Consider the following 57,239-nt stretch of genomic DNA (forward strand, 5'->3'; position numbering starts at 1 on the left):
GGAGCACAAGCGCATCAGACGGTGTAATCACAACACGACCACCTCCGTCCAAGCGCCAGCGAACATCCCGTCCAACGCACCGCCTAAGCCGCCCTTACTCATACCATCGCGGCGTATAAACCCACTCCCGCGCGGAGTCACGCAAGAACCCCCTGGTAAGGGAAGACCCAACGATGACCATCGTCCGCATATCGACGTCTTGCGAGGCCACCCGCTCGAGCGTGGTAGAAACGACTGTCTCCCCGGGACGCCCGACGTCCCGCCCGAGCACGACCCTGGTCGTTCCCGCGCGATACTCGCGCACGATATCGAGCGCGCGGTCCAGCTGCCACGGCCGCGCACGCGACACCGGGTTGTAGAACGCCATCACCAGATCGGCCTGCGCCGCGTGCCGCAAGCGCGTCTCGATCACCGTCCACGGCTTCAGATTGTCCGAAAGCGACAGCACGCAGAAGTCGTGACCAAGCGGCGCCCCGGCGCGCGCCGCCGTCGCGAGCGCAGCCGACACCCCCGGCACGATCGCAAGCTCGACCGCGGCCCACGCGGGTTCCCGCTCGCGCGCCTCGTCGAGCGCCTCCAGCACGGCCGCGGCCATCGCGAACACGCCCGGGTCGCCCGAAGAGACCACCACCACGTTGCGCCCCTCGCTCGCAAGCCGGAACGCATGGCGCGCGCGCTGCATCTCCTCGCGATTGTCGCTGCCATGCACGCGCTGCCCGGCGCGCAACGGTTCCGCCATGCGCACATAGGTCTCGTAGCCGAGAATGTCCTCGGCTTGCGCGAGCGCTTCCTTCGCCGCAGGCACCATCAGTTCCGCGCTGCCGGGGCCGAGGCCGATTACCGTGAGCTTGCCGCGCGGCCGGCCGACAGCCGACGCATCGACGGGCCCGTGGGCCACCGCGAGCACCACGCCGTGAGCGCCATGCTCCTCGCCTGCTTCGCTATCCGGCCGTTCGCCGAAGCGCAGCGGCACGTCGAGCGCGCGCGCCGCGTCGGCGAGCGCCTGCGACGCCGCATCGCGCGGCGGCGCAAGCAGCACGGCGAGCGAGAGCGCGGCGAGCCCGTGCTCTCGCAGCGCAAGCCGCACACGTTCGGCGAGATCGCCGTGCGTCCCGGCATCGGCTGCGCCGTCAACCCACGCGACCACGCAGCGCGGATGAATCAGCAAATCGTCGCGCTGTTCATCCGATAGCGCAGCGCGCGGGCTCACGCGAATCGCAAGCCGCGCATGCTCCGCGCGCGGCAGCCCCGCGTGATCGAGCCACGGCGCATCGCCTTCGATGCGCGTCGTCTCGCCCGCGAGCAGGTCCGAGACGAAGCGCTTGCCCTGCTCGACATCCGCGAGCGCGTAGCCCGCGGGCGGATTCAGCAGGCACGTGCCGAAGCGCAGTTCGCCGCTCGTCGTGATCGCCGGATCGACGCGCAGCCGCGCCGCGATCTCGCGCGCCATCACGTTCACGCCGGAAAGGCCGCCTAAGAGCGGCACGACCGCGCTGCCGTCCTCGGCGACGGCGAGCACCGGCGGCTCCGCGCCCTTGTCGGCGAGACACGGCGCGATCGCGCGGATCACGATGCCCGCCGCGCACAGCGCGACGACCGGCGTGCCGCGCGTGTACAGATCGCGCAGGTGCGTGCCGAACTCGCTGAACGCGATGTCGCTCTGCACGCGGCTCGCAAGGCCATGCACCTGCGCGCCCGGATAGATCGACTGGATGCGGCGCGCGGTATCGATTGCGCCGGCGCCGAGCACGACGATGGCAACCGCCTGCCCCGGCTTCATGCCCGCCATTTTTCCCCCGGCACGACGAGCAGCGAGAAATAGGGCGAGGCCATCGGTTCGACTTCGTCGAGCGGCACGATGCGCTGGTTCGCCATCGTCGCGCGCTCGACGTAAAGCGCACGCTTGGCAAGCCCCAGTTCCGCGAGCACGCGCCGGACCTTGTCGAAGTTGCGCCCGAGCTTCATGACGACGGCAGCGTCGGCCGCTTCGAGACGGCGCTTCAGTTCGTCCTCCGGCAGCACGCCCGAGAGCACCGACAGGCTCTGGTTGCGATACACGAGCGGCGCACCCAGCACGGCCACGCCGCCGAGCATCGAGCACACGCCGGGCACGACCTCGGCCTCGAAGCGCGCGGCGAGCCGGTCGTGCAGGTACATGTACGAGCCGTAGAAAAACGGGTCGCCTTCGCAGATCACGGCGACGTCGCGGCCCGCTTCGAGATGGTCCGCAATTGCGATCGACGCGTCGTCGTAGAAGCCGCTGATGATGGTTTCATAGCAGAGCGGCGGCTCGAGCGCTTCGGTCGTCACCGGGTACACGAGCGGCATACGCAGCTGAGCGTCGCCCAGATGCGCCTCGATGATGCCGAACGCATTGCCCTTCTTGCCCTTCGCGACGAAGTACGCGACCACCGGCGCGGCCTTCAGGAGACGCAGCGCCTTCATCGTGATCAGTTCGGGGTCGCCCGGACCGACGCCGAGACCGTAGAGACGTCCGCTCATTTATTCGACCTCCGTGGCGAGCGCGTTGACGGCGGCGGCGGCCATGGCGCTGCCGCCGCGCCGTCCCTGCAAGGCGACGAACGGCACGCCGCGGCTGTCGGCGGCGAGCATCGCCTTCGATTCCGCCGCGCCGATGAACCCGACCGGAAAGCCGAGGACCAGCGCGGGCTTCGGCGCGCCGGCGTCGAGCAGGTCGAGCAGATGAAAGAGGGCGGTCGGCGCATTGCCGATCGCGACCACGCTGCCAGACAAATCGGGCAGCCACAGATCGACGGCCGCCGCCGAGCGCGTGTTGCCGAGCGCGCGGGCGCGCCCGGGCACCGACGGGTCGCCGAGCGTGCAGATCACGCGATTGCGGGCGGGCAATCTTGCGCGCGTGATGCCTTCGGCGACCATGCGTGCGTCGCAGAGAACCGGCGCGCCCGCGGCGAGCGCCGCGCGGCCCGCCGCGCCCGCGCCGGGCGAAAAGCGCAGGTCGTCGATCGCGTCGGTCATGCCGCACGCGTGGATCACGCGCACCGCGAGCTTTTCGAGGTCGGCGGGAATCGCGGCGAGGTTCGCTTCGGCGCGGATCGTCGCGAACGACTGGCGATAGATCTCCTGCCCATCGCGGATGTATTCAAGCATCGGCATTGCTCCGGGCGAGCCATTCGGCTGCCTCTTCGATCGTCAGGTAACGGGCGACGCAGCGGCCGAAGCCTTCGGCCCGTTCGTGTGTCGCGTGTTGATACAGGTCGTAGCGGCCGGGGGCGACGGCAAGCAGTGTCGTGTGCACGGAATGCGCGGCCGCGCATGAGCGCGCGCAGCCGCTCAGGTGCACCGGCGCGCCGGCGGCGAGGCGCGCGGCGAGCCGCAGCGCGTCGGCTTTGGTGTCGGCGAGGCCCTTCGCGCACCCCGGCGATCCCGCGCACGCGATCACGTGCGCAAGCGGATCGCTCGCGTCGGTGGCGAGGCCGAGCTTGCGCAGCGCGTCGAGGACCGCCGGGGCATCGGCGGGTTCGACGGCGGGCAGCAGCACGCCTTGCCACGGCGTCATGCGCAGACACGAACCGCCCTTTGACGCGGCGAGTTCGGCGAGGGCGTGCAGCGCCGCAGCGTCAATGCGTCCGAGCGCGGGCTGCGCGCCAGCGTGCATCAGGCGGTCAGCCGGCCGGGCAAAGTGAGCCCCGAAGCGCAGCGATTCGTCGGCCGGCGCACGGCGCCACGCGTGCACGCGGTCGTCGCGCAGCGGCGAAACGGCGAGCGCATCCAGAAAGCGCGCCGCGGGCACCACGCCGAGCAGATCGCGCATGCGCGCAACGCCCTCCGTGGCGAAATCGAGGAACGCATGCAGCAGCGCATCGACGAACCGCACGACTTCCGAACGCGGCACGGCGCCGGCCGCGGGCGGATCGTTCGCCCCGACAGGCGGGCATCCCGCCAGCCCGAAAGCGAAGCGCTCGCCGCCGTCCATCGCCGCGAGCCAGAGGTCGTGCGGATGATCGAGCATCGCGACGCGCTCGCCGCCGTCGAGGAGCAGCGCGAACTTCGGCGAGAGCGCATGAAGCCGCGGGTCGCGCTGCATATGCTCGACGATGCTCGCCGCCAGTTCCCGCGTGCGGGTATCCGCGACGGGGCTCAGCATCAGGTTGCGGGTGTCGTCGGCGCCGGGCGTCGACGGGCCGAGTCCGGCATCGAGAAGCGCGGCGATCAGCGCGGCATGTGCATCGGCGCGCACGCCGCGCAATTGCAGGTTCGCGCGGTTGGTCACTTCGATCACGCCCGAGCCGTAGCGCGCGGCGGCGTCGGCGACCGCGTGCGCGGCGGCGGCACGCAGCTCGCCGCCCATCAGACGAATACGGCACAGGCCGCCGTCGCGCGCAGGCACGATGCGCAAAAGCCCCGGACAGGCGGAAAGCCGGGAAGCCGTTGGCGCATGATGCGGTGCGGATGAAAGTTTGCTCAAAGCGTGACCCGTGCGGGCTCGCGCGACGGTTGCAGCATCGGTACACCCCGCCCGATCGGCACGCGCGAACGTTGTGTCGGCAGGTCTCTTGGCTCGCAGGTCGCCGCCCGCGCCGGCCTTCCCGGTAAAAACCAGTGGCAGTGGAGCGCGGACTCGCTGCGTACAATTGCGGGGGCAGCCACAGTTTCGCTGTGTTCCCTGTTAGGCCCGAACGGGCACCGACGAACGAGGTATTATGCCCGCTTTTACGGCCCGTCAGACCGCTTCTGCCACGTGCGGCCGAAGCGGCGCGCGGCTTGCGATGCGGTTTTCCAACGTGCACGAAACGAAATCGAGGACCGGCGGATGTCACCGTGGCTGACCGTGGTAGGGATCGGAGAAGACGGCTGGGACGGGATCGGCGCGCTTTCGCGCCGCGCGCTTCTCGACGCCCAGGTGATCTACGGCGGCGAGCGCCATCTCGCGCTCCTGCCCGCGCGCATCCGCGCGCGCCGGGCAGCGTGGCCGCAGCCCTTTTCCATCGAAGCGGTGCTGCGCGAGCGCAACGAGGGGCGCGGTGAGCGCGTCTGCGTGCTCGCGAGCGGCGATCCGATGCTGTTCGGCGTCGGCGCGACGCTCGCGCGCTATCTGCGAGCCGACGAATTGCGCATCCTTCCGGCGCCGTCGTCGCTTTCGCTCGCGGCGGCGCGTCTGCAATGGGCCGCGCAGGACGTGGTGAACGTGTCGCTCGTCGGCCGGCCGCTCGCGGCGCTCAATGCGCATCTGCATCGCGGCGCGCGGATTTTCGTGCTGAGCAGCGACGGCGCGAGCCCCGCCGCCATCGCCGCGCTCCTCACGGCGCGCGGCTTCGGCCCGAGCCGCATGAGCGTGTTCGAGCATCTCGGCGGGCGGGACGAACGCCGCATCGACGGCCGCGCCGACGACTGGACGCACGCCCGCGTGGCGGCGCTGAATCTGGTGGCGATCGAATGTGCCGGAGAGGCGCATCACGCGGGCCTGCCCGTCACGCCCGGCCTGCCCGACGACGCCTATCGCCACGACGGCCAGCTCACCAAGCGCGACGTGCGCGCGATCACGCTCGCCCGGCTCGCGCCCGAGCCGGGCGAACTGCTCTGGGACGTCGGTGCGGGCTGCGGCTCGATCGGCATCGAATGGATGCGCGCGCATCCGGCCTGCCGCGCGATCGCGATCGAAGCGGACGACGCGCGCCAGCGCCTGATCGAGCACAACCGCGACGCGCTCGGGGTGCCCGGCCTGCAGCTCGTCGAAGGCGATGCGCCCGGCGCGCTGGACGGGCTGCCCACGCCCGATGCGATCTTCATCGGCGGCGGCGTCACGGCGCCCGGCATGCTCGACACCTGCTGGGCGAGCCTGCGCGAAGGCGGCCGGCTCATCGCGAACGCGGTGACGGTGCAAAGCGAGGCGGTGCTCGTCGCGTGGCGCGCGCAGCATGGCGGCGAGCTCACGCGCATCGGCGTCGCGCAGGCCGAGCCGCTCGGCAGCTTCGACACCTGGCGGCAGGCGCTCCCCATCACGCTGCTGCACGCGAAAAAGCCGTGAAGCACGCCAAGTTCAGCGCTTCGTTCAGCCCAAGCCATGCGTGACGAGACACCCGAGCCGACCGCGCCGCTCAGAAGCGGCTACACGACGGGCAGTTGCGCGACCGTGACGAGCCTCGCGGCGGCGCGTCTTCTGCTGTGCGGCGAGGCGAGCGAGCGCGCGGAAATCACGCTGCCGAAAGGGCAGAACGTGACGCTGCCGCTCGTCTTCTGCCGGCTCGCGGCGGGCGACAGCAATCTGGCGGAAGCCGGCACCGTGAAAGACGCGGGCGACGATCCCGACGTCACCCACGGCGCCGTCGTGTTCGCGCGCGTGCGGCTGTCGTCGAAGGCGGGGGTGCGCTTTTTCGCGGGGCCGGGCGTGGGCACGGTCACGCGCGCGGGCCTCGCGCTCGCGGTCGGCGAACCGGCGATCAATCCGGTGCCGCGCCGGATGATGACCGAACACCTCGACGCGCTTGCGCGCGAATTCGGCTTCACGGGCGGCTTCGACGTGACGATCGGCGTCGAGAACGGCGAGGCGCTCGCGCAGAAGACGATGAACCCGCGCCTCGGCATCGTCGGCGGCCTGTCGATACTCGGCACGACCGGCATCGTCAGGCCGTTTTCGTGCTCGGCGTACATCGCGTCGATTCATCAGGGGATCGACGTCGCGCGTGCGAACGGCTATCGCCATATCGCGGCGTGCACCGGCAACCAGAGCGAGGACGCGATGCGCGAACGCTACCAGTTGCCGGATATCGCGCTCGTGGAGATGGGGGATTTCGTCGGCGCGGTGCTCAAGCATCTGCGGCGCGCGCCGGTGGAGCGCCTGAGCATCTGCGGCGGCTTCGGAAAGATGAGCAAGCTCGCGTCGGGCCATATGGACCTGCACAGCCGCAATTCGAGCATCGATTTGCCGCAACTCGCCGTCTGGGCCGCCGACGCGGGCGCGCGCGACGCGCTGCAGGCGTCGATCCGTGCGGCGAACACGAGCCAGGAAGCGCTCGTGCTCGCGCGCGCCGAGGGCGTCGCGCTGGGCGACATCGTCTGCGCGCGGGCGCGCGACGTGGCGATCGGCGTGCTGCCCGAAGGCATCGAAGTGGAGACGTTCGCGATCGACCGCCAGGGGCGCATCGTGGGCGCGGCGCCATGAAGCGCGTGCTGCTGCTCGGCGGCACCGGCGACGCGCTCGCCATCGCGCGGCGGCTCGGCCGCGAGCACGTCTACAGTCTCGCGGGGCTCGGGCGCGTGCCGGGCGAGCTCGAATGCGCGGTGCGCGTCGGCGGATACGGCGGCGTGCCGGGGCTTGCGGCGTTCATCGGCGCGCAGGGCATCGCGCTCGTGATCGACGCGACGCATCCCTATGCCGCGCAGATGAGCCGCCACGCAGCCGATGCGTGCGCGCAGACGGGCGTGCCGTGCTGGGCGATCCGCCGCGCCGCGTGGCAGCCGCAGGCGGGCGACGACTGGCGCGATGCGCCGGACTGGCGCGGCATGGTCGATCGGATCGCGCCGTATCGAAGGCCGCTCTGGACGCTCGGGCGTGAACCGCTTGCGCATCTCGACGACATTCCGCTCTCGCAGCACTGGACCATCCGCTGCCTCGATCCGCACCCGGGCAACGAGCGCGCGACCATCATCGACGCCCGCGGCCCGTTCTCGCCGCAAGGCGAGCGTGCGCTCTTCGCCGCCCGCGGCATCGACGTGCTGGTGAGCAAGAACAGCGGCGGGCGCGCAACCGAGGCGAAGCTCGCGGTGGCGCGCGAATTGCGGCTGCCGGTGGTGATGCTGCGCCGGCCCCCGCTTCCCGCCGCCGCGCGCGAATTCGACGACACGGCGAGCGCGCTGCAAGCACTCGAAGACTGGCTGCAACCCGAACAATCCCTGCTGAACGACACAGTATGACCGTCTATTTCATCGGCGCCGGCCCCGGCGACCCCGAACTCATCACCGTGAAAGGGCAGCGCCTGATCCGTGCGTGCCCCGTGATCCTCTTCGCCGGCTCGCTCGTGCCGCAGGCGGTGCTGTCGGGGCATCGGGCGGAGCGTGTCGTGAATACGGCGGAACTGGATCTCGACGCGATCGTCGCGCTGCTTCAGGAAGCGCATGCGAACGGCCAGGACGTCGCGCGCGTGCACTCCGGCGATCCGTCGCTCTACGGCGCGATCGGCGAGCAGATCCGCCGCCTGAACGCGCTTTCGATCCCCCATGAAATCGTGCCGGGCGTGACGGCCACGGCGGCATCGGCGGCGGCGCTCGGCTGCGAACTGACGCTGCCCGGCATCTCGCAGACGGTGATCCTCACGCGCTACGCCACGAAGACCCCGATGCCCGAGGGCGAAGCGCTCGCCGACCTCGCGCGCCACCGCGCGACGATGGCGATTCATCTCGGCGTGCGGCACATCGGGCGGATCGTCGCGGATCTGCTGCCGCACTACGGCGCCGACTGCCCGGTCGCGGTCGTGTTCCGCGCGAGCTGGCCGGACGAGGAGAAGGTGACAGGCACGCTCGCGGACATCGCGGCGAAGGTGCAGTCAAAGGGCATCGAGCGCACGGCGCTGATCGTCGTCGGGCGGGTGCTGGATGCCGAAGGATTCGCCGATTCATCGCTGTACGGCAAGGACTAGCCGGTGATGCGCGATCTCGACTCGCTCTTCGACGCACTGGCGAAGTCGGCGTTTCGGAGGCGCTTCAGGCTCGGCGCGCGCGAGCTTCTCTATCTTCACGAGAAGGGGCTCGACGAGGTGAGCGCACAGGCGCGCGAACTGGTCGAAAAGCGGCTCGCGCCCGCGGCGCCGCACAACGACGGCAGGCAGACGCCGTTTCGGGGTCATCCGGTGTTCATCGCCCAGCACGCGAGTGCGACGTGCTGCCGGAGCTGCCTTGCGAAATGGCACGGCATCGAAGCGGGGAAGGTGCTGACCGAAGCGGAGCGGCAGCACGTCGTCGAGGCGATCCGACGATGGCTGCGCGAGGAAGGCAAGCGCGACGTGAAGCCGCCGGCGGACCGGCGGCAGAGGGACTTGCCGTTCTGAATGTTCTGAATGTGCCGGATGTTCCGGACGTCCGCCAGGATGCGCCGCGCGGCCCGGGCCGCGCGGCGTCTGCTGGCCCGGCCAGGCTCAGTTGCGCTGCTCGACGCGCCGCTTCGTCTTCGCGCGCCGCGACATCATGTTGAGACCCTCGACGAGCGCCGAGAACGCCATCGCCGCGTAGATATAGCCCTTCGGCACATGCGAACCGAAGCCTTCGGCGATCAGCGTCATCCCGATCACGAGCAGGAAGCCGAGCGCGAGCATGACGATCGTCGGATTGCGTTCGATGAAGCGCGAGAGCGGGCCCGCGGCGAACAGCATCACCGTCACCGCCGCGATCACCGCGATGAACATGATCGGAATGTGCTCGGTCATGCCGACGGCGGTCACGATGCTGTCGATGGAGAACACGAGGTCGAGCACGAGAATCTGGCCGATCGCGGAAAGCGGCGTGATGCCGGAGGTCTTGATCTCGCCGTTGCCGTTCTCATCGTCGTGCGCGACGTGGTGATGGATTTCCTTCGTTGCCTTCCAGACGAGAAACACGCCGCCCGCAATCAGGATCAGGTCGCGCCACGAGAAGCCGTGGCCGAACGCCTCGAAGATCGGCGTGGTCAGACGCACGATCAGCGCGACCGTGCCGAGCAGGCCGAGCCGCATGATGAGCGCGAGCGCGATGCCGATTTTCTGCGTGCGCTCGCGATGCGCGGGCGGCAGCTTGTTCGTCAGGATCGAGATGAAGATCAGGTTGTCGATGCCGAGCACGACTTCCATCACGACGAGCGTCGCGAGTGCGGCCCAGGCGGCGGGGTCGCTTACGAGTGCAACGAGATAGTCCATAGGGGCGTGTTGGGTTGTTGTGGTTGTCTGGGATGTTCGTCGAAGCCGGACGTGCTGTCGAGGGCGCCAATGATACTCGACGCGGGTGTCTCGAATGTAAGCGGATTGAAAAGATAAGAGCGGCTGAGCCCGGCGAAAGTTCGCGGCCGGTAATCGGTAAAAAAAGAAGGGGACGGAAAGCAGGCAGGCAAGAATTGCACCTGCGTTTTGCAGGGTTTTCCGCTACGGGTAGACGCGGCCGTCTCATTTTTATATACTGCGGCCTCGCCAACACAATCGATGCAGTTTGAAGATAGTTGCGCGGGGTTCGCATCCAGTAACAGGCAAATGCAGCAGGCAATTGTAATCAGCGCTGCCGCAGGCCAGTACTCGCGACGCATCCAGAACCCGTGCTCATACGACCAGACGCGCCTTGGCGGCGTGTTCGCCGCGTTTCTGGTCCGTTCCATTTCAGTGCGCGCCGGCTGATCCGGTCGCGGTCTGATTCATCGCCGTCCTCGTGACGGTTTCCTGCCCAGTCCGGCCATCAGGCATGCAGCATTCAGCCACCGCCGGCGGGTAACGAAACGGGCTTTTTTGCCTTTCGCGGCGCCCGAACCGGGATTTTTTTCCGGCTCGTCACCGTGATGGCTGCCCAGACCGGCGTCTTGCCGGTTTCGATCGGTTCAGTCGCGCTGCCAGGGGTGCCTGCAGCAGCCGCGGTTCAGTCGAACTTTTCCGCTGCGGCGTCGTGAGACGCCTTCGCGTCGTGCCGCCTTGCTCTTCGCGGCCCGGGCGGCGCCATGCCGCGCACGACACGTGACGCAATCGAACAAGGAGACTCAAGCTTCATGAATCACCGTCCCGTCAGAGTTGCCGCCGGCGTCATCGCCATCGGCATCGTTCTCGTGCTGCTCGGACACGCCATCGGTGCCGATGCGCTGGAGCAGTACCGCGCCGACCTCGTCTACTACACGGCGCGCCACCTCGTGCTCGTGGGCTATTCGATGGCGCTCGCGCTCGTCGTCGGCGTGCCGGCCGGCGTGCTGCTCTCCCGCCCGTCGTTTTCGCGGCATGCCGAGCGCTTCATGCAGATCTTCAACATCGGCAACACGATTCCGTCGCTCGCGGTGCTCGCGATCGCGCTCGGAATCTTCGGCATCGGCGACCGTCCCGCGATCACCGCGCTCTTTCTCGCCTCGCTGCTGCCGATCACGCGCAATACCTACGAGGGCATGAGGAACGTCTCGCCCGCGCTGCGCGAGGCGGCGCGCGGCATCGGCATGACGCCGTGGCAGTCGCTCACGCGCGTGGAGCTGCCGAATTCGCTGCCGATCATCGTCGGCGGCATCCGCACGGCGCTCGCGATCAACGTGGGCAGCGCGCCGCTCGCATACCTGATCGGCGCCGACAGCCTCGGCACGCTGATCTTCCCGGGCATCTACCTGAACAACCAGCAGCAGATGCTGCTTGGCGCCGCGGCGACCGCGGTGCTCGCGCTCGTGCTCGACGGCATCGTCGCGGCGGGCAGCCGCCGCGCGCTTGCGCGGCGCGGGCTCGCGGCATGAGCGCGCAGCCCCGCAACCGACAGACAAGCCATGGAAATACAACGATGAGAGCGTCAATGCTCAAGCGCTGGCTCGCGCTCGCGACGATCGTCGCCGCGGGCCTGCAGGGCGCCAGCGCCCACGCGGCGGGCCTCGTGCTCGGCGGCAAGAACTTCACCGAGCAGTACGTGCTCGTGGAAATCACGTCGCAGTACCTGCGCTCGAAGGGCTACACCGTCGACGAACGCACCGGGCTCGGCAGCGTGCTCATGCGCAGCGCGCAGGAGCACGGCCAGATCGACCTCGCGTGGGAATACACGGGCACGGCCGCGATCGTCTACAACAAGATCACGGAAAAGCTCGATCCGAAGACGATGTACGAGCGCGTGAAGGAACTCGACGCGAAGCGGGGCCTGGTGTGGCTCGACGCATCGCCGCTCAACAACACGTACGCGCTCGGGCTGCCGCAGCAGGTGGCGGAAAAGACCGGCATCCGCACGGTCTCGCAGCTCGCCGAGAAGATGAAGGCCGAGCCGGGCAAGAAGCACGTCTTTGCCATGGACGCCGAGTTCGCGAACCGCCCGGACGGCCTGAAGCCGCTCGAAGCGGCCTACGGCATGGACTTCAGCCGCCCGGAAGTGCGGCAGATGGACCCGGGGCTCGTCTATACGGCGCTGCATAACAACCAGGTGGCGCTCGGCCTGATCTACACGACCGATGGCCGCGTGAAGGGTTTCGATATCGTGCCGCTCGAAGACGACCTGCACTACTTCCCGGCGTACAACGCGACGCCCGTCGTGAGAAAGCCGGTTCTCGACCAGAACCCGAAGCTCGCGGCGCAGCTGAACGCGCTGTCGGCGGCGCTCAACAACGACGTCGTGCTGGAAATGAACAAGCAGATCGATATCGACGGCAAGTCGGTGCAGGCCGTCGCCGCCGACTTCCTGCGCACGCACAAGCTGCCCTAAGGGCCAAAAGGGAACCTGGATGAACGTATTCGACTACCTCTCGGCCAACTGGCCGGAACTGATTCAGCTCACCGTGCAGCACGTCTATCTGGTGGGGATCGCGGTGGGCTGCGCGATTCTCGTCGGCGTGCCGCTCGGCATCGTCATCAGCCGTCACGAATGGCTCGCGGCGCCCATGCTCGGCGTGGCGACCGTGATCCTGACGCTGCCCTCCATCGCGCTCTTCGGGCTGATGATCCCGATCTTCTCGCGTTTCGGGCAGGGCATCGGCGCGGTGCCGGCGATCGTCGCCGTGTTTCTCTATTCGCTCCTGCCGATCATGCGCAACACCTATCTCGCGCTGCGCAACGTGGATGCGGGCATCAAGGAAGCGGGCGTCGGCATCGGCATGACGTACTGGCAGCGCCTGCGCCTCGTCGATCTGCCGCTCGCCGTGCCGGTGATTCTCGGCGGCGTGCGCACGGCGGTCGTGATGAACATCGGCGTGATGACGATCGCGGCCGTGATCGGCGCAGGCGGCCTCGGCAGCCTCATCATTCGCGCAATCGGCCAGAGCAGCATGATGAAGCTGCTCGTTGGCGCAGTACTCGTGAGCCTGTTGGCGATCGTCGCCGACCTGGCCCTGCAGGCGCTCCAGCGCCTTCTGACACCGAAGGGAGTCCAAAAAGCATGATCGAACTCGACAAACTCACCAAGACCTTTACGCAAAAGGACGGCCAGAAGGTCACGGCCGTCGATTCCGTGAGCCTTTCCGTCGCCGAGGGCGAAATCTGCGTGTTCCTGGGTCCCTCGGGCTGCGGCAAGACCACGACGCTCAAGATGATCAACCGCCTGATCGCGCCGACCACGGGCCGCGTGCTGATCAACGGCGAAGACACGATGTCGCTGAACGAAGTGGAACTGCGCCGGCACATCGGTTACGTGATCCAGCAGATCGGCCTGTTCCCGAACATGACGATCGAGGAGAACATCACGATCGTTCCGCGCCTGATGGGCTGGGACAAGAAGCGCTGCCGCGAGCGCGCGACCGAGCTGATGTCGATGGTCGCGCTCGACCCGAAGCTGTACCTGAAGCGCTATCCGAAGGAGCTGTCGGGCGGCCAGCAGCAGCGTATCGGCGTGATCCGCGCGCTCGCCGCCGACGCGCCCGTGCTGCTGATGGACGAGCCGTTCGGCGCCGTCGATCCGATCAACCGCGAGTCGATCCAGAACGAGTTCTTCCAGATGCAGCGGCAACTGAAGAAGACCGTGATCATGGTGAGCCACGACATCGACGAGGCGATCAAGCTCGGCGACCGCGTCGCCGTGTTCCGGCGCGGCAAGCTCGTGCAGTACGACCATCCGGACACGCTGCTCGCGCGCCCGCGCGACGAGTTCGTCGGCGCGTTCGTCGGCGCGGACAGCACGCTCAAGCGCCTGCTGCTGGTGAAGGCCGGCGACGCCGCCACGCAGACCGAGACCGCCCGCCCGGACACGCCGCTCGCGCGCGCCTACCAGATCATGGAAGACAGCGACAACCGCTACCTGACCGTGCTCGACGGCAACCGGCGCGCGCTCGGCTACGTGCAGCGGCGCGTCGCGCGCACGGGGCAGGGCACGTGCGGCGACCAGCTGCGCGAATTCTCGACGACGGTTTCCGTCGACGACAATCTGCGCGTCGTGCTCTCGAAGATGTATCAATTCAATTCGTCGTGGATGCCGGTGATCGACGCCGATGGCCAATATGTGGGCGAAGTGACGCAGGATTCGATCGCGGATTACCTCAGTTCCGGCCGCTCGCGCCAGCAGAGCGGGCAGGCGCCGGCGATCGTTTCTCCCGCCGTGGTGGCGGCGCAGGCCGCGGCGCTGGTGCACTGATTTCCGTGTCTTTCCCTGTAAAAAGGGGCCGAATGAAGGCGATATCAGCTGAAACGAACTGAAACGCTTTGATGCAGTCCGGATACGGTGCGGTGCGGCAAATACGGGTAAACTCTAGGTCCGTTTGAGCCGCCCGTGGCGGCTTGCCCGTTCACTCCCTGCGCCCGCGCAGGAGTCACCCGAAAGCCGCATGCAGGGAAAATCTCAACGTTTTGCCGAACTGGACTTCTTTCGCGGTCTGGTTCTGCTCGTCATCGTCGTCGATCACATCGGCGGCAGCATGCTCTCGCGCTTCACGCTGCATGCGTTCGCCCTCAACGACGCCGCCGAAGTCTTCGTGTTCCTCGGCGGCTTCGCCACGGCGACGGCGTATGTGGCGCTCGCCGAGCGCCGCTCGGAAAGCGCGGCGCGCGCCCGCTTCGTCAGGCGCTCGTTCGAGATCTACCGCGCGTTTCTCGTCACCGCGACGCTGATGCTGCTGGCGAGCTTCGTGTTGCGGCCCTTTTACGGCAGCGCGCCCAATCTCGCGACCACCGACCTCGACAGCCTCATCTCGGCGCCGGTCGCGTCCATCTCCGACATCCTGCTGTTCAGGCGCCAGCCGTACCTCGCGTCGGTGCTGCCGATGTACGCGTTTTTCGCGCTCGCGGTACCGCTCGTTTTGCCCGTCGCGCGCAGCAAGCCGTGGCTGCTGCTCGGCGGCAGCGTCGCGCTGTGGGCGCTCGCGCCGCAGATCGGCGAACTCCTCCCTTCCGTCGACGACAACCTCTGGGACTTCAACCCGGCCGCCTGGCAACTGATGTTCGTGCTCGGCGTGCTCGCGCGCTGCCAGCCGGTGTACCAGCGCGTGGCGGCACACCGCTTTGGGTGGATCGTGAGCGTCGCGGCGCTCGCGATCGTCGCGGGCATGGCGTATTACAAGCTGCTCGTGCTGCCCGCTGTCATCGACAGCGACTTCAAGCGCAATCTGGCCGGCGCGCGCATCGTGAATTTCCTCGCGCTCGCGTGGATCGCCGCGAATTTCGTGCGCTACGGCACGGTGGCGAAACTCGCCGCCCGCCTGCCGTGGGTCGGCGCGGTCGGGCGTGACGGCATGGTCTGCTTCGTCGCGGGCGCGGTGATTTCGCTCGTCGTCGACTCGGTGCTCTTCACGCTTACCGACGGGCTCATCAACGTGCCGCTCGGCCTCGCCGCCGATGCGGTCGCGATTTCCCTGCTGCTCGCCGTTCCGCAACTGCGCCGCCCGCTGATGCACGCGATCACGCCGAAGCCCACGCTCGACGACGCCGTCAAGGCCGGCAGCCGTGCGCGCAGCGTGCGCTGAAGCGGCGGGTTCCGCGTTGCTCCGCCTGAATCTCCGGCTCGCCTGATTGACCTGATCGCCTGATCCGCCGCGCCTGATGGACGCGGCGTTTGCCTGTCGCCGACCCATGCTCAACACTCGTTTCGACACCTTCTTCGCGTCACGCGTCAGGACGCTACTAACGGTCAGTTTTGCGCTGTCCGGGCTGAACGCCGCCGCAGATGCGGCGGCGGTGCAAGCGTCGGGCACGGGGGCGAGCGTGCGGGGCGAGGCTGCCCCGGCGACCGGCACGGCGGCCACGGCCACGGCAACGGCGCGCGCCGCAAGCACGGCGGCCGCCACGCGCGGGACCGCCGCCAGCGACGCCAAAGGAAAACCGGTCCCGCCGGTGATCGTGTCTCCGGCGGGCAGCCGGGTGCTCGCGCGCACGATGCATTCCGAGGCGCTCGATCGCGACTGGCCCTACGCGCTCTATCTGCCGCCGGGCTTTTCGCCGCATGCGCGCCGCTATCCGGTCCTGTATCTGCTGCACGGACACGGCGACACCCCCTCCGACTGGATCACGCGCGGCCACCTGCAGGGCATCGTCGACGGCCTGATCGCGCGGCGCGAAATCCCGCCGCTCCTGATCGTCATGCCGCAGGGCGGGACCGACTGGTACGTCGATCGCAAGGAACCCATCGAGACCGCGTTCTTCGAGGAACTGCTGCCCGAGATCGAAACGCGCTATCCGGTGCGCACGGACCGCGAGGGACGGGCGATCGGCGGGGTGTCGATGGGCGGATTCGGCGCACTGCGTTACGCGATGACCCGCCCGCAGCTCTTTTGCGGCGCGATGCTGCTGGGTCCCGCGATCTACGCCGCCGAGCCGCCGGCCGGGTCGGCGGCGCGCTACGTGAACGTGTTCGGCGACGGCCGCTTCGATGCGCAGGTCTGGCGCTCGCTCAACTATCCGGCGCAGTGGTCCGCGTACATGAGCCGCGGGCAGCGCGTGCCGATGTTCATTGCCGCCGGCGACGACGATCTGCGCATCCACGCGGAAGCCTCGCAGCTTTACACGCAGTTGCGGCAGGCGAATCAGCCGGCTGAACTGCGCATCGTCGATGGCGGGCACACGTGGGCCGTGTGGAGCGCGCTGCTCGTCGACGGCCTGCGCTATTCGCTCGCCTGCACGCGCAAGAGCGCGTAGGCGGGCCGCCCCCAAGCCCCCAAGCCCCCAAGCCCCCAAGCCCCCAAGCCCCCAAGCCCCCAAGCCCCCACGCACCCAAGCACCCAAGCACCCGGGCACATGCCTTGCTGAATCCGTGGCACTTCAATCAAAAGAACGGATTGCCCATGCTCAAGCTCGCCATTCTCTTCGCGATCATTTCGGTGATCGCCGGTTTCTTCGGTTTCGGACGCGTATCGTCCGGTGCCGCGGGGATCGCGAAGATCTGCTTCTTCATCTTCCTCGTGCTGTTCGTGATTTTCCTGATCGTCGCGATTTCGGCGGGGTCGCTCGTCTTCTGACGCATTCGTGCGGCGCGATGTCCGCTACGCCGCGCGCAAGCCGATGGCCTCGCGCAGCGTGTCCGAGGGTCTCGCGCCGAACAGTTTCCTGTAGTCGGACGAAAACTGGCTCAGATGCCAGAAGCCCCAGGCGGCGGCGACGTCCTGGACACAGACGGCATCGCCCGCCGACGCTTCGCGCAGGGCGCGCCGCACGCCGTTCAGCCGGATCGCGCGCAGATACGCGACGGGCGTCATGCCGTAAATCTCCTGGAAGCAGTACTGCAGCATCCGGCGGCTCACACGCAGGTGCGTGCACAGCTCGGGCACGGCGACCGGCCGGTCGCGATGCTCGAGCACATAGGCGCGCGCCGCTTCGACGATCCACTTGCGATGCGGCTTCGACGCGAGCGGCGCGGCCTGCGCGTGATCCGTCATGCACAGGTCGAAGAGCGATGCGAGTATCTGCGACTGAAGGTTCTCACGCGCGGCCGGTGAGAGCGGCGCGATCGACGAGGGCGCATCGGAGAGAATCGCGTCGAGCGCGTTGCACAGGCGCGCCTTGCGTGCCTTCCCGACGCAGAGGGTTTCCTGAGCGAACAGGCTTTGCGCGGTGCCCATGTGCTCGACTTCCGACGCATGGCGCAGCAGCACCGAGCGTTTGACGACGATGCCAAAGATGCGGTATCGCGCCGGCGTGACGAGTTCGAATTCGACGCTGCCGGGCTTGAACGCGAGCGAGTCCGGTGCGATGGTGCGCGCGCCGATCCTGCCGCATGCGTCGTCGCCGGCGGGGATGCCGAACCAGTACGAGTCGGGGCGCACTTCGCAGGTCTGCCGGAGCGCGTGGCTCGTGCTTTCCGCGAACAGATGCAGGTGGTCGAGGCACAGCTCGGTGAGCGCGCCTTCGAAGCGGCCGGGCGTTAGCTGGTCGTATTCCTGCGTCCAGCCGGCGATTGCGCGCGCCTGGTCGTCGGCGTCGTGCGCGAGATGGCGTTCGACGCAAAACGGGCCGCTCCATGCGGTGTCCTGCGCGTTCGGATCGGCAAGTTGAGTCATGGCGCGAACAGGTCGTTAAGAGGACGTGAGCGGGACGTGAACAGGCGGGCAGACGCGCGATGCGCCGACTATAGCGCGCCAAAATATTCCGCCGAAGCGATGCAAGGCGCATGCCGGGCGCGGTGCGGCCGTGCCCGGGAGCCGATCGCCGCACTGTTGCGCGCCCCGGCGTGCCGTTTCGATGCATCCCTTCACACCGGAGTGTCCAGAAACGCTACACCTGCATCAGCGGGGTGCATCGGCTGCACGGTAAGCGGCCCCTGAACGTGCGGACGGTGTTAAATTCGTCCCGGAGACATTCGATCGACGGCAGGGCGCACAGCGACCCTCACGCGGCGAATCACACAAGGAGGAGGCGATGCAGCGGCATGCAGTCTGCCATGCGGTCGAGCGGCAGGACCAACAAGACGTCGAAAGGCACGCCGGGCGCGGGTTGTCCGAGGTCATCAGCAATTCGCACGCGCGCTCGGCCACATTCGGCCTGAGCGTCACGATGCGTCCCGACTACGGCGTGCTGCCCGCCGCCGATCTCGCGCTGAAACTGGAGCAGAACCGCGCGCTCTTCGTGCACGCGCGGCCCGTGATGGAAACGCTCTACGCGCAGATCGTCAACACGCACAGCATGATCGCGCTGACCGACGCGAGCGGCCTGATCCTGCATTCCCTCGGCGACGACGACTTTCTCGCCCGCGCCGAAAAGGTCGCGCTGCGCGCGGGCGCGGTGTGGAGCGAGGCGCGGCAGGGCACCAACGCGATCGGCACGGCGATCGCCGAACGCGAAGCCACCACCATTCACGGCGACCAGCACTATCTGCGTGCAAATCAGTTTCTCACCTGCTCGAGCGTGCCGATCCTCGATCCGCTCGGCAACCTGAGCGGCGTGCTCGACGTGACCGGCGACAGGCGCAGCTACCATCAGCACACGATGGCGCTCGCGAAGATGTCCGCGCAGATGATCGAGAACCGGCTGATCACGAGCACCTGCACCGAGGCGCTGCGCATTCATTTCCACAGCCGGCCCGAATTCATCGGCACGCTGATGGAAGGGATCGCGGCTTTCTCTCTCGACGGACGCCTGCTTTGCGCGAACCGCAGCGCGCAGTTCCAGCTTGGCCTCGCGCTCGGCGATCTGCGCGCGCAGACACTCGAGTCGCTCTTCGGCGCGTCGGTCGACGAAATGATCGCGCGCCTGGCCGCGAAGCCGCTCGCGCTCGGATTGCACAGCGGCGTCGCCGTCTTTGCGAACGTCGAGTGTCCGCTGCGCGCGCCGGCGCCTTCGCCCGGCATGCGCGAGACAGCCGCGTCGAACCTGCGCGATCTGTCGACGGGCGACCCGCAGTTCGCCGCCGCGATCGAGCGCGTGCGCAGGGTGATCGGCAAGAACATCCCGGTTCTGATCGGCGGCGAAACGGGCACGGGCAAGGACGTGCTCGCGAATGCGATCCATCGCGATTCGCCGCGCCATGCTGGGCCGTTCGTCGCGGTAAATTGCGCGTCGCTGCCGGAGACGCTGATCGAAGCGGAACTCTTCGGCTATACGGAAGGCGCGTTCACCGGCGCGGCGAAGCGCGGCGCGCCGGGCAAGATCGCGCAGGCGAACGGCGGCACGCTGTTCCTCGACGAAATCGGCGACATGCCGTTCCCGCTGCAAAGCCGCCTTCTGCGCGTGCTGCAGGAGCGCGTCGTGCAGCCGCTCGGCGGCGCGCGTCCGATTCCGGTCGACTTCGCGCTCGTCTGCGCGAGCAACCGCAACCTGCGGGAACGGGTGGAGCAGGGCGCGTTTCGCGAGGACCTCTATTACCGCATCAACGGCCTTGTCGTGACGCTGCCGCCGCTGCGCGAGCGGACCGACCTCGCGGTGGTCGTCGACAGGATTCTGCGCAGCGAGCGTTTCGCGGGCCGCGTCGTCGGCGTCGCGGACGAAGTGCTTGCGCTCTTTGCGCGGCATCGCTGGCCGGGCAATTTTCGTCAGCTGAGCAACGTGCTGCGCACGGCATCGGCCATGCTCGACGACCACGAATCGCAGATCCGCATCGCGCATCTGCCGCAGGATTTCCTCGACGAACCCGTGCCCCGCGAGGCAGGCGCGATCAGGGGCACGCGCCTCGACGACATCGCCGCGTCCGCGGTCGCCGCGGCGCTCGAAGCGCATGACGGCAACGTCTCCGCGGCGGCGCGCGCGCTCGGCGTGTCGCGCACGACCGTCTACCGGAAGATGCGGTCCTAGCGCGATTCGATCGCGCCCGGCCTGGCCGTCGGAACGGGCAGGGCGTCGCTGTGATCCTTCAGTCCGACGCCCGTGAGCTTCAGGCGCCGCGCCTCGTTCAGCAGATAGTGCAGCTTGAACGCGGCGGCGTCGTACGCGAGCCCCTCGGGACGCACGTTCGAAATGCAATTGCGCTCGGCGTCGCTGCGCCCGACTCGCGGCTCATACGTCAGATAGATGCCGAGGCTGTCGGGCGAGCTGAGCCCCGGCCGCTCGCCGATCAGCACGACGACGATCCGCGCCCGTAAAAGCTCACCGATGCCGTCGCCGAGCGCAACGCGCGCCTGCGTCGCGACGACGACCGGGCCAATATTCCAGCCGTCGAGCTTCTTGCGCAGCGTGTCGAGAAAGGGCACCGCGTGGCGGGTGGCCGCATACGCCGACAGCCCGTCGGCGACGACGAACACCACATCCGGCGCGCCGCTCATCGTCGATGCATGCTGTGCGAGCCGCGCCGCGCTTTCGCCGGAGAGCGCGCGGCCGAGGTCGGGCCGGCGCAGATAGTGATCGCGATCCGGCGCGGCGCTGGCGGCATCGAGCGTATCGAAGCCCGCCGCGCGCAGCGCATCGTTCAGCGCGGCCGTGTCGAGCGGCTGATGGACCGCGTCGCGGGCCTGCGCGTGCGAGAGATTGAAGGCGAGAAGCGGTGCGGTCGGCAGGCTGCTGCCCGCGCGCCCGAGCGCGATGCGCGCGTTCGTGAAGCGGCGCAGCGCGTCCCACGGGTTGCGGTCGACCGGCGAGGCGGGCGTGCCGGCCGGGTCGGCCTGCTCCGGAGAGTCGGGCTTGTCGCTCATCACGCGTCCATCCAGTCGAGAAGCGGCTGCGTGGTCTGGCTCAGCAGCGCGCCGCGCATGTCGGTGATGCGCATTGCCTCCAGCCATTCCTCGAACTCCGGCGCGCGCTTGAGGCCGAGCACCTGGCGCACGTACAGCGCGTCGTGGAACGACGTGCTCTGGTAGTTGAGCATGATGTCGTCGGCGCCGGGAATGCCCATGATGAAGTTGACGTTGGCCGCGCCGAGCAGCGTGAGCAGGGTGTCCATGTCGTCCTGGTCGGCCTGCGCGTGATTCGTGTAGCAGATGTCGCAGCCCATCGGCACGCCGAGCAGCTTGCCGCAGAAGTGGTCTTCGAGACCCGCGCGGATGATCTGCTTGCCGTCGTACAGATACTCCGGGCCGATGAAGCCGACCACCGTGTTCGTGAGGAGCGGCTCGAACTTGCGCGCGACCGCGTATGCGCGCACTTCGCAGGTCTGCTGGTCGACGCCGTGATGCGCGTTCGCCGACAGCGCGCTGCCCTGTCCGGTTTCGAAGTACATCAGGTTGTCGCCGACCGTCCCGCGCCTGAGCGACAGCCCCGCCTCGTGCGCCTCGCGAAGCAGCGCAAGCGACACGCCGAAGCTCTCGTTTGCCTTCTGCGTTCCGGCAATCGACTGGAACACGAGATCGACAGGCGCGCCTTTTTCGATCGCGGCGATGGTGCTGGTCACGTGCGTGAGCACGCACGACTGCGTGGGCACGTTGTAGCGCTGGCGGAACTCGTCGATCATCACGAGGAGCGCGGTGATCGCGTTCAGTGAATCCGACGCGGGGTTGATGCCGATCACCGCGTCGCCGCAGCCGTACATCAGGCCGTCGAGCATCGAGGCGGCGATGCCCTTGGCGTCGTCGGTGGGGTGGTTCGGCTGCAGCCGCACGGACAGGCGCCCGGGCAAGCCGATCGTGTTGCGAAAGCGTGTGACGACGGGGCGCTTCTTTGCGGCGAGGATCAGGTCCTGATTGCGCATCAGCTTCGAGACGGCGGCGACCATTTCCGGCGTGAGGCCCGCCGTCACGCGGATGAGCGCATCGGGGTCCGTGGTGTCGGCGAGCAGCCAGTTGCGCAGTTCGCCCACGGTCAGATGCGAGATTTCCGCGAAGGCCTCGGGCGAGTGATCGTCGATGATGAGCCGCGTCACCTCGTCTTCCTCATAGGGAATCAGGGCTTCGTTCAGGAACGTGCGTAACGGTACCTGTGCTAGCGCCATCTTCGCCGCGACGCGCTCTTCTTCCGTTGCGGCGCACACGCCCGCCAGCTGGTCGCCGGAGCGCAGCGGGCTCGCCTTCGCCAGCAGCGCTTTCAAGTCGCCGAAGCGGTAGGTGCGGGCGCCGATCGTCTCGGTGTAACTCATCGTGGCTCCTGTTTTTTTGCTCCCCTGCATGGGGGCATTTTGCGCTGTTTTTCTTTCATGTACGAGGGGGCGCTGGCGCTTGGACTGGTGATGTCGCTGGCGCTTGGACGGGGGTTGGTCGTGTTGTGTTTACACCGTCTGATGCGCTTGTGCTCCTATGAAACTTGTTTTGCTATTGGTTTATTAGCTTCGCCCCTGTGCGGGGCGGCAGTCACTTTCTTTGCTGCTGCAAAGAAAGTAACCAAAGAAAGCAGCTATGGGGTCAGCGGTGTTAGGACGTGACCACGTTCGAGTCATTCGGAGTGGCCCGACCGTGGGAGTGTCCATCTCGGTTCGTTGAGCGGATAGGTACGCGGACCCACTGCGCTCTCGCGCCTTCAAACGGAGTGGTAAGGCAGTCATCCATCCGCCCTCGCTTCGCTCCGACGCAAGGCCGCAATACGGTCCAGTGCTTCACTCATGCTCACACGCACCCACACGCTTGTACTGCACACGCTTAATGCCGCTGCCGCAGCGCCTTTATGCGACTACGCTCGCTTGCACCTTTGCAAACCATGCGTCGGGCACGCAGTGCCGAGACGGATGAATGACTGCTTTACCACTCCGTTCAAAGGCGCGATGAAGCAGTGGGTCCGCGTACCTATCCGCTCAACATACCGGGGTGGACGCTCCCACGGTCGGGCCACTCTGAATGACTCGAACGTGGTCACGTCCTAACACCGCTGCGTCCATAGCTGCTTTCTTTGGTTACTTTCTTTGCAGCAGCAAAGAAAGTGACTGCCGCCCCGCACAGGGGCGAAGCTTATAAACCAATATCAAAACAAGTTTCATAGAAGCGCAAGCGCATCAGACGGTGTAGTCACAACACGACCAACCCCCGTCCAAGCGCCAGCGACACCACCAGCCCAAGCGCCAGCGGCTCAATCTTCGAGCAATGCATCGGCCGGTGCGATTTCACGCTGATGCCGCGTCGAAAGGAAGTACAGATAGCCGAGCACGAGAAACCCCGCAAACACCACCGCAACGAGGAAGTTGAACCAGACCATGGTCGCGAGGCACACGACGGCCGCGCCGAGCGCGAACGCGGGAAAGATCGGGAAAAGAGGCGCCCTGTACGGCCGCTCCATGTTCGGCTCGCTCTTGCGCAGCTTGAAGAGGGCCATCATGCTGATGATGTACATCACGATCGCGCCGAACACCGACATCGTCACGATGTTCGCCGTCAGCGTCTGCCCGCCGAACTGGATGAGGTTGTCGCTGTAGATCGCCGCGATGCCGATCACGCCGCCCGCAATGATCGCGCGATGCGGCGTCTTGAAGCGCGGATGCACCTTCGCAAGGAACTCGGGCAGATAGCCCGCGCGCGCAAGCGCGAAGATCTGCCGCGAGTAGCCGAGGATGATGCCGTGAAACGACGCCACGAGCCCGAAAAGCCCGAGCCACACGAGCATGTGCAGCCAGCCGCTGTTGTCGCCGACAATGTATTTCATCGCCTGCGGGAGCGGGTCGTTGATGTTGGCGAGCTTGGTCCAGTCGCCGGCCGCGCCCGCGAACACCATCACGCCGATCGCGAGCAGCACGAGCGTGATGATGCCCGCGACATAGGCGATCGGAATCGAGCGCTTCGGGTTCTTCGCTTCCTCGGCCGCCATCGCGACGCCTTCGATTGCGAGGAAGAACCAGATTGCGAACGGGATCGCCGCGAACATGCCGGAAAACGAGCCGAGCGAGAACGTGTCCGCACCCGACCAGCCGCCCTTCGCGAAGTTCGACCACTGGAAGCCCGGCGACACCACGCCCATGAACACGAGCAGCTCGAAGATCGCGAACAGCGTCACGACCAGCTCGAAGGTCGCCGCAATCTGCACGCCGACGATGTTGAGCGCCATGAAGACGAGATACGCGCCCATCGCCGCGTGCTTCGGGTCGAGGCCGGGAAACTGCACGTGCAGATAGGCGCCGATCGCAAGCGAGATCGCGGGCGGCGCGAACACGAATTCGACGAGCGTCGCCGCCCCCGCGAGGTAGCCGCCGACCGGGCCGAACGCGTGCCGCGCATACGCGAACGGGCCGCCCGCGTGGGGAATCGACGTGGTGAGTTCGGTGAAGCTGAAGATGAAGGTCGTGTACATCGCCGCGATGAAGAGCGCGGTCACGACGAAGCCGAGCGTGCCGGCACTCGCCCAGCCGTAGCTCCAGCCGAAGTATTCGCCGGAGATCACGAGACCCACCGCGATGCCCCAGAGCTGCCACGTGCCGAGCGTCTGCTTCAGTTCGTGATGCGTGACGACGCCCGCATGCTGATTCTTCGATTCGGTGCTCATTGGGAACGCTCCCTGAGTGAAACGGCGTGAATGAGGCGAGGAGGGGATGCCGTAGCGGCAGCCCGAATCCGCAATGTAGTGAGCCAAAAATGCCGGGCGTTATCAAAATTCGGCACGAATTGGCGTGTTTTGGCGGCGATTTGGAAGGCTTTGTGTAAGGTTGGCGGGGCGTGCCGGGATCGAACCGGCGGCCCCATGCGATAATTCCGCCCTTCCCAACCGCCGTATTCGCGTCGTCACTTTGAAAAATCTGCTCGCAAACCTGGACCGGCTGGCCGATTTCGATGAGATCGTCGACGTCCGCACACCGCTCGAATTCGCGGAGGACCACATTCCGGGCGCGATCAACGCGCCGGTGCTCAGCAACGAGGAGCGCGTGATCGTCGGCACGATGTACAAGCAGGTCTCGCCGTTCGAGGCGACCCGCGTCGGCGCGGCGATGGTCGCGCGCAACATCGCGAACCATCTCGACACCACGTTCGCCGGCCGCCCGCGGAACTGGCGGCCGCTCATCTATTGCTGGCGCGGCGGCAAGCGCTCCGGCTCGATGACGACGTGGTTCAACCTGATCGGCTGGCAGGCGCGTCAGCTCGAAGGCGGCTACAAGACGTACCGGCGCGCGACTCTCGACACGCTCGGGGCGCTGCCCGCGCAGTTCGGCTACATCGTGCTCGTCGGGCATACGGGCAGCGGCAAGACACGTCTTCTGCAGGCGCTGCGGCAGGCGGGCGCGCAGGTGCTCGATCTCGAGGCGCTTGCGAGGCATCGCGGGTCGCTGCTCGGCGCGCTGCCGGGCGAGCCGCAGCCGTCGCAAAAGAGCTTCGACTCGGCGCTCGTCGGCGTGCTGCGCGGCTTAGACCGGGCGCGGCCGGTGTTCGTCGAGGCGGAAAGCCGGCGCATCGGCGCGATCACGCTGCCCGAGTCGCTCATCGCCACGTTTCACCAGGGCGCGTGTGTCGAGGTGGAGGCGCACCACGACGACCGCATCGCGTTTCTGCTGCAGGACTACGGCCATCTCTTCGAAGCGCCGGCGTTCTTCAAGGAGCAACTGGCGAAGCTCGTCGGGCTGCACAGCCGCGAGCGCGTGACGCACTGGCAGCGTCTGATCGACGAGCGCGCGCGCGCCGAACTCTTTGCGGAACTGATCGACCTGCACTACGATCCCGCGTACGCGCGCAGCAGCGGCGCGCATTTCAGCCAGCTCGGCCACGCCACGCATTTCATGTTTCGTCCGAACGATGCCGACAGCGTCGAGCAGGCGAGGGCGCTGATCGCGAGGCTCGGCGAAACGGCCATCGCACTGACCTGATTTTCCGACAACAACAAACCCGCTTCGAACACACCATGCACACACTTCGACAACCGCGCGTAGCGCTCGGATGGGTGACGTTTCTCCTGATTGCCGTCGTCGGCCTCTTCTATGTGAAGTGGTTTCCGTACTACAACCGCGCGTTCGTCGCGGCGAGCCAGCATTCGATCGGCAAGTCGATCCTGATGGGCACCGCCGCAAGCGCGCCGGCCCCGTCGCTGCAGGCCGCGCTCGACTACGCGCTCGCCTATGGCCGTGCGATCTGGCAGGCGATGGTGCTCGGCCTGCTGCTCGGCTCGGCCGTGCAGGCGCTGATCCCGCCGCAGTGGGTGGCGCGCGCGCTCGGACGCAACGACTTCGGCAGCGTGGTGACCGGCGGGCTGATGTCGCTGCCGGGCATGATGTGCACGTGCTGCGCGGCGCCGGTCGTGGCGGGCCTGCGGGCGCGGCACGCGGCGCCCGGTGCGGCGGTTGCGTTCTGGCTCGGCAACACCGTGCTCAATCCGGCGGCGCTGGTTTTCATGGGCTTCGTGCTCGGCTGGCAATGGACCGGACTGCGCTTCGCGCTCGGCTTGCTGATGGTGTTCGGGCTCGGCTATGTCGTGAACCGGATGGTGACGCCGACAGAGGCGCAGGCGTCGCGCGATGCGCTCGGCAAGCTGCTCGAGCGCGAGGAGCCGGGCAACGCGTTCGCGCGCTGGATCAGGATCCTCGGACGCATGACGCTGCGCCTCGTGCCCGAATACATCGTGCTCGTGCTGCTGCTCGGCGCCGCGCGCGCGTGGCTCTTCCCGCACATCAGCCCGGATATCGACAACAGCATCTGGTGGATCGTCGGTTTCGCGGTGGCGGGCATGCTGTTCGTCATCCCGACCGCCGGCGAAGTGCCGATCATCCAGGCGATGCTGTCGCTCGGCATGGCGGCGGGCCCGGCAGCGGCGCTCCTGATGACGCTGCCGCCGATCAGCGTGCCGTCGCTCGTGATGCTGGGACGGTCGTTTCCGGCGCGCGTGCTGGCGCTCGTGTCGGCGGCGGTGGTGGGGTTCGGGATCGTGAGCGGGATGCTGGCGGTGACGCTGGGCTTCTGAGCCTCATCCTTCGGACATCAACCCGAACCGCCACGAAAGCCGCCGCGTGGAAAGAAGCAACTGCTGCGCGAGGTCGCCGCGCGGATCGCTGTCGAATCCTCCCGCCGACCCGATCAGCGCCAGCACGAGGCACACGTTGCCCGTGTGGTCGAACACCGGTGCGGCGAGCGTGTGAATCCCGGGCACGGGCGCACCCAGCGCGGTATCGATGCCCTGTGCCCTGATCGCCGCGAGCCGCGCCCGATAGTCCTCGTCGCGCGCATCCCCATCGCGCCCGTGCGATGCGGCCTGAACCCCGGCCAGCCGGATCGCGTCCTGCTGCAGCAGCCCGGCGAGCACGTCGCCGGCAAGATGCGCGGCGAACACGCGGCCGATCGCCGTATTCACGAGCGACATCACCGTCCCGATGCGCAGGCTCACGTGCTGCGGCCGGGCCGATTCCTCCAGCCTCACGACGGTCGGCCCGAGCGGTCCGAGCGCCGCTGCCGCGACGCTCATCCCCGTGTTCGTCGCGAGTGCCGCGATTTCGGGCTCGGCGTCGCGGATCGGCGAAAGGCGCTGCAGCGCGATCAGCCCCAGTTCGAGCGAAAGCGGGCCGGCCCCGAAGAGGCCGGCGTCGTCGCGGGCCATGAGGCCGATCTTCACGAGACTCACGAGATGCGGAAACGCCTTCGCCGCCGGCATGTCCGCGGCGGCCGCCAGATCGCGCAAGGATAGCGGCCGTCCCGCGGAAACGAGCGCGAGCAGCAGTTCGCCGGTGTTGTCGAGTGCGTTGATGCCGCGCTGCGGGCGGATGTCGTCGGTCATCGGAGAAGCCATGGGTCAGAGGAGGTCGGTGACGGTGCGGGCCGTCGCAAGGAGCGCGTTCGCGACGGGCCCGTCCCAGCCGACGTCGATCGAGCCCGACGAGCCGATCGCCGTCAGCGCGAGCTGCATGCGCTGCGCGCCATCGAACACCGGCACGCTCATGCTGCTGATGCCGGGGCTCGGCGCATCGACGCTGCGCTCGATCCCGCGCGCCCGGATTTCCGCGAGGCGCGCTTCGAGATCCGAGCCGGGCGGCGCAGCGTCGTCCTGGTGGGCGAGCATCGCGGCGACGCGCCGCGGGTCATCGAACGCGCGAAAGACGCGCCCCGTCGCCGTGGCCGACAGCGACATCACCGTCCCCACGTGCAGGTTCACGTGCAGGGCAAACCCGCCGCGCTCGTAGCGCACGATGGTCGGCCCCTGCGGCCCGGCGACGCACATCGCGACACTCGCCCCGATCGATTCCGCGAGCGCCACCACATGCGGCACGGCCACGCGGTACGCCGGCTGCTGTTCGAGCTGCAGCAGGCCGAGCCGCAGCGACAGCGGGCCGGGCTCGTAATTGCCGGTGAGTGCGTCGCGCTTGACGAGCCCGAGCCGCGTCAAACTCACGAGATAGGTATGCGCCTGCGCTGTGGAAAGCTGCGCGGCGTCGGCGAGGGCGCTGAGCGCGAGCGGCCCGCGCTGGCGCGCGAGCGCATCGAGCAGCCGCCCGCCCACTTCGACGCTCTGAATTCCGCGCTGCTTCCGGTCCGCCTTTTCTTCCTTGTCGCCCTCGTCGGCCCCTTTTTCGGCCGCATCCGGCTGCGCGTCGCGCTTCATCAAGAGAAAACCCCGCTGTTGGCAAATGTCCGCGAAAGGAAGATGGTAGCTGACGCGGGGCTCCGAAGCGCTCTCCGCGGGATCCCCGGCGTTTACCCGTAATTTGCGTATAACAAGCAGACTTGCTGTTGACAAATATCATGGCGACGCCGATGATGGCTCCACTCCCCCAAAGAACTCTGCAAGCGCGACGAATATGGCAAAGGCATTTGCATCCCAGGCCGACCTGGAAGAGAAGAAAGTCACCTTCACGCAGCTTTCCGAGAATGCCTGGGCCTATACGGCCGAAGGCGATCCGAATTCGGGCGTGATCATCGGCGACGACAGCGTGCTGATCGTCGACACCACGGCCACGCCCGCGATGGCGCAGGACCTGATCGCGAAGATCCGCAGCGTCACCGACAAGCCGATCAAGCACGTCGTGCTCTCGCACTACCACGCAGTGCGGGTGCTGGGCGCGTCGGCGTATTTCGAGGAAGGCGCCGAGCAGGTGATCGCGAGCCGCGGCACGTACGAAATGATCGTCGAGCGCGGCGAGCAGGACATGAAGTCGGAGATCGAGCGCTTTCCGCGGCTTTTCGCCGGCGTCGAGACGGTGCCGGGCCTCACCTGGCCGACGCTCGTGTTCGAAAAGGAGATCACGCTGTGGCTCGGCAAGCTCGAAGTGCGCATCGCGCATCTGGGCGCGGGGCACACGAAGGGCGACACGATCGTCTGGCTGCCGTCGCAGAAGGTGCTGTTCTCGGGCGATCTCGTCGAGTACGACGCAGCCTGCTATTGCGGCGACGCACAGCTCGAGCAATGGCCCGCGACGCTCGAGGCGCTGCGCGCGCTGAACCCCGAAAAGCTCGTGCCGGGGCGCGGTCCGGCGCTGCTGTCGCCAGCTGAAGTGAACCAGGGCATCGACTACACGAAGGACTTCGTCACGACGCTGCTCGCGGCGGGCCGCGACGCCGTCACGGAAAAGCTCGACCTGAAGGGCGCGATGGCGCTCACGCGCAAAACGATGGACCCGAAGTTCGGGCACGTCTTCATCTACGAGCACTGCCTGCCGTTCGACGTCTCGCGCGCGTTCGACGAAGCGAGCGGCATCGCGCACCCGCGCATCTGGACCGCCCAGCGCGACAAGGACATGTGGTCCGCGCTGCAGGACTGAGCGTACATCCCCAGGGAAGGGGCGGCGCGGCCGCCCGCTTCCCGTCTTCGACGAACGGCGCGCAAGACGCCGATCCCCATCTGTATCGGAGTGAGACATGACGAAGTCGATCAGTTCGGCGGCGGTCCCCGTGACCACCGCCGCGAGCGAGGACGACCTGCTGCTGCGCAAGGTCGCGTGGCGCATCATTCCTTTTCTGTTTGTTTGTTACGTGGTGTCGTTCCTCGACCGGATCAACATCGGCTTCGCGCAGTTGCAGATGAAGCACGATCTCGGCTTCAGCGACGCGATGTACGGCCTGGGCGCCGCCGTCTTCTACATCGGCTATGTGCTCTGCGAAGTGCCGAGCAACCTGCTGCTCGCAAAATACGGCGCGCGCCGCACCTTCACGCGGATCATGCTGCTGTGGGGGCTCGCGTCGGTCGGCATGATGTTCGTGTCGAGCCCGGCTCACTTCTACCTGCTGCGCTTTCTGCTCGGCGTGTTCGAAGCGGGCTTCTTCCCCGGCATCGTGCTGTACCTGACGTTCTGGTTCCCGGCCAACCGGCGTGCGGCGGTGCTGTCGGTGTTCTTTGCGGGCGTCGCGGTGGCGGGCGTGTTCCGCGGACTCGTCTCCGGCTGGATCATGCGCGACATGAGCGGCGTGATGGGGCTCTTCGGCTGGCAGTGGATGTTCGCGATCGAAGGCGCGCCCGCCGTGCTGCTTGCAGTCTTCGCGCTCTACTATCTCGTTGATTCGCCGCGCCACGCGAAATGGCTGACGCCGCTGGAGCGCGACCGTTTCGAGACGCTCTGCGCCGAGGGCCGCGCGAAGGAGAGCGCACACGACTCGAGCGCACTCGTCGCAGCGCTGCGCAATCCGCGGGTGTACCTGTTCGCGTTCGTCTACTTTTCGCTGACGTGCGCGTCGCTCACGCTGAGCTTCTGGATGCCGCTCATGATCCGCGACTTCGGCATCAAGGATGTCGTGTCGGTGAGCCTCTACTCGGTCGTGCCCAACGCGATCGGCGCGGTGGGCCTCGTCCTGATCGCGCGCCATTCGGATCGTGTGAGGGAGCGCCGCAAGCACTTCGCGTTCTGCACGATCGGCGGGGCCATCGCGCTCGCGGCGCTCACGCTGCATCTGCCGAGCTTTCCCGCCATGCTCGCGATCCTCTCGGTCGCCGCCGTGCTGATCTTTGCCGCGCTCCCGATCTTCTGGTCGGTGCCGCCGGGCTACCTGTCGGGCAAGACGGCTGCTGCGGGCATCGCGTTCATCAGCAGCATCGGGATCACGAGCGGGATCGTGAGCCCGTGGGTGATCGGGCAGATCCGCACGACGACGGGCAGCATGGATCTCGCCGTCTATCTGCTCGCGGGGCTGCTGCTCCTGAGCGGGCTTGCGCTGATGGCGGGTGTGAAGAAGGAATCGGCGACGGCTTAGTAAGCGCCGGCAGATCGACGGCGCGTACGAAAAGCCGGATGGGGGATTCGTGTAAGGCAGGCCCGGGCGCAGACGCCGCGCGTGCGTTCAGGCCGCGTCGTCCAGCTTGACGGCAAACCCGCGCTGCACGCCGGGCCGCGCGAACAGGGCCTCGTACCAGCGCTTGACGTTCGGGTACTCGTCGAGCGAGACCTGGTGGCGCTCATGCCGCCACGCCCAGCCGAGAATGGCGAAATCCGCCACCGACAGATCGCCCGCGACGAACTCTGCCTGTGCGAGCCGCCGGTCCAGCACGCCGTAGAGGCGCCGCGTTTCGTCGGAGTAGCGCTTGAGCCCGTAGCGCCGGTCAATCTCCGACTCCACCATCCGGAAGTGATGCACCTGGCCCGGCATCGGGCCGAAGCCGCCCATCTGCCACATCAGCCATTCGAGTACCGGCACGCGCTCGCGCAGGCTCGCGGGCAGGAACTTGCCGGTCTTTTCGCCGAGATAGAGCAGGATCGCGCCCGATTCGAAGACGCTGATCGGCTGGCCGCCGGGGCCGTCCGGGTCGACGATCGCCGGAATGCGATTGTTCGGGCTGATGCGCAGGAACTCCGGCGCGTGCTGTTCGCCTTTCGAAATGTTGACGGTCTTCACCGTGTAGGGCAGGTCCATCTCTTCGAGCGCGACGCTGATCTTGCGGCCGTTCGGCGTGTTCCAGGTATGCAGGGCGATTGTCATTGCAGGCGGTGAATTAAACGGGTTGAGCCGATGCCGGTTCGCGCGGCGGGGCGTGCGGAGTGGGAGTCTTCAACGATACACGAATGCGCCTGCCAGCACTGTCGGGCCGGATGGGACGGAAGATTACCGGCGCGTACAGACGGCGCAGCGTTTCCGGCCCCGTTCAGCCCTCAATCAGCCCGCAATCTTCGATGCGGTTTCCGTGCCCGCCGTCGCGGGGCTGCCGCATGCAAGGCAGTAACGCGCGAACGCGTTCTTGCGTGCGCCGCATTGCGTGCACTTGTCGAACACGCAGATGCCGCAGTGCGGACAGAAGTTTTCGTTCGGGTCCTCCGGGTGCAGCGCGCGCTCGCAGCCCGGGCAGACCTTGCGCGCGAAGCGCGCCATCACCACTTCATAGCCCAGCGACGCGCGCCTTTGCGCGTCGCTCTGCGCTTCGGCGATACGCTGCTGCTCGCGGTATCGCGTGAGCGCGCGGATGAGGTACAGGCCCGCGACGAGCGTCCCCGCGATACCGACCGCGTAGCGCACGTACCCGCCGTAGCTCGGCAGATACGGCACGAGTTCGACGAAGAACGTGAACACCGCGAAGATGCCGAAGCCCCACACGAACGGCCAGTACTTCGACTGCCGCCGGCGCACCATCAGCCACCCCGCCACGACGAGGAGCGGCAGCGTGATCGCGAGCCGCAAGCCGAACACGCGCAGCTCCTGCCGCCCCACGGCCGCGTCGTACCTGTCGCGCGCATCGTCCTCCAGCGCGGCGAGCTTCGCCTGATCCGCATTCTGACGGCGAGCAAGGTCGAGGTCCTGCCGATCGAGTTCCTCGACGGCGCGCTGCGCGTCGCGCTGGCGCGCTACGATGGCGTCGACCTGACGCACGCGGCTCGTCACCTCGGGGTCGGCGGCGGCATCGTCGGTGACGTGGCGCGTGGTCGCCCACGCGCGAAAGGATGCCTGCGCCTGTTCGACATCGTGTTCCGCCGCCGTGAGCAGCAGGCGCTTCGACGCGAGCGCGTCGCTGACCGTGCGGCGCTGTGCGGCGAGCTTGTCGAGATCGAGTCTGATCGGCGCGGCGGCCTGCTTATCGATGAAGACTTCCAGACTCAGCGGCGCTTCGACGTGCGGCAGATCACCGACGACAAGACGCCCGAAGCCGGTCAAAAAGCCGGCAAAGAGAATGGCCACGCACCAGAGGACCCGCTGATACAGCCGCTCCGACAACCGCAAGTTCTTGTTCATCTGCTACGCCCCGTCGTGTTCGCCGTTCGGTACGGACGGTCAATAGGGTCGCACAGTCCGGATTTTTCGTCGACGCCACCACTGCCAGATGCCCGTCACGGCGATCGCTCCCAGCGTCAGGCCGCTGATCGCGACCACGCCCTCGAGCAGCGGGCCGCCAAGCTCGCCCGTATGCAGCGGGTAGATCACGACGACGGCGCGCGCCCCCGGGTCGAGCTGATCCCAGCGCTGCGCCGCAAGAACCTTTCCGGTGAACGGATCGAGCCAGACCGACGACAGGCCGTTCGGATGCGGATCGTCCGGCGTTTTCAGGCGCACGCGCAGCGGCACACCGGGCTTCGCGGGCAACTGGACGATGCTTGCCATCGCGCCCGGGAACTGCGCTTGCGCCTGCGCGACCAGCGTATCGAGCGGCCGCGGGGGACGCGCGGGGTCCGGCGAGTGGGGGAGGACCGGCGGCTTCATCGGACGGGCACCGCTCATGGCGGTGACGAAACCGCCGAGCGGTCGCCACGCCATGTAGGCGCCGGTCGCGACCGATAGCGCAATGACGATCCCGATCGTCGCGCCGCCCACCCGATGCAGGTCGTACAGGGCACGCGAGACGCCCTTGCGCAGTTCGATCCGCCAGTTGGGACGGCCGGAACGCGGCCACCACAGCACGAGACCGGACACGAGGAGCATCAGGTAGAACAACGCGACGAATGCGAGCAGGCCCTTGCCGGTCGCGCCCATCAGGAGCGAACTGTGCAGCTTGAACAGGGCGTTGAAGAAGCCCTGTGTCTCGGCACGGCGTCCGAGTTCGTTGCCCGTAAAGGGATCGATATAGACGGTGCCGTCCCATTTGCCGTGGACCGTTACCCGCAGGCTTTCGTCGGCGGCACGCGGCAGGCGAAACGAGAATGTCGAGCCGTGGACGAACTGAGCCTCGATGCGCTGCCGGACCTGTTCCAGTGGCAGGGCGCGTGCATGTTCATGCGCGTTTGCCTTGAAGAGTCCGGCGTGCAGGCGTTCGTCGATCGGGCCGCTGATCACGAGCAGCGCGCCGGTGATGCCCATGAGCGCGAGCACCCAGCCGAGCGAGAGCGCGAACCACCGGTGTGCGGTGAGCCAGAGCTTACGCAGATGCGGCATCGGGAACCTGGTCTGGCGGAAATGTCGTCACGCGAGCGCCCTTCAATAGACGAAGTGGCCCTGAACATAGATCAGGCGCGGCGCGCCCACCATCCGTCCGGCGTTGCCGTCGACGTTGCGCGTGTAGTAGCGCTTGTCCGCGATGTTGTTGACGCCCAGCGTCAGGTTGCTGCCCTTCCAGCCGGGGATCTTCCAGTCGGCCTGCATGTTCCACACGCGAAAGCCCGGGATGCGGCCGACGCGCGCGTCGGGCGTCTCGTTGACGGTATTCGTCACGTCGGAAAACTGCGAGCTCTGGTGCGTGGTGGACACGTCGAATGTCCAGCCATGCGTCTCGTAGCGCAGGCCGAGCGTATCGGTGATGCGCGAATAGAACGGCACGTCGAGGCCGGCGGTCGGCCCCGATTCCTGGATCGCCTTCGTGTAGGTGAAGTTCGCGTAGGCGTCGAGACCGCGCAGCACGCTGTCTTCGGCGAACGCGTAGTCGATCGCGGTTTCGATACCCTGGTGATGCGTGGCGCCGATGTTCTGGAACGTGGGCGGCGTGAGGCCCGGCACCTGCACGATCTGGTTGTCGAAGCGCATGTTGAAGAGCGTCAGCTCCGCATGAATACGCCTGCTCGTCCAGCGTGCGCCCACTTCGACTGTCTTCGCGAGTTCGGGCTGCAGCGGATTGGCCGCCGTCTGCGAGTTCAGCTGCAGGTTCTGCACCGGGCCGAACGATGTGCTGTAGTCGGTAAAAAGCGTCAGCGACGAATTCCACAGATACGCGAGGCTCACCGCCGGCAGCGGCTTGTTGTTCGTCGTCTCGTAGCTTTGCAGCAGCGTGTCGTCGAGACGGTTCGACGAGATGTGCTCGAAGCGCACGCCCGGCGTGAGGCGCCAGCGGCCGAACGCGATGCGGTCGTCGAGGTACACGGCGTGAGCGTCCGTTGCATTCTCGAAGGTGCTCGTCGGGCCGATCGCGCCCGTCGCGAGCGTCTGGTTGTAGCTGTTGTCGTCGCCGCGCTCGCGAATGTAGCGGTACCCGACGGTCACGTCGTGCTGCGTCGGGCCAAGCGAGAAACGCTGCGTGAAGCGCGGCTCGACACCCGTCGTGTTGTAGTTGCGCGGCTGATACTGAAGCTGCGTGCCGGCCGCGTTGATGAGCGCGCTGTTGCGATAGCTCTCGTTGTAGAACGCACGCACCTCGAATTCCTGATTCGCCGACAGCGTGTTGATGTAGCCGACATCCACCGCCTTGCGATTGCCGTTCCAGAAGTCGGTCGGACGGGTGTTCTGGAACGGGTCCTCGTTGTATTGCGCGACGGTCAGGCCGCCCGGCGTGCGCGACTTGACGTCGTAGTATGAAAACTTGCCGTAGATCTCGGACGTGGCGTTGAGCTCGTAGCGGAACTTGAGCTGGAGATCGTTGATGTGTTCGTCGCTCGCCTCGCGCCAGTCGCTGCCGGTCATGCCCGAATACAGCAGCGCAAGGCCGAGACCGTTGCTCAACTGCGTCCCGAGAAACGTGTTGTACGTCGTGTTGCTGCCGCCGCCGGCCGTGTAGATGTTTTCGCGCACCGACGCGTCGGCGGTCAGCCCGGCCTTGTCGGGAATCGCCCGGGTCCTGAAGTTGATCACGCCGCCCACGTTCTGCGGGCCGTAGCGCACGGAGCCACCGCTGCGCACCACGTCGATCGACTCGATATTGCCGAGGCTGATCGGCGCAAACGACAGTTGCGGCTGGCCGTAAGGCGCGACCGCAAGCGGGATGCCGTCGAGCAGCACGGTCGAGCGCGGCGTATAGCGGCCGGTCAGGCCCCGCACGCCGATGTTCAGCGAAACCTGGCTGCCGGCCGTGCCGGAGTTGTCGGTGGACTGCACGCCCGGGATGCGCCGCATCACGTCGCCGATGCTCGTCGCGCCGCTTTCGTTGATCTGTTCCTTGTCGACCACCGTGCGCGCGCCGGCAAACGTCTTGACACTGTTCTGAAGCCCGCTGCCGAGCCAGTCGCCCGATACGTTGATCGATTCGAGCACGGTCGACTTGTCGTCGCCACCGGCGGGGGGAGGGGCCTCCTGGGCGGCCGCCTGATCGGGCTGGCCGAGAAAGGCGAGTGCGGCAACTGCTGCGAACCGGGTAAGCGTGCTGACCGTATCGACACTACGGCGTTCTGCGAAATGCATGATTCCAGACGTCCTTGTTCTTCGCGCGGCGCATGCGACGTGGCAAAAGCCCCGCCGAGCCTTGCACCGCGGCCCTTCCGATGATTGTTACTAAATGTTCCAAGAAATCGGGCGCAAGTATAAATGAGAACCAATCGCAATTGAAAGTGAAATTTCGGTTACTTTTGCGGAATTCGTCAGGAGATTCAAAGGCGGGAAGTTATCCGGGCGGATGCAGTGCGATGGCCGCCGCATCGAAGGCAGCGGCGCTAAAGAGTCGGACCGCCCCCGCCTTGGCAGTCCGCTTTCACGCGGTCTGCTGCAATGCACGCTCGGGTTTGCCCGGTTGTAGCGGGCTGACGCGGCGCATAGCCTTTGTAATGATCCGGAAAGAAAATATTCGCGGGCCGCTGCGCAGGCCAGCCATCCTCTCGATCCGTGCCACGCGCGTCGCTCCCCGCAGTGCCGCGATGCGGAAAGTGGCCGACGTCGAATGGTTCGCGCCGGCATACGGGACGATGGTCCGGCTTACGACCGAAATGACTGTTGAGGGGCTCAAATGGCCGCGCACAAACCGCTTTACCGGTCCCTTTACTTTCAGGTGATCATCGCGATCATCGCCGGGGTGCTGCTGGGATTTTTCGCGCCCCACACCGGCGAAGCGATGAAGCCGCTCGGCGATGCCTTCATCAAGCTGATCAAGATGATCATCGCCCCCATCATCTTCTGCACCGTGGTCGTCGGCATTGCCGGCATGGAAGACATGAAGAAGGTGGGCAAGACCGGTGGGCTCGCGCTGCTGTATTTCGAAATCGTCAGCGGCCTTGCGCTGGTGGTCGGCCTGCTGATCGTCAACCTGGTGCAGCCCGGCGCCGGCATGAACGTGGACCCGAAGACGCTCGACGCGAAAGCCGTGGCCACGGTCACCAGCGGGCGCAAGATGGAGAGCACCACGGACTTCCTGATGAACATCATTCCCTCGACGGTGGTCGACGCGTTCGCCAAGGGGGAGATACTTCAGGTCCTGCTGTTCGCGCTCATGTTCGGCTTCGCGCTGCACGCGTTCGGCGGCAGAGGCACGCTGATATTCGACTTCGTCGAGAAGATCTCGCATGTGTTCTTCGGCATCGTCGGCATCATCATGAAAGTGGCGCCGATCGGCGCGTTTGGTGCGATGGCCTTCACCATCGGCAAATACGGCATCGGCAGCATGGTTTCGCTCGGCATGCTGATGATCACGTTCTATGCGACCTGCCTGATATTCATCTTCGTCGTGCTCGGACTCATTGCGCGGTTCCACGGCTTTCGCGTGTGGAAGCTGATCAAATACCTCAAGGAAGAACTGTTCATCGTGCTCGGCACGTCTTCATCGGAAGCGGCGCTGCCGCGCGTGATGGTGAAGCTCGAGAACCTGGGCGCAAAGAAATCGGTGGTGGGCCTCGTCATTCCTACCGGCTATTCCTTCAATCTCGATGGCACGTCGATCTACCTCACGCTGGCTGCCGTCTTCATCGCCCAGGCGACCAACACGCCGCTCGATCTCACGCATCAGCTCACGCTGCTGGCGGTGTTGCTGCTCACTTCCAAAGGTGCTGCCGGCGTGACGGGCAGCGGGTTCATCGTGCTTGCCGCGACGCTCTCCGCGGTCGGCCATGTGCCGGTCGCGGGGCTTGCGCTCATTCTCGGCATCGACCGCTTCATGTCCGAAGCACGCGCGCTGACCAATTTCATCGGCAATGCCGTCGCCACCCTCGTGGTCGCCCGGTGGACGAACGATCTGGACGAGGCACGGATGCGCAGGGTCCTGGACAACGAGACCCCGGAGGAGGCAGACGAGCCCGAAAAGGTGTTCGACCGGACGGACGAAATCATGCCTGTCACGGCGACGCAACCCCGCGCGGACCACGCCTAGGCGCGCGTGAGCGCCTTTATCTCGCGGCCCGGATTCCAGAGCGATCGAGGGCTGTGCCACCTCGTTGAAATGCCGCGTGCGGGTGTTTCCCGTTAGAGCGACCCCGGGCGATCCGCTGAAGCGGCTACGTTCAGGCGCTCGCCTGCTGTCCGCATCACAACCTCTCACCTCTCATTTGCGCACAAGGCGGCCCGTGCCCCTCGCCTCCGCATTTTCCCTATGTTACGATCGTAACAACACTGCGTTAAACTGATATCAATCTCTCAAAAAGTGTTGTGCGTTGCACAACCAGCGGACGCCCCTATGCTCGATGCAGCTTCGAAACCGGTGATCGCCTGGCCCGGCAAGCCGGCGGCTCATGCCGCCGCCCGCAATCCCGGCGTGCCCTTCGACCTGTCGTGGCTCGACGGGTTGCGTGTGAACCAGTCGGCTGTCGGGCGGCGCACCGCCACGCTCGGCACGCGGCGCGCGGTCAAGAAGGACGCGCAGGCCGCGTGGCTGCTCAAGGCGATCACCTGCATCGACCTGACGACGCTCAACGGCGACGACACCGCCGCGCGCGTCGAACGCCTCTGCGCGAAGGCGCGCCGCCCGGTGCGCGACGACCTGCTCGACGCGCTCGGCATGGCACCCGGCTCGATCAGGACCGGCGCCGTCTGCGTGTATCACCGCTACGTGAAGACCGCGGTCGCCGCGCTCGCAGGCAGCGGCATTCCGGTCGCGGCGGTGTCGACGGGCTTTCCGTCCGGCCTCATTCCGCATCCGCTGAAGCTGCGCGAGATCGAGGCGTCGGTGGCCGACGGCGCGGCCGAGATCGATATCGTCGTCACGCGCGAGCACGTGCTGACCGGCAACTGGCAGGCGCTCTACGACGAGATGCGCGACTTCCGCGCGGCCTGCGGCGATGCGCACGTGAAGGCGATTCTCGCGACCGGCGACATCCGCACGCTGTCGAATATCGCGAAGGCGTCGATGGTCTGCATGATGGCCGGCGCCGATTTCATCAAGACCTCGACGGGCAAGGAGGGCGTCAACGCGACGCTCGACGTGTCGCTCGTGATGGTGCGCATGATCCGCGAATACCTCGCGCGCACGGGCGTCGCGATCGGCTTCAAGCCGGCGGGCGGTGTCTCGACGGCGAAGTCCGTGCTCGAATACCAGATCCTGATGAAGGAAGAGCTCGGGCGCGAATGGCTCGAGGCGGACCTGTTCCGCATCGGCGCGTCGAGCCTGCTCGCCGACATCGAGCGGCAGCTCGAACATCACGTGAGCGGCCGTTACTCGGCGTTCAACCGTCATCCTGTCGCGTGAGCCCGCGCGCCACGACCCAACCAGAAGGCCCCATGAGCGTAGCCGAATATTTCTCCTCGATGGCATACGGACCCGCACCGGAAGACGCCCGCGCCGCGCGCGTCTGGCTCGATCAGCATGCAGACGGCTTCGGCCATTTCATCGGCGGCGCGTATCGCGCGCCGTCGGCGGGCGACGAAGCCGTGCGCTTCGAGTCGCGCGAGCCCGCGACGGGCCGCGTGCTCGCGTCGATCGCGCAAGGCGATGACGCGGATGTCTCCGCCGCCGTCGATGCGGCGAGCGGCGCGCTCGCCGCATGGCAGGCGCTGGGCGGCCCGGGGCGCGCGCGTCATCTCTACGCGCTCGCGCGCATGGTGCAGCGGCACAGCCGGCTTTTCGCGGTGCTCGAATCGCTCGACAACGGCAAGCCGATCCGCGAGACGCGCGACATCGACATCCCGCTCGTCGCGAGGCACTTCCTGCATCACGCGGGCTGGGCGCAACTGCAGGAGCGCGAGTTCGCCGACTGGGCGCCGCTCGGCGTGATCGGGCAGATCGTGCCGTGGAATTTCCCGCTGCTGATGCTCGCATGGAAGATCGCCCCCGCGCTCGCGCTCGGCAACTGCGTCGTGCTCAAGCCCGCGGAATACACGCCGCTCACCGCGCTGCTGTTCGCGGAACTCAGCTCGCGCGCGGGGCTGCCCGCGGGCGTGCTCAACGTCGTGACGGGCGACGGCCGCACGGGCGCCGCGCTCGTCGGGCACCGCCAGGTCGCGAAGATCGCGTTCACCGGATCGACCGAAGTGGGCCGCCAGATTCGCGTCGCGACGGCGGGCTCGGGCAAGTCGCTCACGCTGGAGCTCGGCGGCAAGTCGCCGTTCATCGTCTTCGATGACGCCGATCTCGACAGCGCCGTGGAAGGCGTCGTCGATGCGATCTGGTTCAACCAGGGGCAGGTGTGCTGCGCGGGCTCGCGCCTTCTGGTGCAGGAAGGCATCGAGGCGCGCTTCGTCGAAAAGCTCAAGCGCCGCATGGAGACGCTGCGCGTCGGGCCGTCGCTCGACAAGGGCATCGACCTCGGCGCGATCGTGGATACGGTGCAGCTCGAACGCATCCGCGCGCTGGTCGCGCAGGGCGCGAGCGAGGGCTGCGCGATCCATCAGCCGTCTAGCATGCGGCTGCCCGAAGGCGGCGCGTTCTTCCCGCCGACGCTCGTCACCAATGTGTCTCCCGCATCGACGCTCGCGCAGGAAGAGATCTTCGGCCCGGTGCTCGTTACGATGAGCTTTCGAACGCCCGACGAAGCCATCGCGCTTGCCAACAATTCGCGCTACGGGCTTGCCGCGAGCGTGTGGAGCGAAAACATCAGCCGGGCGCTGGATGTGGCGCCGCGTCTGCAATGCGGCGTCGTGTGGATCAACGCGACGAATCTCTTCGACGCGGCCGTCGGCTTCGGCGGCTATCGCGAATCGGGCTTCGGCCGCGAGGGCGGCCGCGAGGGGATTTACGAGTATCTGAAGCCGCGCGCGTGGACTAAGCTTCCGGTTCGCCACGACGGCCCCGCGCGCGCGCCTGAAGGCGAAGCGCCGCACGAAGGCAACGTCAGCGCGCTCGACCGCACCGCGAAGCTCTTCATCGGCGGCAAGCAGGCTCGCCCCGACAGCGGCTACTCGCGGCTCGTGCGCTCGCCGTCGGGCGCGATCGTCGGCGAAGTGGGCGAGGGCAGCCGCAAGGACATCCGCAACGCGGTATCGGCGGCGCGCGGTGCGCAGAAGTGGTCGGGTGCGAGCGCGCACAATCGCGCGCAGGTGCTGTACTACCTCGCCGAGAACCTGTCGGCGCGCTCGGCGGAATTCGCGCGGCAGCTGGTCGCGCGAGCAGGCATGAGCGAACGCGACGCGCAACGCGAAGTGGAGGCATCCATCACGCGCCTCTTCACTTACGGCGCGTGGGCCGACAAGTTCGACGGCGCCGTGCATGCGCCGCCGCTGCAAGGCGTCGCGCTCGCGATGAACGAGCCGCTCGGCGTGATCGGCGTGGTGTGCCCGAACGAGGCGCCGCTGCTCGGCTTCGTGTCGCTCGTCGCGCCCGCGCTCGCGCTCGGCAACCGCGTGGTGGCCGTGCCGAGCGAGACGTGTCCGCTGATGGCGACGGACTTCTATCAGGTCGTGGAGACGTCGGACGTACCCGGCGGCGCGCTCAACATCGTGACGGGCGAAGCGCGCGCGCTCGCGCAGACCCTGGCGCAGCACGACGACGTCGATGCGGTATGGTGCTTTGGCGGCGCGGCGTTGTCGGCGATGGTCGAGCGTGAATCGGTGGGCAACCTGAAGCGCACGTTCGTCGATCATGGCCGCATGTTCGACTGGCACGATGCCGCGAGCGAGGGGCTGCCGTTCCTGCGCCAGGCGGTGCAGGTGAAGAACATCTGGGTGCCGTATGGGGATTGAACCATGGGGATTGAGGCGCGGAGATTGAACATCAGGTAATTCACGGGCGAAGACTTCACGACGAAGCGCGCCCACGCTTGGAGGAGACATTGTGCTGAAGAACATCGATCCGCTGTTGAACGCCGACATCCTGCACGCGCTCTGCGCGATGGGCCACGGCGACGAAGTCGTGATCTGCGACGCGAATTTCCCCGCCGATTCGGTGGCGCGCCAGACCGTGCTCGGCAAGCTGTTGCGCATCGACGGCGCCGGTGCGCCGCGCGCGATCCGCGCCGTGCTGTCCGTCATGCCGCTCGATACGTTCGTCGATCATCCGGCCGAGCGCATGGAAGTGGTCGGCGACGCGGGCGCGCTTCCGGCCGTGCAGCGCGAGGCGCAACGCGAAGTCGACGACGCCGAAGGGCGCGACACGCCGTTCGCCTCCATCGAGCGTTTCGCGTTCTACGAGCGCGCGAAAAGGGCCTATTGCGTGATCGCGACGGGCGAGGCGCGCGGCTATGGCTGCTTTATCTTCAAGAAGGGCGTCGAACTCGCGCCCGACGCGCCGGAGAACTCGAAGTGAAGGGCGCGAGCGTAGTGATTCTTGGCATCTACGTGACCGATCTCGCGTTCCGCGCCGAGCGCATGCCGCTGATCGGCGAGACCGTTGCGGGTTCGGCGTTCGCGATGGGGCCGGGCGGCAAGGGCTCGAATCAGGCGGTTGCCGCCGCGCGCGCCGGAGCAGACGTCGTGTTCTGCACGCGCATCGGCGCCGATGCGTTCGGCGAGATCGCGCAGTCGACCTGGGCCGCCGAAGGCATCACGTCGCGCGCAACGGTGCTCGAAGGCGTATCGACGGGCGCGGCGCACATCTACGTGGACGAGCGCACGGGCGGCAACGCGATCATCGTCGCGGCGGGCGCGGCAGGCACGCTCGGCGCAGCCGATGTCGACGCGATCGAAGCGGACATTGCGCGCGCCGCCGTGTTCGTCACGCAACTTGAGCAGCCGGTTCCGGCGGCGCGCCGCGGTCTCGAACTCGCGCGCAGGCACGGCGTGACGACGGTGTTCAACCCGGCGCCCGCGCTGCCGTTCGAGGACGACATCTATCCGCTGTGCGACTACATCACGCCGAACGAGACTGAAGCGACGGCGCTGACCGGCATCGCGATCGCCTCGGTCGACGACGCGCGCCGCGCCGCCGACGTGCTGCTCGCGAAGGGCGCGCGCGCGGTGATCGTGACGCTCGGCGAGGCGGGCGCGCTGCTGCATACGCCGGACGAATCGGTGCTCGTGCCCGCGTTCGATTGCGGACGCGTGATCGAAACGGCGGGTGCGGGCGACGGCTTCACGGGCGGCTTCGCCGCCGCGCTCGCGCGTGGCGAGAGGCCGCTCGACGCGGTGCGCTTCGGCTGCGCGCTCGCGAGCCTTTCGGTGACGCGCGCGGGCACGGCGCCCTCGATGCCGACGCTCGAAGAAATCAACGCCGTGCTCGGCGAGCGTCCCGTGCTCGCCGCGCAGTCGTCGTGAACGGAGCGCATTCGATGAAAGCGTCGAAGTGGTTTGCCGACCGGCAGCTCAACTTCCTGGTGGGCGTGAACCTGCTCGTCGTGATCGTGGCGACGTGGCTTTCGGGCGGCCAGTTCCTCGATATCGACAACCTGCAGTCGATGGGCGGCCAGCTGCCCGAACTGGGTCTCCTCGCCCTCGGCATCATGCTCTCGATGGTGTCGGGCAACGGCGGCATCGACCTGTCGGGCGTCGGGCTCGCGAACCTCTCCGGCATGGTGGCGGCGATGCTGCTGCCGAAGCTCGTCGGCGCCGACGATTCGCCCGCGCTCTATACCGCCGTGTTCATCTGCATCGTCGTGGCGATCGGATTGCTCGGCGGCATGCTGAACGGCGTCGTGATCGCAAGGCTCAGGCTCACGCCGATTCTCTGCACGCTCGGCACGCAGTTGCTCTTCACCGGCATCGCGGTGGTGCTGAGCAACGGCGCGTCGGTGCGCGTGGAATACGTCGATCCGCTGTCGAACATCGGCAATGGCACGTTCCTGCAGGTGCCGATCTCGCTCTGGATCTTCATCGCCGCCGTGCTCGTGCTCGGGTGGCTCCTCAGGCGCACGCCGTTCGGCCTGTGGCTCTACCTGATGGGCACCAACCCGAAGGCCGCGTTCTACGCGGGCATTCCGCGCGCGCGCATGCTGATTCTCACGTACGGCATGTGCGGCGTGCTCGCGTCGCTCGCGGGGCTCATCAGCGCGACGCACACGTCGAGCGCGAAGTGGGACTACGGGAATTCGTATCTGCTGATCGCGATCCTGATTGCCGTGATGGGCGGTGTGAATCCGGCGGGCGGCTATGGACGCATCGTCTGCGTGTTCCTCGCCGCGACCGTGCTGCAGTTCCTGTCGAGCCTGTTCAATCTGCTCGGCGTATCGCAGTTTTTCGGCGACTGCGCGTGGGGCTTCCTGCTGCTCGCGTCGCTTGCATTCGCCGGCGGAGAGCGCGTGCGCGCGATCTTCGGCATCGGTGGCACGGCCCCCACGCCGAAAGTGCCGCCGCCGCCCGCCTCCACCGGACGCTAGCTGTTGCTTGTCATGTGCAGGACATTCGAATCATTCGAATCCTATTCGAACCATAAAGGAGACATCGCATGAAACTGACCCGACTCGGAACCGCGCTTACAGCGGTCGCGCTGGCCGCTGGCGCAATCGCCGTCGCACAGGCCGCGACCAATGAAACGATCGTCACGGTGGTGAAGGTTACCGGCATCAACTGGTTCAACCGCATGGACGAGGGCGTGAAGGAATTCGGCAAGGAAACGCCGGGCGTGACCGTGTATCAGACCGGCCCGGGCCGCGCCGACGCCGCGCAGCAACTGAAGATCATCGAAGACCTGATCGCGAAGAAGGTCACGGCGATCGCGGTCGTGCCCTACGATCCGCCGACGCTCGAACCCGCGCTCAGGAAGGCGATGGACCGCGGCATCAAGGTCGTCACGCATGAAGCCGACAACGCGAAGAACACGATGGTCGACATCGAGGCGTTCGACAACACCGCCTACGGCGCTGGCCTGAACGAGCGCCTCGCGAAGTGCATGGGCTCGCAGGGCAAGTGGGCGGTGCTGGTCGGCTCGCTTGGCAGCCGCTCGCAGGTGCAGTGGGCGGACGGCGGCATCGGCAACGCGAAGCAGAAGTATCCGAAGATGGATCTCGTCGAGCCGAAGCTCGAAACGAACAACGACGGCGAACGCGCCTATCAGGTCGCGAAGGAAGTGCTGCGCAAGCACCCGGACCTGACGGGCTTTCAGGGCTCGTCGTCGCTCGACGTGATCGGCATCGGCCGCGCGGTGGAAGAGGCAGGCAAGGTCGGCAAGATCTGCGTGTATGGCACCGGCCTGCCGACCGAAGCGGGCAAGTTCCTCGAAAGCGGCGCGATCAACGGCATCGCGTTCTGGGACCCGAAGCTCGCCGGCCTCGCGATGAACAAGGTGGCGAAGATGCTCATCGACGGCAAGACCGTGACGGACGGCGCCGACCTCGGCGTGCCGGGCTACACGAAGGTCACGGTCAGCAAGGGACCGGGCAAGGGCGTCATCGTGCGCGGCACCGGCTGGGTCGATGTCGACAAGACGAACTACAAGCAGTATCCGTTCTGATGCGCATGCGGCGCGCTCCGTTCGCATGAACCGGGGCGCGCCCGTTACCCGTCGTACCCGTTGCAAGCGAAGGACATGATGAATCCAGGACCGCTTCTCGAAGTTGTCGATATCCACAAGCGCTTCACTGGCGTGTACGCGCTGCGCGGCGTGAGCCTCGCGTTCGAGCGCGGACAGATCTATCACCTGCTGGGCGAAAACGGCTGCGGCAAGAGCACGCTCATCAAGATCATCTCGGGCGCGCAGCCGCCCGATGAAGGCGAACTCGTGATCGAGGGCGCGCGGCATGCGCGGCTCTCGCCGCTCGAAGCGCTTGCCGCGGGCATCGAGACCGTCTATCAGGACCTGTCCCTGCTGCCGAACATGAGCGTGGCCGAGAACGTCGCGCTGACGGCCGAACTCGCCGCGCACGCGGGCCGGCTCGCGCGCACCTTCGACCGCCGCGCGATGGCTCGAACCGCGGCGCGCGCGCTCGAAGCAGTGGGCCTGCCAGGCGACGCCGACTTCCAGTCGACGCTCGTCGAGCAGTTGCCGCTCGCGACGCGGCAGCTCGTTGCGATTGCGCGCGCGATCGCGAGCGAGGCGAAGTTCGTGATCATGGACGAACCGACGACCTCGCTCACGCAGAAGGAAGTGGACAACCTGATCGCGGTGCTCGCGAAGCTGCGCGCCGAGGGCGTCGCGGTGCTGTTCGTCAGCCACAAGCTCGACGAGTGCTATGCGATCGGCGGCGAGGTGATCGTGCTGCGCGACGGGCAGAAGATGACGCAGGGGCCGATCGAGAACTATACGAAGGCGCAGATCAGCGAGCTGATGACGGGCAAGCATCTTTCCACCGAGCGCTATCGCGAGGCGGGCGACGCGCACGCGCCGGAGGTCGTGCTCGACGTGAAGTCGCTCGGCCGCAAGGGGCAGTTCGCCGACGTGTCGTTTTCGCTTCATCGCGGCGAAATTCTTGGCGTGACGGGCCTGCTCGACTCGGGGCGCAACGAGCTCGCGCGGGCGCTCGCGGGCGTGGCGCCGGCCGATCACGGCACCGTGACGCTCGACGGCGCGCGTGTGCGCCTGCATTCTCCCGCCGATGCGAAGCTGCAACGCATCGGCTATGTGCCGGAAGACCGCCTGAACGAGGGGCTTTTCCTCGACAAGCCGATTCGCGACAACGTCATCACCGCGATGATTTCGAGCTTGCGGGACCGCTTCGGCCAGATCGACCGCAAGCGCGCGCACGAACTCGCGGAACGCACCGTGAAGGACCTGCAGATCGCGACACCCGACGTCGACAAGCCGGTGCAGTCGCTCTCGGGCGGCAACCAGCAGCGCGTGCTGATCGGCCGCTGGCTCGCGATCGATCCGCGCGTGCTGATCCTGCACGGTCCGACGGTCGGCGTTGACGTCGGTTCGAAGGACATCATCTACCGCATCATGCAGCGGCTTTCGCAGCAGGGCATCGGCATCATCCTGATCAGCGACGACCTGCCCGAACTGCTGCAGAACTGCGACCGAATCCTGATGATGAAGAAAGGCCGCGTCTCGGACGAATATCGCGCCGATCAGATGGCCGAAGCCGATCTTTATCACGCTCTACTTTCAGAGGCAGCATGAGCGAGTCCATTCATCGCGTCTCACGCGAGGCGATGCCGCAACCCGTGAAGACGCCCACGCCGCGCGTGCGGCAAGCGAGCTGGTATGCGCGGCTGATGCGCAATCCGGAGTGGTTCACGCTGGCGCTCATCGTGGTCACGTGTCTGGTGGTCGGGTCGCTGAACCCGCGTTTCTTCCAGTTCGCCACGCTCTTCGACCTGCTGCATTCGGGCACGACGGTGTCGCTTTTCGCGCTCGGCACGCTCGTCGTGCTGGCCTCGGGCGGCATCGACGTGTCGTTCACCGCGATCGCCGCGCTCACGATGTATTCGATCACCAAGGCCGTGTTCGCCTGGTGGCCGGATGCGCCGTTCGCGCTGATCCTGATCGCGGGGGCGGTGGGTGGCGTACTGCTCGGCATGATCAACGGTGTGCTCGTGCACCGGCTGAAGGCGCCCTCGCTGATCGTGACCATCGGCACGCAGTATCTGTATCGCGGCTTGCTGCTGACGTTCGTCGGCACGCAGTTCTTCATGAACATTCCGCACAGCATGGACACCTTCGGGCGTCTGCCGCTCTTTTTCTACCACACGGCGGACGGGTTGCGCGCGGTGCTGCCGGTGTCGGTGCTCGCGCTCGTGATCGCGGCGGTGGTGACGTGGTGGCTGCTCAACCGCACGATGATGGGGCGCGGCGTCTACGCGATGGGCGGCAGCCTGCCGATCGCCGAGCGGCTCGGCTACAACCTGCGCGCGATTCATCTGTTCGTGTTCGGCTACACGGGGATGCTTGCGGGCGTGGCGGGGATTCTGCATGTGTCGACGAACCGGCTCGCGAATCCGTTCGATCTCGTCGGGACGGAACTCGACGTGATCGCCGCGGTGATTCTCGGCGGTGCGCGCATTACGGGCGGTACGGGGACCGTGGTCGGGACGCTGCTGGGTGTGGTGCTCGTGACGCTCATCAACAGCGTGCTGATTCTGGTCGGCGTGCCGAGTACGTGGCAGAAGGTGATTATCGGGGCGTTTATTCTGATCGCCGGGACGTTGTTTGCGTTGGGGAGGAGGGGGTAGGTTTTCTCTTCGAGCGTCCGGGCCGGTTCCGGCTCCGGGCGCTGTCAACCTGAATCTTCAGGCGTGCCGCCCGCCCGTCACTCCCCCCGCCTTCCCACCTGCCCCTTCTCGGTAATGACGGAGTCGAAGTCGTCGACTTGCGAGAACCGCATCGCCTTCACCTTGCCGAACTTGCTCGAATCGACGACGAGATAGCGCTCCACCGCGCTCGCCATCGCCGCCTGCTTGATCGCCACTTCGTGGAAGTTCCAGCAGGTCACGCCGCGCGCCTCGTCCACGCCGCCCGCCGACACGAACGCCTTGTTGATCCCCATGCGCCGCAGCGTCTCGACGCTCTCGTCGCTCGCGAACGAATCCGACGACGGCACATACATCCCGCCGAGCAGGATCATCCGCACGTTCGGCTTGCGCCGCAGGATCTCCGCCACATTGAGCGAGTAGCAGACCACCGTGAGGTGCATGTCGGCCGGAATCTGGCGCGCGAGCGTCGTGAGCGTCGTGCCGCAGTCGATGAAGACCGTCTCGCTGTCGACGAGCAACCGCGCCGCCGCGCCGGACGCCTCCGCCTTCGCCTGCGCGAAGTGGTCCTTTTCCTCGTCGATGGTGTAGGTGGAGGCGTTGGGCACGTCGGCCGCGCTCACGATATAGCCGCCAAGGTAGGTGAACTGCCCCGGGCTCGCGGCGATGTCGCGGCGCACGGTCATTTCCGACACGCCGAGCAGCGCCGCCGCATCGCGCAGACGCATCACGCTCTGGTTTTCGAGCGCACCGGCAAGAAGGCGCAGACGGTCGTTTTTGGCCATGGAGGGGGGCCTGCGAGTCGGGCTGGAGTGCGCCGCACGCAGTGTTAGATTCTGGTCGGATGATGAGAGAATTATAACAATGCAAGCCGGAAAGTCGCCGTAAACGGCGCCGCTACGGGGTAAATCCCGAGGTCTGCGATGCTGGACCCGGCATGTGGCTTTTTTGAGACAGGTTGCAATGCAGCATAAAAAGCGTATTATCAGGGTTATCCCTTAGCTACTTACCCGGATATCCCGCCATGAAAACCACCGCTCAAACTTCGCTGACCGTCTCGTTTGGTTCCTGGCTGCGCAAGGCAAAGGCAACGCTTGCCCGCGAATGGAACCGTGCAATCCAGCTGCATCTGCAAAACTGCGAAATCCTGGTCGAATCGTATCGCCGGAAGTAAGCGGCAAGTGCGCCCGGCCGCCGCGCGGCTCGCACACAGGCAAAACGCCCCCGGAAACCTGCGTTTCCGGGGGCGTTGCTGTCTGTAGCGAAGCAAAGCGGCCAGCGCGCGTCTAGATTGCCCAGCCGCCGAGATAGAACACCGCGAGCACCAGCGCGATCGCGACCGTCCCGACATTCAGCTTGCGATATTCGCCCGCCACGATGCGCCCGATGACGAGCGTGCAGAAGCCGAGCATGATGCCCGTCACGATGTTCGCGGAGAGCACGATGAACACCGCGCACACGAGCCCGGACATCGCGTCGACCGTGTCGTCCATGTGCAGCTTGCTGACGTTGCCGAGCATCAGGAGGCCGACGTACATCAGCGCGGGCGCCGTCGCGTAGGAGGGCACGAGCCCGGCGAGCGGCGAGAGGAACATGACCGCGAGGAAGAGGGCGCCGACCACCGCTGCCGCCAGCCCCGTCTTCGCACCCGCCGCCACGCCCACCGACGACTCGATGTAAGCCGCCGCCGGCGCGCCGCCGAAGCACGCGGAGAAGATCGAGCTCACCGAGTCCGCCGTCAGCGCGCGGCCGCCGTTCACGATGCGGCCGTTGCGGTCGATCTGGCCCGCCTGGCCGGCGACCGCGCGAATCGTGCCGGTGGCGTCGAAGACGGCCGTCATGACGAGCGCGAGGACGCTCGGCAGGACCGCCATCGAGAGCGCGCCCTTCACGTCCATCGCGCCGATCAGCGACGCGTGGCCCGGTGTCGCGAGCGACGGCAGCGCGAAAATGCCGTGAAAGCGCACGGACGGATCGAAGATCAGCCCGATCACGGAGAGCGCGACCACCACCAGCAGGATGCCGCCCGGCACGCGGCGGCGCTCCAGGCCGAAGATCGCGGCGAGCCCGAGAATCGACATCAGCACGGGGAACGCGGTGATGTGCCCGAGCGAGACAGGCATGCCGGCGCCCGGGTTCTTCATGATCAGGCCGACTTCATTCGACGCGATGAGCAGCAGGAAGAGCCCGATGCCGATGCCCGTGCCATGCGCGACGCCGGTGGGCAGGTTGCGAAGGATCCAGGAGCGCACGCCGGTGACGGAGATCGCGGTGAATACCACGCCCATCAGGAATACGGCGCCGAGCGCGACGGCGGGCGAGAGGCCCTTGCCGAGCACGAGGCCGAATGCGGTGAACGCGGTGAGCGAGATCGCGCAGCCGATCGCGATCGGCAGGCGCGCCCACAGACCCATCAGCAGCGATCCGAACGCGGTCGTGAGGCACACGGCGACGAACACGGCGCTCGTGTCGAAGCCCGCCTTGCCGAGCATCCCGGGCACGACGAACACCGAATAGACCATCGCGAGAAACGTCGTCACGCCGGCGACGACTTCGCGCCGCTGCGTGCTGCCACGCGCGGAAATGCCGAAATAGCGGTCGACGGCACCGCCGCCGCGCGCAATCTCGCTTCCTTCCTCGCGATCGATGTTGGTGATGTCGCCAAGCGGCCGGGCGGGGGATTCCATCATGAGCTGCTCCTTTATCAGCGCGCTGAAACGGCTGGTTTCCGCACGCATGTTCGCCTCGCGCGGGGCCGTCGTCAGGGTCGTCTCGTCTGTGTAGTTTTGGGTGGAACCGCAGTCAGCGGCGGGGCTGGACTCGGTCAGGACAAAGACTAGGTGAACAGAACGCAGCATCCAATCTCGCAGAAAAGATGCCGGTCATGCCGCCATCCTTATAGTCCGGCGAAAGCTGAGGGCGCGGTCGGCGGAGCCGATGCAAAAAGGCCAGGTCGGGAGACCTGGCCTCGTTCCTGCCGGCTCGATGCGTCGGGGTTTACGCTCTCCCGTTCACTGGATCACGCGTGCGACGCCGCGTCCGCGCGGGTCCGACATCGGCTCGGGCGTCGTGCCGTTGATGCGAATCGCCTGGATGTCGCCGTTCATGCCCTGCATCGAGAACTTGTAGCCCTTCGCCTCCAGTTCCTTCACGACTTCCGGGTCGAGCGCGTGGTACGGCTCCTGGATGATCGTGTTCTCGGGCAGGAGCTGATGGTGAAAGCGCGTGGCGCCGACGGCCTCGGGCAGCGGCATCGAGAAGTCGTAGACATTGGTGACGACCTGGAAGATCGACGTGAAGATGCGCGAGCCGCCGGGCGTGCCGATCACCATCGCGACCTTGTCGTCCTTCGTGAGGATGGTCGGCGTCATCGACGAGAGCGGGCGCTTTCTCGGCGCGATGGCGTTCGCGTCGCTGCCGACCACGCCGAACTTGTTCGCGACGCCCGGCTTGGACGCGAAGTCGTCCATCTCGTCATTGAGCACGATGCCCGTGCCCTCGGCTACGACGCCCGAGCCGAAGTAGCCGTTGATCGTGTACGTGTTCGACACGGCGTTGCCCCATTTGTCGACGACCGAGAAATGCGTCGTCTCGGCCTTCTCGGGCATGGATGTGCCGAGGCCGGGCATCACGCTCTTCGTGTCGGACGGCGCATCCGGGTTCACTTCCTGCGCGCGCTTGAGGATGTAGTCGTCGTTCAGCAGTTGCGCGACGGGCACCTTGTAGAAGTCCGGGTCGCCGAGGTACTGGGCGCGGTCCGCGAACACGCGCTTCTCGATTTCCGCGACGAGATGCACGTACTGCGCCGAGTTGAGCGGCACGTTGTCGAACTTGTCCTTCAGGTCGGCCTTCATCTTGAGCATCTGCACGAGGCCGATGCCGCCCGAGCTCGGCGGCGGCGCCGTGATGATGCGGTAGCCGTTCCAGCTCGCGAGCACCGGCTGGCGCCACACGGCCTTGTATTCCTTCAGGTCGCGCTCGGTGATGAGGCCGTGGCCGCGCATCGAGGTCGCGATCATCTCGGCCGTCTCGCCTTCGTAGAAGCCTTTCGCACCCTTGTCCGCGATGCGCTGGAGCGTCGCGGCGAGGTCCGGCTGCTTGAACGTCGCGCCCTGTTTCAGCCCGCTGAAATAGAGGTCGAAATTGGTCTTGCCCGCGAAATCCTTCGAGGCGTTGTCGCGCCGCTCCTGCAACTGGTCGCTGACTTCGAAGCCATCCTGCGCGTACTTGATCGCGGGGGCGAGCACCTGCTTCCACTTCAGCTTGCCGAAGCGCTTCTGCGCTTCCCACATGCCGGCGACGGTGCCGGGCACGCCTACCGCGCGGTGCCCGTAGAGGCTCATGCCCTTGATGACTTCGCCCTTGTCGTCGAGGTACATGTTCCTCGTTGCGGCGATCGGGGCGCGCTCGCGGTAATCGAGGAAATAGGGGCGGTGGTCCACGTAGAGCGTCATGAAACCTCCGCCGCCGAGGTTGCCCGCTTCCGGATACGTCACGGCAAGCGTGAAGGCAATCGCGACGGCCGCGTCGACGGCGTTGCCGCCCTGCCTGAAGATCTGCTCGGCGGTCACTGCCGCGTACTTGTCGGCGACCGCGACGGCCGATGCGGTCAGTACCGGCTGCTCCGCGTCGGCGGTTCTGGCGTACGCGGGCGTCGTCTCGACGAATCCGGCCGATACGGTGAGCGCGGCGGCCGCGAAGGCCCCGAGCGCGACCGCGCGCAAGCGGTGTTCCAGATTCAACGGCATCTCCTGCTTTCTCCTGGCTACGGTGAAGTATGGGCTTATACCACGAGCCGCTTTTATTGAGAAAGCCGGTGACGCGCCGCGCGCCGTGTCGAAAGCCCGGCGCGCGAGCCGCGGGAGCCTGCGGTTACGGCATCAGCTGGCCGCCGTTCACATCGATGATCTGGCCCGTCACGTAGCGCGACATCGTCTCCGATGCGAGATACAGGAACGCGCCGTTGCAGTCCTCGGGCTCGCCGATGTAGCCCATCGGAATCGACTTGCGGAACGCCTCGAGCTGATCGGGCGTCGTGAAGCGGTCCTGGAACGGCGTCTGGATCACGCCCGGCGCGACCCCGTTCACGCGGATCTTGTCGGCCATGAGTTCCTTCGCCATGCCTTTCGTGATCGTGCTGACGAAGCCCTTCGCCGCGCCGTACAGCAGCGCGCCGGGGCCGCCGCCGTGGCGTGCCGCGACCGAGGTCACGTTGATGATCGAGCCGCCGCCGTTCGCGCGCAGCGCGGGAAGCGCCGCCCGCGTGAATGCGACGACCGAGCGCGCGTTGATGTGCAGGACTTCGTCGAACAGTTCGTCGGTGACGCTTTCGAGCGGCTGACGCTTCACGAGGCTGCCTGCGTTGTTGATGAGCACGTCGATCTTGCCGAATTCGTCGACGACCTTCGCGACCGCCGCGTCGATCGCCTTCGTGTCGCGCACGTCGGCGCCGACGGTGATCGCGTTCACGCCGAGCGCGCGCACGTCCTGCGCGACGGCCTCGGCGGCTTCCTTCGACTGGTTATAGTGGATCGCGACGTTCGCGCCGTAGCTGCCGAACGCGCGCGCGGCCGCCGCGCCGATGCCGGTGCTCGCGCCCGTGATCAGAACCGATTTGCCTTTCAGGTCGTGCATGTGTGCTCCGTATCAGGAAAAAAAGGCCCGCCCGCTTGGGGCGCGTGGTGCGCGAAGCGAGGCGAGCGTTGGGACAAATGTTGCCTGTGCGTATCTTTGAGCGGATGGCCGCGCCGCGGTTCGGGGCGGGGCGTTTCCATTTCGCGAAGCCCCTTGCCGCGCTCGTCTTCGCGGTTCGACAGTATGCCCGAGCGGCGTGTGCGGCGTGAGGCGCCCATCAGGGGGCGACGCGTCCCAGGGGCGCCGGGAAGGCAGCGAACGAAGGGGCGCGGAGGCAAAAAGCGCGCGAAGGCAAAAGCGCTATCCTTGTCGGGGTGTAAGGAATCCACGATGCGATGCCGCGTCCGGCATCGAACCCAGGAGGCAGTCATGAATGCGCAAGCGGTTCCGATTCCCGAAGGCCATCACGGCGTGACACCGTATCTCACGGTGGCGGGCGCCGTCTCCGCGATCGATTTCTACACGAAGGTGTTTGGCGCGACCGAAGTGTTCCGCTTCGAATCGCCGGGCGGGCGCATCGGCCATGCGGAGCTGTCGATCGGCGGCACCGTCGTGTACCTGTCGGACGAGTTTCCGGACATGGACGTGCGCGGCCCGCTGACGGTAGGCGGCACGCCCGTGATGCTGCACCTGTACGTGGAGGACGTCGATGCGGTCGCGCAGCGCGCCGTCGACGAAGGCGCGACGCTGATCCGCCCCGTCGCCGATCAGTTCTACGGCGACCGCGGCGGCAAGCTGCGCGATCCGTTCGGACACGTGTGGTGGATCGCGACGCACATCGAGGACGTGCCGCCCGGGGAACTGCGCGCACGCGCCGAGCAGCAGTTCGGCGGCGAGCAGGGCTGAAGCAGGTTTTCTTGCTGGCGCGGGTGGAGCGCTACTCGTCGAACGAGTAGTGCGCGGCCACGCGCAGCACCGACTCCCTGAACGATGCCACCAGGTCCGAGCGTATGCCGCTGCTCGGGTACGAGAGCACGTATTCGTAGTCGATCGCGGTCTCGAACGGGCGCACGACCACGCCGTGCGCCCGCCACACCTTGGCCGCGAACGGCTCCACGATCGATACGCCCAGCCCGCCCGCCACCATCGCGTAGCGCGTGTGCGCGGTGTCGGTGAGGACCGTGTAGTTCGGTCGCTCCTCGGTGGCCGAGATGGTCGACTGCTCGGCCTCGTACAGCTGCCGCGAGTTCGGCAGCCAGCCGATGATCCGCTCGCCGCGCAGGTCCTGCGCGCGCACCACCTTCTTTTTCGCGAGCTTGTGGGTGGCCGGCATCGCGCAGAGGGCGCGCGTTTTCAGGAGCGTCTCGACCTCGATCCCCGCGACCGCCGGAAACGCCTGGCTGATCGCGACGTCCGCCTTGTGGTTCTGCAGGTTCACGAGCACTTCGGGCACCTTCACCGAATCCACGCGGATCGGCACGCCCGGATGGCGGCCGACGAAATCCGCGAGGATCGGCGGCAGCAGGGTGGTGGCGAGCACCGGCATGCACGCGACGGTGAGCGCTTCGGAGGCTTCGTCGCGGATCATGTCGGCGACCTGCTTCAGCCGCTCGAGCCCGAGAAAATTCTCCTCGACCGACTTGTAGAAGCGCAGGCCAGCCGTGGTCGGATTGAGACGGCCGCCGATTCTACTGAACAGGCTAAAACCGAGATCGGCCTCTAAATCGGCGATCAGCCGGCTGATCGCCGGCTGAGTGACATGCATTTTTCGCGCGGCACCGACACTGGTGCCGGTCATTATCAGGCTTCGGAAAGCTTCGATCTGGCGGAAACGGATCATCGTTCAAGGCGGCCCTACGTGAACAGCAAGGAAACGGATGTTATATGAAACAAACGTTTGCCGCCCGGGCTTCCCCGCGTTCCTGCCGATAAAGCGAGGGTTCCGGCACCCCTGCGTCAGCCTATGCATAAAACGTATTACCTATAAGCACATGTGAGTGGATTCCGCCTTATTGTTGCGAAATACTCGCCGCCAGCCTGAATTGGTGTTGTAAGTGAATCAACCGATTTCGTAAGGAAAACGGACGGCGGCGATGGTTCAGTCAGAAAGCTGAATGTTAGTTTCACTAAGATTATTCGCATGTCCGTTTAGCTGGATCGAGATAAACGCGCCGCTGATCAGAATCTTCTCTGAACCGGCCTGCATGACCAAACGAAACAATAAGAGAGGACCCCATGACGCTCTTCGCATTATCTGAATCCGGCCGTGCCCTCAGTGGCTCGCATGCCGCGCCGTCGAGCGGTGCGGCAAAACGCGCCGCCGCGGCGGCGCTCGTCGCGCTCTCGGGTGCAATGGCCGTCTGCGCGCACGCGGCGAACGTGCCCGGCGGCGTGCAGCTCGCGTCAAAGCAGGAACTCGTGCGCAACAACGCGTCGGAAGTCGAGACGCTCGACCCGACGCTCGCGGAAACCGTCCCGGCGAACAACGTCACGCGCGATCTCTTCGAGGGCCTGACCGCGACCGACGCCGACGGCAACGTGCTGCCGGGCGTCGCGCAGACGTGGGAGCAGAAGGACCCGACCACGTGGATCTTCCATCTGCGCAAGAACGCCCGGTGGTCCAATGGCGGGGCCGTCACCGCAAACGATTTCGTCTACGGCTGCCAGCGGCTCGTGGACCCGAAAACGGCCTCGCCGTATGCGAGCACGTACGGCGCGTTCCTGCAGAACGGCCCGGAGATCGTCGCCGGCAAGAAGCCGGTGAGCGAGCTCGGCGTGCGCGCAATCGATGCGCTCACGCTCGAAGTGAAGACGCCGTATCCGGTGCTGTTCCTGCCGGAGCTGATGTCGAACACGAACCTCGGGCCGGTGAACAAGGCCGCGGTCGACAAGTACGGCCGCGACTGGACGAAGCCGGGCAAGCTCGTCAGCAACGGCGCGTTTCAGTTGTCCGACTGGCAGGTCAACAGCAAGCTCGTGCTCACGAAAAATCCCCAATACTGGGACGTCGCCCATGTGCAAC

At 66.7% G+C, this 57,239-nt stretch carries 49 protein-coding genes and 1 riboswitch (1 of these 50 running past the window's edge); of the genes, 29 read left to right on the plus strand and 20 right to left on the minus strand.

The genetic code is table 11. From position 1 onward, the window contains the following. Window positions 1-94: 94 nt before the first annotated feature. Genes cobJ through cobG form a run of 4 tightly spaced genes read right to left on the minus strand, consistent with a single transcriptional unit; the run spans window position 95 to window position 4,447 of the window. A complete protein-coding gene (gene cobJ / locus BG61_RS07040; protein ID WP_035932563.1) occupies window positions 95-1,789 on the minus strand; it encodes a precorrin-3B C(17)-methyltransferase in 1,695 nt (564 codons plus the stop codon). Beyond that, window positions 1,777-2,502, minus strand: a complete 726-nt coding sequence (locus tag BG61_RS43550) for a precorrin-2 C(20)-methyltransferase (protein WP_035932554.1) — start codon at window positions 2,500-2,502, stop codon at window positions 1,777-1,779. Before BG61_RS43550 ends, cobJ begins: the two co-directional genes overlap by 13 nt. Continuing rightward, window positions 2,503-3,129 carry a precorrin-8X methylmutase gene (locus BG61_RS43555; protein WP_035932964.1) on the minus strand — a complete coding sequence of 209 codons (627 nt, stop codon included), beginning with the start codon at window positions 3,127-3,129 and terminating at the stop codon, window positions 2,503-2,505. Further along, a complete protein-coding gene (gene cobG, locus BG61_RS07055) occupies window positions 3,122-4,447 on the minus strand; it encodes a precorrin-3B synthase (protein WP_075584128.1) in 1,326 nt (441 codons plus the stop codon). Before cobG ends, BG61_RS43555 begins: the two co-directional genes overlap by 8 nt. A gap of 61 nt (window positions 4,448-4,508) precedes the next feature. Then, window positions 4,509-4,684: riboswitch (cobalamin riboswitch) on the minus strand. 108 nt (window positions 4,685-4,792) lie between these two features. Here cobG and BG61_RS07060 point away from each other — a divergent pair. From BG61_RS07060 to BG61_RS07080, 5 genes are read left to right on the plus strand one after another with little or no spacing between them, the layout of a single operon-like run. Further along, complete coding sequence (locus tag BG61_RS07060; protein ID WP_035932537.1) at window positions 4,793-6,007, plus strand: bifunctional cobalt-precorrin-7 (C(5))-methyltransferase/cobalt-precorrin-6B (C(15))-methyltransferase; 1,215 nt, start codon at window positions 4,793-4,795, stop codon at window positions 6,005-6,007. Between the two features lie 36 nt (window positions 6,008-6,043). Then, entirely contained in the window at window positions 6,044-7,141 is a 1,098-nt protein-coding gene (locus BG61_RS07065; protein WP_035932527.1) for a cobalt-precorrin-5B (C(1))-methyltransferase, read from the plus strand. Beyond that, complete coding sequence (locus BG61_RS07070; RefSeq protein WP_035932519.1) at window positions 7,138-7,893, plus strand: cobalt-precorrin-6A reductase; 756 nt, start codon at window positions 7,138-7,140, stop codon at window positions 7,891-7,893. Before BG61_RS07065 ends, BG61_RS07070 begins: the two co-directional genes overlap by 4 nt. Further along, a complete protein-coding gene (gene cobM / locus BG61_RS07075; RefSeq protein ID WP_035932512.1) occupies window positions 7,890-8,615 on the plus strand; it encodes a precorrin-4 C(11)-methyltransferase in 726 nt (241 codons plus the stop codon). The genes BG61_RS07070 and cobM overlap by 4 nt, the downstream gene beginning before the upstream one ends. Window positions 8,616-8,621: 6 nt before the next feature. After that, window positions 8,622-9,023, plus strand: a complete 402-nt coding sequence (locus BG61_RS07080) for a DUF4186 domain-containing protein (protein ID WP_035932503.1) — start codon at window positions 8,622-8,624, stop codon at window positions 9,021-9,023. An 87-nt stretch (window positions 9,024-9,110) separates the two neighbouring features. On the opposite strand, the gene BG61_RS07085 is transcribed toward BG61_RS07080, so the two are convergent. After that, entirely contained in the window at window positions 9,111-9,863 is a 753-nt protein-coding gene (locus BG61_RS07085; RefSeq protein ID WP_035932492.1) for a TerC family protein, read from the minus strand. Window positions 9,864-10,693: 830 nt separating this feature from the next. Between BG61_RS07085 and BG61_RS07090 the strand changes: the two genes are divergently transcribed. The 7 genes from BG61_RS07090 (at window position 10,694) to BG61_RS07120 (ending at window position 17,026) form a co-directional block, all read left to right on the plus strand. Beyond that, on the plus strand, window positions 10,694-11,410 hold the full coding sequence (locus tag BG61_RS07090) for an ABC transporter permease (RefSeq protein ID WP_035932474.1): 717 nt from the start codon (window positions 10,694-10,696) through the stop codon (window positions 11,408-11,410). A gap of 44 nt (window positions 11,411-11,454) precedes the next feature. Further along, on the plus strand, window positions 11,455-12,357 hold the full coding sequence (locus BG61_RS07095) for a glycine betaine ABC transporter substrate-binding protein (RefSeq protein WP_063740964.1): 903 nt from the start codon (window positions 11,455-11,457) through the stop codon (window positions 12,355-12,357). A 19-nt stretch (window positions 12,358-12,376) separates the two neighbouring features. Then, window positions 12,377-13,030, plus strand: a complete 654-nt coding sequence (locus BG61_RS07100; protein WP_035932457.1) for an ABC transporter permease — start codon at window positions 12,377-12,379, stop codon at window positions 13,028-13,030. Beyond that, window positions 13,027-14,214: an osmoprotectant ABC transporter ATP-binding protein OsmV gene (locus tag BG61_RS07105; RefSeq protein ID WP_035932447.1), complete on the plus strand. Its 1,188-nt coding sequence runs from the start codon at window positions 13,027-13,029 to the stop codon at window positions 14,212-14,214. The genes BG61_RS07100 and BG61_RS07105 overlap by 4 nt, the downstream gene beginning before the upstream one ends. Before the next feature lie 190 nt (window positions 14,215-14,404). Beyond that, the gene (locus BG61_RS07110; protein WP_081868001.1) at window positions 14,405-15,538 is read left to right on the plus strand and encodes an OpgC domain-containing protein; all 1,134 of its coding nucleotides are present in this window, start codon (window positions 14,405-14,407) and stop codon (window positions 15,536-15,538) included. A 238-nt stretch (window positions 15,539-15,776) separates the two neighbouring features. Next, a complete protein-coding gene (locus BG61_RS07115; RefSeq protein ID WP_051672356.1) occupies window positions 15,777-16,706 on the plus strand; it encodes an alpha/beta hydrolase in 930 nt (309 codons plus the stop codon). Window positions 16,707-16,852: 146 nt separating this feature from the next. Continuing rightward, entirely contained in the window at window positions 16,853-17,026 is a 174-nt protein-coding gene (locus BG61_RS07120; protein ID WP_035932436.1) for a DUF1328 domain-containing protein, read from the plus strand. Between the two features lie 24 nt (window positions 17,027-17,050). Here BG61_RS07120 and BG61_RS07125 read toward each other — a convergent pair whose 3' ends face one another. Continuing rightward, entirely contained in the window at window positions 17,051-18,064 is a 1,014-nt protein-coding gene (locus tag BG61_RS07125) for a helix-turn-helix domain-containing protein (protein ID WP_051672346.1), read from the minus strand. A 358-nt stretch (window positions 18,065-18,422) separates the two neighbouring features. On the opposite strand from BG61_RS07125, the gene BG61_RS07130 reads away from it, so the two are divergent. Then, window positions 18,423-20,291 (plus strand): sigma-54-dependent Fis family transcriptional regulator, encoded by a 1,869-nt coding sequence (locus tag BG61_RS07130; protein WP_035932424.1) that lies wholly within the window; start codon window positions 18,423-18,425, stop codon window positions 20,289-20,291. On the opposite strand, the gene eutC is transcribed toward BG61_RS07130, so the two are convergent. From eutC to eat, 3 genes are all read right to left on the minus strand, one after another. After that, complete coding sequence (eutC, locus tag BG61_RS07135; protein ID WP_051672347.1) at window positions 20,288-21,124, minus strand: ethanolamine ammonia-lyase subunit EutC; 837 nt, start codon at window positions 21,122-21,124, stop codon at window positions 20,288-20,290. The genes BG61_RS07130 and eutC overlap by 4 nt on opposite strands. After that, complete coding sequence (locus BG61_RS07140) at window positions 21,124-22,500, minus strand: ethanolamine ammonia-lyase subunit EutB (RefSeq protein WP_035932414.1); 1,377 nt, start codon at window positions 22,498-22,500, stop codon at window positions 21,124-21,126. The genes eutC and BG61_RS07140 overlap by 1 nt, the downstream gene beginning before the upstream one ends. Before the next feature lie 920 nt (window positions 22,501-23,420). Continuing rightward, window positions 23,421-24,824 carry an ethanolamine permease gene (gene eat, locus BG61_RS07145; RefSeq protein WP_035932411.1) on the minus strand — a complete coding sequence of 468 codons (1,404 nt, stop codon included), beginning with the start codon at window positions 24,822-24,824 and terminating at the stop codon, window positions 23,421-23,423. A 241-nt stretch (window positions 24,825-25,065) separates the two neighbouring features. Between eat and mnmH the strand changes: the two genes are divergently transcribed. Both mnmH and BG61_RS07155 read left to right on the plus strand, forming a co-directional pair. Further along, window positions 25,066-26,133: a tRNA 2-selenouridine(34) synthase MnmH gene (gene mnmH / locus BG61_RS07150; protein WP_035932404.1), complete on the plus strand. Its 1,068-nt coding sequence runs from the start codon at window positions 25,066-25,068 to the stop codon at window positions 26,131-26,133. A 35-nt stretch (window positions 26,134-26,168) separates the two neighbouring features. Continuing rightward, complete coding sequence (locus BG61_RS07155; RefSeq protein ID WP_035932394.1) at window positions 26,169-27,221, plus strand: permease; 1,053 nt, start codon at window positions 26,169-26,171, stop codon at window positions 27,219-27,221. A gap of 3 nt (window positions 27,222-27,224) precedes the next feature. On the opposite strand, the gene BG61_RS43880 is transcribed toward BG61_RS07155, so the two are convergent. Both BG61_RS43880 and BG61_RS43885 read right to left on the minus strand, forming a co-directional pair. Further along, window positions 27,225-28,028: an IclR family transcriptional regulator gene (locus tag BG61_RS43880; protein WP_232256169.1), complete on the minus strand. Its 804-nt coding sequence runs from the start codon at window positions 28,026-28,028 to the stop codon at window positions 27,225-27,227. A 15-nt stretch (window positions 28,029-28,043) separates the two neighbouring features. Beyond that, the gene (locus tag BG61_RS43885) at window positions 28,044-28,850 is read right to left on the minus strand and encodes an IclR family transcriptional regulator (protein ID WP_035932380.1); all 807 of its coding nucleotides are present in this window, start codon (window positions 28,848-28,850) and stop codon (window positions 28,044-28,046) included. Between the two features lie 196 nt (window positions 28,851-29,046). Between BG61_RS43885 and BG61_RS07170 the strand changes: the two genes are divergently transcribed. Further along, window positions 29,047-30,006 (plus strand): MBL fold metallo-hydrolase, encoded by a 960-nt coding sequence (locus BG61_RS07170; RefSeq protein ID WP_035932378.1) that lies wholly within the window; start codon window positions 29,047-29,049, stop codon window positions 30,004-30,006. A 97-nt stretch (window positions 30,007-30,103) separates the two neighbouring features. Then, on the plus strand, window positions 30,104-31,429 hold the full coding sequence (locus tag BG61_RS07175) for an MFS transporter (RefSeq protein ID WP_035932375.1): 1,326 nt from the start codon (window positions 30,104-30,106) through the stop codon (window positions 31,427-31,429). An 87-nt stretch (window positions 31,430-31,516) separates the two neighbouring features. On the opposite strand, the gene BG61_RS07180 is transcribed toward BG61_RS07175, so the two are convergent. The 4 genes from BG61_RS07180 to BG61_RS07195 all read right to left on the minus strand — a co-directional run bounded on the left by BG61_RS07180 (window position 31,517) and on the right by BG61_RS07195 (window position 36,697). Continuing rightward, on the minus strand, window positions 31,517-32,152 hold the full coding sequence (locus BG61_RS07180) for a glutathione S-transferase family protein (RefSeq protein ID WP_035932372.1): 636 nt from the start codon (window positions 32,150-32,152) through the stop codon (window positions 31,517-31,519). 174 nt (window positions 32,153-32,326) lie between these two features. Beyond that, window positions 32,327-33,394 carry a zinc ribbon domain-containing protein gene (locus tag BG61_RS07185; protein WP_035932369.1) on the minus strand — a complete coding sequence of 356 codons (1,068 nt, stop codon included), beginning with the start codon at window positions 33,392-33,394 and terminating at the stop codon, window positions 32,327-32,329. A gap of 39 nt (window positions 33,395-33,433) precedes the next feature. Beyond that, window positions 33,434-34,528: a PepSY-associated TM helix domain-containing protein gene (locus BG61_RS07190; RefSeq protein ID WP_035932364.1), complete on the minus strand. Its 1,095-nt coding sequence runs from the start codon at window positions 34,526-34,528 to the stop codon at window positions 33,434-33,436. Window positions 34,529-34,570: 42 nt separating this feature from the next. Next, window positions 34,571-36,697, minus strand: a complete 2,127-nt coding sequence (locus tag BG61_RS07195; protein ID WP_051672348.1) for a TonB-dependent receptor family protein — start codon at window positions 36,695-36,697, stop codon at window positions 34,571-34,573. A 538-nt stretch (window positions 36,698-37,235) separates the two neighbouring features. On the opposite strand from BG61_RS07195, the gene BG61_RS07200 reads away from it, so the two are divergent. The 9 genes from BG61_RS07200 (at window position 37,236) to BG61_RS07240 (ending at window position 48,625) form a co-directional block, all read left to right on the plus strand. Beyond that, window positions 37,236-38,588 (plus strand): dicarboxylate/amino acid:cation symporter, encoded by a 1,353-nt coding sequence (locus tag BG61_RS07200; protein ID WP_035932357.1) that lies wholly within the window; start codon window positions 37,236-37,238, stop codon window positions 38,586-38,588. A 303-nt stretch (window positions 38,589-38,891) separates the two neighbouring features. Continuing rightward, on the plus strand, window positions 38,892-39,899 hold the full coding sequence (gene deoC / locus BG61_RS07205) for a deoxyribose-phosphate aldolase (protein WP_035932352.1): 1,008 nt from the start codon (window positions 38,892-38,894) through the stop codon (window positions 39,897-39,899). A gap of 32 nt (window positions 39,900-39,931) precedes the next feature. After that, complete coding sequence (locus tag BG61_RS07210; protein ID WP_035932348.1) at window positions 39,932-42,328, plus strand: aldehyde dehydrogenase family protein; 2,397 nt, start codon at window positions 39,932-39,934, stop codon at window positions 42,326-42,328. 91 nt (window positions 42,329-42,419) lie between these two features. Then, window positions 42,420-42,890, plus strand: a complete 471-nt coding sequence (locus BG61_RS07215; RefSeq protein ID WP_035932345.1) for an RbsD/FucU family protein — start codon at window positions 42,420-42,422, stop codon at window positions 42,888-42,890. Further along, window positions 42,887-43,837, plus strand: a complete 951-nt coding sequence (gene rbsK, locus BG61_RS07220) for a ribokinase (protein WP_035932339.1) — start codon at window positions 42,887-42,889, stop codon at window positions 43,835-43,837. Before BG61_RS07215 ends, rbsK begins: the two co-directional genes overlap by 4 nt. Window positions 43,838-43,851: 14 nt before the next feature. Continuing rightward, complete coding sequence (locus BG61_RS07225; protein WP_035932330.1) at window positions 43,852-44,895, plus strand: ABC transporter permease; 1,044 nt, start codon at window positions 43,852-43,854, stop codon at window positions 44,893-44,895. A 68-nt stretch (window positions 44,896-44,963) separates the two neighbouring features. Next, the gene (locus tag BG61_RS07230) at window positions 44,964-45,968 is read left to right on the plus strand and encodes an autoinducer 2 ABC transporter substrate-binding protein (protein WP_035932319.1); all 1,005 of its coding nucleotides are present in this window, start codon (window positions 44,964-44,966) and stop codon (window positions 45,966-45,968) included. 75 nt (window positions 45,969-46,043) lie between these two features. Continuing rightward, entirely contained in the window at window positions 46,044-47,573 is a 1,530-nt protein-coding gene (locus tag BG61_RS07235; protein ID WP_035932305.1) for a sugar ABC transporter ATP-binding protein, read from the plus strand. A 32-nt stretch (window positions 47,574-47,605) separates the two neighbouring features. Then, window positions 47,606-48,625 (plus strand): ABC transporter permease, encoded by a 1,020-nt coding sequence (locus BG61_RS07240; RefSeq protein WP_051672359.1) that lies wholly within the window; start codon window positions 47,606-47,608, stop codon window positions 48,623-48,625. A 77-nt stretch (window positions 48,626-48,702) separates the two neighbouring features. Here the strand turns inward: BG61_RS07240 and BG61_RS07245 are convergent, their stop codons facing one another. After that, on the minus strand, window positions 48,703-49,428 hold the full coding sequence (locus BG61_RS07245) for a DeoR family transcriptional regulator (protein ID WP_035932290.1): 726 nt from the start codon (window positions 49,426-49,428) through the stop codon (window positions 48,703-48,705). Window positions 49,429-49,667: 239 nt separating this feature from the next. Here BG61_RS07245 and BG61_RS42720 point away from each other — a divergent pair, with 239 nt between their 5' ends. Beyond that, a complete protein-coding gene (locus BG61_RS42720; protein WP_158447168.1) occupies window positions 49,668-49,817 on the plus strand; it encodes a hypothetical protein in 150 nt (49 codons plus the stop codon). Window positions 49,818-49,929: 112 nt separating this feature from the next. Here BG61_RS42720 and BG61_RS07250 read toward each other — a convergent pair whose 3' ends face one another. The 3 genes from BG61_RS07250 to BG61_RS07260 all read right to left on the minus strand — a co-directional run bounded on the left by BG61_RS07250 (window position 49,930) and on the right by BG61_RS07260 (window position 54,277). Continuing rightward, window positions 49,930-51,333: an NCS2 family permease gene (locus BG61_RS07250; RefSeq protein ID WP_035932285.1), complete on the minus strand. Its 1,404-nt coding sequence runs from the start codon at window positions 51,331-51,333 to the stop codon at window positions 49,930-49,932. A gap of 321 nt (window positions 51,334-51,654) precedes the next feature. Beyond that, window positions 51,655-53,391, minus strand: a complete 1,737-nt coding sequence (ggt, locus tag BG61_RS07255) for a gamma-glutamyltransferase (RefSeq protein ID WP_081868004.1) — start codon at window positions 53,389-53,391, stop codon at window positions 51,655-51,657. A gap of 124 nt (window positions 53,392-53,515) precedes the next feature. After that, entirely contained in the window at window positions 53,516-54,277 is a 762-nt protein-coding gene (locus tag BG61_RS07260; protein WP_035932278.1) for an SDR family NAD(P)-dependent oxidoreductase, read from the minus strand. A 369-nt stretch (window positions 54,278-54,646) separates the two neighbouring features. Here BG61_RS07260 and BG61_RS07265 point away from each other — a divergent pair, with 369 nt between their 5' ends. Continuing rightward, a complete protein-coding gene (locus BG61_RS07265; RefSeq protein ID WP_035932265.1) occupies window positions 54,647-55,123 on the plus strand; it encodes a VOC family protein in 477 nt (158 codons plus the stop codon). Window positions 55,124-55,154: 31 nt separating this feature from the next. Here BG61_RS07265 and BG61_RS07270 read toward each other — a convergent pair whose 3' ends face one another. Further along, window positions 55,155-56,057: a LysR substrate-binding domain-containing protein gene (locus BG61_RS07270; RefSeq protein ID WP_035932263.1), complete on the minus strand. Its 903-nt coding sequence runs from the start codon at window positions 56,055-56,057 to the stop codon at window positions 55,155-55,157. 512 nt (window positions 56,058-56,569) lie between these two features. On the opposite strand from BG61_RS07270, the gene BG61_RS07275 reads away from it, so the two are divergent. Continuing rightward, window positions 56,570-57,239, plus strand: partial view of a peptide ABC transporter substrate-binding protein gene (locus BG61_RS07275; protein WP_035932950.1) — the beginning only. 893 nt of this gene lie beyond the right edge of the window; the window shows 670 of its 1,563 coding nt (coding positions 1-670); the start codon lies at window positions 56,570-56,572; the stop codon falls past the right edge of the window.

The sequence above is a fragment of the Caballeronia glathei genome, assembly GCF_000698595.1.
Classification (GTDB): Bacteria; Pseudomonadota; Gammaproteobacteria; order Burkholderiales; family Burkholderiaceae; genus Caballeronia; species Caballeronia glathei.

Excerpts from the sequence above, each read along its gene's own strand:
- BG61_RS07125 (WP_051672346.1), bottom strand. The coding sequence starts at position 18,064 with ATGACTCAACTTGCCGATCCGAACGCGCAGGACACCGCATGGAGCGGC.
- BG61_RS07235 (WP_035932305.1), top strand. The coding sequence starts at position 46,044 with ATGATGAATCCAGGACCGCTTCTCGAAGTTGTCGATATCCACAAGCGC.
- ggt (WP_081868004.1), bottom strand. The coding sequence starts at position 53,391 with ATGCCGTTGAATCTGGAACACCGCTTGCGCGCGGTCGCGCTCGGGGCC.
- BG61_RS07065 (WP_035932527.1), top strand. The coding sequence starts at position 6,044 with ATGCGTGACGAGACACCCGAGCCGACCGCGCCGCTCAGAAGCGGCTAC.
- BG61_RS07095 (WP_063740964.1), top strand. The coding sequence starts at position 11,455 with ATGAGAGCGTCAATGCTCAAGCGCTGGCTCGCGCTCGCGACGATCGTC.
- BG61_RS07120 (WP_035932436.1), top strand. The coding sequence starts at position 16,853 with ATGCTCAAGCTCGCCATTCTCTTCGCGATCATTTCGGTGATCGCCGGT.
- BG61_RS07230 (WP_035932319.1), top strand. The coding sequence starts at position 44,964 with ATGAAACTGACCCGACTCGGAACCGCGCTTACAGCGGTCGCGCTGGCC.
- BG61_RS07175 (WP_035932375.1), top strand. The coding sequence starts at position 30,104 with ATGACGAAGTCGATCAGTTCGGCGGCGGTCCCCGTGACCACCGCCGCG.
- BG61_RS07200 (WP_035932357.1), top strand. The coding sequence starts at position 37,236 with ATGGCCGCGCACAAACCGCTTTACCGGTCCCTTTACTTTCAGGTGATC.
- BG61_RS07240 (WP_051672359.1), top strand. The coding sequence starts at position 47,606 with ATGCCGCAACCCGTGAAGACGCCCACGCCGCGCGTGCGGCAAGCGAGC.
- BG61_RS07070 (WP_035932519.1), top strand. The coding sequence starts at position 7,138 with ATGAAGCGCGTGCTGCTGCTCGGCGGCACCGGCGACGCGCTCGCCATC.
- BG61_RS07265 (WP_035932265.1), top strand. The coding sequence starts at position 54,647 with ATGAATGCGCAAGCGGTTCCGATTCCCGAAGGCCATCACGGCGTGACA.
- BG61_RS07270 (WP_035932263.1), bottom strand. The coding sequence starts at position 56,057 with ATGATCCGTTTCCGCCAGATCGAAGCTTTCCGAAGCCTGATAATGACC.
- BG61_RS07180 (WP_035932372.1), bottom strand. The coding sequence starts at position 32,152 with ATGACAATCGCCCTGCATACCTGGAACACGCCGAACGGCCGCAAGATC.
- BG61_RS42720 (WP_158447168.1), top strand. The coding sequence starts at position 49,668 with ATGAAAACCACCGCTCAAACTTCGCTGACCGTCTCGTTTGGTTCCTGG.
- BG61_RS07245 (WP_035932290.1), bottom strand. The coding sequence starts at position 49,428 with ATGGCCAAAAACGACCGTCTGCGCCTTCTTGCCGGTGCGCTCGAAAAC.
- eutC (WP_051672347.1), bottom strand. The coding sequence starts at position 21,124 with ATGAGCGACAAGCCCGACTCTCCGGAGCAGGCCGACCCGGCCGGCACG.
- BG61_RS07140 (WP_035932414.1), bottom strand. The coding sequence starts at position 22,500 with ATGAGTTACACCGAGACGATCGGCGCCCGCACCTACCGCTTCGGCGAC.
- BG61_RS43880 (WP_232256169.1), bottom strand. The coding sequence starts at position 28,028 with ATGACCGACGACATCCGCCCGCAGCGCGGCATCAACGCACTCGACAAC.
- BG61_RS07060 (WP_035932537.1), top strand. The coding sequence starts at position 4,793 with ATGTCACCGTGGCTGACCGTGGTAGGGATCGGAGAAGACGGCTGGGAC.
- BG61_RS07155 (WP_035932394.1), top strand. The coding sequence starts at position 26,169 with ATGCACACACTTCGACAACCGCGCGTAGCGCTCGGATGGGTGACGTTT.
- BG61_RS43885 (WP_035932380.1), bottom strand. The coding sequence starts at position 28,850 with ATGAAGCGCGACGCGCAGCCGGATGCGGCCGAAAAAGGGGCCGACGAG.
- BG61_RS07210 (WP_035932348.1), top strand. The coding sequence starts at position 39,932 with ATGAGCGTAGCCGAATATTTCTCCTCGATGGCATACGGACCCGCACCG.
- BG61_RS07170 (WP_035932378.1), top strand. The coding sequence starts at position 29,047 with ATGGCAAAGGCATTTGCATCCCAGGCCGACCTGGAAGAGAAGAAAGTC.
- BG61_RS07110 (WP_081868001.1), top strand. The coding sequence starts at position 14,405 with ATGCAGGGAAAATCTCAACGTTTTGCCGAACTGGACTTCTTTCGCGGT.
- BG61_RS07105 (WP_035932447.1), top strand. The coding sequence starts at position 13,027 with ATGATCGAACTCGACAAACTCACCAAGACCTTTACGCAAAAGGACGGC.
- BG61_RS43550 (WP_035932554.1), bottom strand. The coding sequence starts at position 2,502 with ATGAGCGGACGTCTCTACGGTCTCGGCGTCGGTCCGGGCGACCCCGAA.
- BG61_RS07100 (WP_035932457.1), top strand. The coding sequence starts at position 12,377 with ATGAACGTATTCGACTACCTCTCGGCCAACTGGCCGGAACTGATTCAG.
- BG61_RS07190 (WP_035932364.1), bottom strand. The coding sequence starts at position 34,528 with ATGCCGCATCTGCGTAAGCTCTGGCTCACCGCACACCGGTGGTTCGCG.
- cobM (WP_035932512.1), top strand. The coding sequence starts at position 7,890 with ATGACCGTCTATTTCATCGGCGCCGGCCCCGGCGACCCCGAACTCATC.
- BG61_RS07085 (WP_035932492.1), bottom strand. The coding sequence starts at position 9,863 with ATGGACTATCTCGTTGCACTCGTAAGCGACCCCGCCGCCTGGGCCGCA.
- BG61_RS07185 (WP_035932369.1), bottom strand. The coding sequence starts at position 33,394 with ATGAACAAGAACTTGCGGTTGTCGGAGCGGCTGTATCAGCGGGTCCTC.
- BG61_RS07130 (WP_035932424.1), top strand. The coding sequence starts at position 18,423 with ATGCAGCGGCATGCAGTCTGCCATGCGGTCGAGCGGCAGGACCAACAA.
- BG61_RS07090 (WP_035932474.1), top strand. The coding sequence starts at position 10,694 with ATGAATCACCGTCCCGTCAGAGTTGCCGCCGGCGTCATCGCCATCGGC.
- cobJ (WP_035932563.1), bottom strand. The coding sequence starts at position 1,789 with ATGGCGGGCATGAAGCCGGGGCAGGCGGTTGCCATCGTCGTGCTCGGC.
- BG61_RS07225 (WP_035932330.1), top strand. The coding sequence starts at position 43,852 with ATGAAAGCGTCGAAGTGGTTTGCCGACCGGCAGCTCAACTTCCTGGTG.
- eat (WP_035932411.1), bottom strand. The coding sequence starts at position 24,824 with ATGAGCACCGAATCGAAGAATCAGCATGCGGGCGTCGTCACGCATCAC.
- BG61_RS43555 (WP_035932964.1), bottom strand. The coding sequence starts at position 3,129 with ATGCTTGAATACATCCGCGATGGGCAGGAGATCTATCGCCAGTCGTTC.
- BG61_RS07195 (WP_051672348.1), bottom strand. The coding sequence starts at position 36,697 with ATGCATTTCGCAGAACGCCGTAGTGTCGATACGGTCAGCACGCTTACC.
- BG61_RS07080 (WP_035932503.1), top strand. The coding sequence starts at position 8,622 with ATGCGCGATCTCGACTCGCTCTTCGACGCACTGGCGAAGTCGGCGTTT.
- deoC (WP_035932352.1), top strand. The coding sequence starts at position 38,892 with ATGCTCGATGCAGCTTCGAAACCGGTGATCGCCTGGCCCGGCAAGCCG.
- BG61_RS07250 (WP_035932285.1), bottom strand. The coding sequence starts at position 51,333 with ATGATGGAATCCCCCGCCCGGCCGCTTGGCGACATCACCAACATCGAT.
- BG61_RS07260 (WP_035932278.1), bottom strand. The coding sequence starts at position 54,277 with ATGCACGACCTGAAAGGCAAATCGGTTCTGATCACGGGCGCGAGCACC.